This is a genomic window from Victivallis lenta (genome assembly GCF_009695545.1).
GTDB classification, from domain to species: Bacteria; Verrucomicrobiota; Lentisphaeria; order Victivallales; family Victivallaceae; genus Victivallis; species Victivallis lenta.
In genome coordinates, this window is record NZ_VUNS01000001.1 from 461,372 (window position 1) to 503,493 (window position 42,122).

A 42,122-nucleotide genomic window follows, 5' to 3' on the forward strand; every position below is an offset into this window, starting at 1 on the left:
CTCAAGCCACTGGAACGCGATGTTCATCGAGTCCTTTCCCGCATACGGCGTGAAGTTGCCGGTCGCGCCGGAGGTCGTCGGGCTCGTATTGCCCGGAATCTGGGTCTGGGCGCCGGTTTTGTAGCGGTCCCCCTGGAACATGATCGAAAGATTGCGCTGCATGCCGTCGTTGAACAGGACCTCGACGACCTTCGCTTCGATCAGAATCTGCGGGGACGGGATATCCATCGCCTCAAGGATCTCCTTGTAGCTCTCGATCTCCTTCGCATCCGCGTTGATGATCAGTTCATTCTGCTCGTCGAGCGGCTCGACCAGCGTGGAGCCGGTGATGACGCCGTCCAGCGCCTTGAACATCTTCTTGGACGAGGTGAAGCGGGGGCGGAAAATCAGCGTGGCCCGGTCGTTGGCCGATTTGATCACCTTGCTGTAGGGAGGAGAAATCTTGCGCTTCGACTCATGCACAACCGGAGCCGGGGAATCATCGGCGAACAGCTCGGACAGCTCCTCGATCACGGTACGCACGTTCTCCTTCCCCCTGATGAGGTCCTCTTCGGTGCGGATGATCGGAGCATCCTGCTCCGCCGCGGCGAGGGAACCGGGAAGCGCGGTCAACACCATCGCCGAACCGCACATGACGGCAGCCGACTTCAACAATCGAGTTTGCCCGAAAAGCATTTTCTTCTGGAATCCTTTACTTTTATCTTTATTGGTAGTCACCCGTCAACACATCCTGCGCTTCACCGCCCGTTTCAACCGGTTGCAAAACCGCGGACGCAAACCGCCGCCTCACAGCCTTAGTTGGGAAAGTTATACCAACATTATGGAAATTCAAGCGTTTTTCCAGATATTTTCCGGTTTTTTCGAGCTTGGTTCAAACTGTTATCCATTGTTACGCGAATGCTTAAAGTCAAGAGTTCCGAAAAAAATAACGTTTTTTTACCAAAAACCGCTTGGTTCCTGGTTATTTCGTGTTATATTGCCTGATATCATGAAATTCATCCCGGAACAACTGGATCCGATCACCCGGCGGTTTGTCGAGACGCATCCTGGCGGGTCGGCGATCGAGGTGACGAGCCGCGGCCAGCAGCTCCGCTACCTGCTGACCGCCCTGCTGCTGCTTCTGCTGCTGAAGTTCCGGTGGGATTATTTCCTGTTTTTCGTCACCGCGTTCTTGATGTTCTGGTATGCCGCCGCGGTCATCTTCCGGGGCGGTGCGGCGGTCCTCTCCTGGTTCGGGCGCGGCGAGGAGATCATCACGGACGATGAAGTGGCCGCCCTCTCCGACGACGAGCTGCCGGTCTACACCGTCTTCCTGCCGCTCTACCACGAAGCGAACATCGCGGCGAAAATCGTCCGGAACATGGGCAAGCTCGACTACCCGAAGGAGAAGCTCGAAGTCATGCTTCTGCTCGAAGCCGACGACAGCGAAACCCGCGAAGCGCTCGCCCGTACCGGGCTGCCGCCCTACTGCCGCGTACTGACCGTTCCGGATGCGCCGCCCAAAACCAAGCCGCGCGCCTGCAACTACGGGCTCTCCCAGGCGAAGGGAGTCTTCAGCGTGATCTACGACGCCGAGGACGCGCCGGAGCCGGACCAGCTGAAAAAGGCCTGCATCGCGTTCCGGCGCGATCCGGAGAAACGCGTGCTCTGCGTTCAGGGCAAGCTCAACTATTTCAACAGCCGCCACAATCTGCTGACCCGGCTCTTCACCGTCGAATACTCGACCTATTTCGACCTGACGCTGCCCGGCTACCAGCTGTTCAACCTGCCGCTGCCGCTCGGCGGAACCAGCAACCATTTCCGGACCGACATCCTGCGCAAGATCGGCGGCTGGGACCCGTTCAACGTCACCGAGGACTGCGACCTCGGGCTGCGCATCTATGAGTACGGCTACAAGACGCGGCTCATCAACTCCACGACCTACGAGGAGGCCAACTCCCAGGTCTGGAACTGGATGCGCCAGCGGTCGCGATGGGTGAAGGGGTTCATCCAGACCCATCTGGTTCACTACCGCAACCCGTTCCGGACAATGAAACGGCTCGGCGTCTACGGTGCGTTCGGCGGATTCCTTGCCGTCGGGGGCAGCGCGATGATGATGCTGACCAACCTGATTTTCTGGGCGGCGATGCTGCTTTACGCGGGGCTGCTGCTGCACGGGCTCTTCGCCGGCGTGCCGCTGCTGGACCAGATCGTCGGTCCGCGGTTCGACACGGCTTACGAGGGGGTCCGGATCGGGCACCTGACGCTGAAAGCGTGGCCGCTCGTCTACTACGGCACCGGCGAAGACCCGTTCTGGTCGATTTTTTCGCAAATATTTTTCGCCGGCTCCTTGATAATGTTTCTTGCGAATTTTATATTCATAGGAATAGGGGTAGCCGCCTGTGTCAAACGGAAATACTACCGGCTGATACCGGCCGCGCTCCTGATGCCGTTTTACTGGCTGCTGATTTCGCTGGCGGCCTGGAAAGGGTTCATCCAGATTTTCACGAAGCCATTTTACTGGGAAAAAACCAAACACGGATTAACCGACAACATCGAACCATGTAAGGAGGAAACGGCATGAAAAAGCGGTCATTCACTCTCATCGAACTGCTCGTCGTCATTGCGATTATCGCAATCCTGGCGGGGATGCTGCTTCCTGCCCTGAATCAGGCGCGGGACAGGGCAAAAACGACAAATTGTCTCAACAACCTCCGTCAGCTGAGTCTCGCCTGCGAACAGTACCGCAATGACTTCAAAGACCGGATGCCTCCCTGGATTTCCACGCTTTACCCGAATTACATGAGCACCGACAAAACCTACCGCTGCCCCAAGGACGGAAACAGTTCGGATACCGCCGTCACCGCGTGGAAAGCGCGGCCGGACGGAAAATACGATGAAGCTTATGACTATCCCGGAAAGTTGGGGTCGTACGGAAACCCGACCAATAACGACGTGGAGAAAATCAGCTATTTCTACGAATTCACGGAAGCACCGTGCACGTTCGCCTCTGAAGTAGGCGAAGGGAACGGAACTCAGACCTGGAATGAGTACAAGTCCCGAAATGTCAAATACGACACCTGCACCATCGACGGCCCTTACAAAGACAGGAAATATTCAAGCTTCCTCAGCCACTTCCCCGCCATCCGGTGCTTCTGGCATATGAAGGATGACAATAAGCCGGTTCTGAACGTCTCTTACGGCGGCAACACATTCAACAGCCTGCTCCAATGGGAACTCGGCACCTGGTGATCTCTCCGCAGGAAAGAGAACGCCGCTCCGCAAAACCCGGAGCGGCTTTTTTCATGCCCGCGCTTTTTCCTTCCGGCGCATCCGGTTGTACTTCATCACCAGAAAGAGATCGGTGCCGACCATCGCCGCATTCAGACAATAGAGCGCAATGACCCAGTCCGGATGTGCGAGCTTGTAGATGATGCCCGAGATATAACCGATTTCGACCAGCCAGAGAAAAATGACGCTCTTGCCGATCGGATTTTTCACCTTGACGGTTTTCCAGATCGACACCGGCCAGCTTGCGCCGAAACAGACCATCATGATCGCTTCGAAGATATCCATGATTCGAACTCCCTTTCCTGATTTCCGGAACATCCTCCTAACGTACCCCGGAATGCCCGTTTTTCAAGGGCGGCCGCACCTTCCGGCCCCATTTTCTCCGGAAGTGACGGTTGAAAAATATCCGGAGCCGTGTACAGTATGGGAGTCGTCAACTCAAAACCGAGGTTTCCCTCATGAAAATGGTATCTTCCAGCTGGAACGAACAACGCATTCAGATTCCGGGCCGCATGACCTTTCTCCCCTATTACACCTCCTCCCCGTGGGGGAAAAATGAAGCGTACTTCATCTTCTACTCCGCACTGCCGGATTTCAGCCGGGTATGGCTGCACACCTGGTCGCCGGCTGAAGGCCGCATCACGGCCGAATTCGAACTCACCGCCTGGAACGGACTCGACGGGCTGCTTGTGAGCGAGCTCCTGCTTTCGGCGGTCCTCCTGCCGGAACAGCGGCAGCTGCTTCTGCCGCTGCGCGAAAAGCTGTACTCGGTGTCGGTCGACAACGGCAGCGCCGAAATGGTCTGGGCGCTGCCGGACGCCTCTCTGCGCCTCGGCGGACCCGGCAACCGTTCGAAGGACGGCGGATTCGTCGTCTTCGGCGCGTTCCCGCCGCCGCCGGGCGCGCCGCAAAACGTTCCGCTCACGGTACTCGACACCGCCACATTCAGACCGGCCGGAAGCTATGAGTTCGACGGCTTCTTCGCAAACCACTTTCAATTCATGAGCGACCCGGACTGGATTCTCTTCGCCCACGAGGGGCCGACCGAGGGGATTCCGGACCGGCTGAACCGGCTGAACTGGCGGACCGGCGAACGGCAGACGCTGCACCGCCACGCAACCGGCCCGGACGGAAAACTGCAGGAGTGCATCGGCCACGAAATGACTGCCGGGGAAACGGTCTGCGCCGTGCGTTATCCGGTCAGCGTCCTTCCCGGCGCACTCATCACGATGAATCTCGACGGGAGCGGCTGCGGTGCGCTCGACTGCGACGATTACTGGCACAGTTCCTGCAACGCCGACGGGACCGTCTTTGCGATGGATACGATGTGGTGGGGCAGCACGAAGCGGAAGACTCCGCTCGAAATGGATATCATCCGCATCGATCGCAAAGCCGGAACCAAGGAGATTGTCAAAACCATCCACTCCGATCCGAAACAGCAGTACCGCCACCCGCATCCGCAGCTCAACGCAACCGGAAACCGGCTGCTTTTCATCGAGAATTCCGACACCGACGGCACACTCGGGTCGATCACGCTGCGAACGCTGGCATAGTTCTCGATATGCGGAGCGGAAACCGGAGTCAGCGCCAGAAAAAGAGCGCTCTGCCGAGGAGATGCGCCAGCACCGTTCCCAGAAAAAGAAGATTGCGGAGCGGAATCGCCCAGTAGGCGGCCGGCACCACCGCCGCGGGGACTCCGATCGAAAACCGGGTCAGCTGCGTTCCGAGGCGGCGCAGAAACCCGACGTTGTACGGATATTCGAAGAGCCGGCCGGTATATTCGGCCGGAATCGCATCGGCGCCGGCCGAAACGCCGGCCAGGGCTCCGGCGATCGCACCGGTCGAATCGGTGTCGCCGCCGCAGGGGATGACGGCATTCAGCGTTTCGCGGACGTCGCCGTAATGCGCGAACCAGCCGTAAAGCGCCACCGGAACCGTATGATAGACATAGCCGGAGACGCCGCGGCCAAGCCCGAGCAAAGAGGCGAAATCCGCGACGGAAACGCCGTTTCGCCACCCCTCCTCCATGCGGTCCACCAGCTTCAGCCACTCCGGATCGTCGGAGACCATGACCCGGAGCCGGGTGCAGACATCGTCCCGGTCCGGCTTCCGGCCGAGCGGCGTCACCAGTGCAAGCGCCGCCATCTCGGCGACGGCGAGCGCCCCGACAAACGCCCGGTGGTCGCTGTGGGTGACCTGCGTGGCGAGCCGGACGAACTCCCTCCGCTCGATCGGGTCCGGAAACAGTACGCCGAAGACGGCGCTCCGCATCGCGGCGCCGTTCCCCGCCGACGCGACGCCGCTCTCGCGCGGCGAAAGTCCGCTCCAGAGCCGGATCACGGAACGCAGCGTCCCCCAGCCGCAGCCGGCCGGCAGGAACAGCAGCCAGTACCGCAGCCGCCAGCTGAAGGAGAGCAGGAAGCTCTCGGGGTCCCCGCCGGAGGAAAGCACGGCCTGCGCCGCCATGATCGTGTGCTCGGTGTCGTCGCTGATCATGCCGTGCCCGAACAGAAAACGCTGGCGCAGCGGTCCGGGGAACCGCCTGAGCCACCGTTTCCGGCCGAGGTGCTCCCCCGGCAGCCCGAGCGAGTCTCCGGCGGCCGTTCCCAACAGCAGCCCGGTCACGCGCGGCTCAATCGAATAGTCCATCATCTGAAATCCTTCCCCGGAAAAGGTTATAAGACAATATATCCGGTTCCGCCGGAGATGTCAAGCCGGAAACCTAAAACCTGCTTCCGCACCGGCCCGGCTGCCGGGTCGTGCGGATATAAAAAAATCCGGCCCGACCGGACCGGACTTCACCGTCTCCCCGTCTCAGCGGATGTACCGCAAATACAGATAGACCGAAGAGATCACGAGGCTCAGCAGCATCATCGGGAAACCGTACATCGTGAACCGCTTGAAAGAGAGCGGATAGTTGTTCTTCCGCGCGATCTGCGAAATCACCACGTTGGCCGACGCGCCGATCAGCGTGCCGTTGCCGCCGAGGCAGGCGCCGAGCGCCAGCGCCCAGAAGAGCGGCTGCGCGACCTGAAGCGAAATCGCCTCCTCCATGCCCTCGATCCCCATCTGCTTCGCGAACACCGGAATGATCGACTTGATCAGCGGAATCATCGCGATCACGAGCGGAATGTTGTCGATGATGGCCGACAGGAGCGCGCCGCCCCAGAGAATGATCATCATGGTCAGCGCGAAATTCCCCCTGGTCAGGTCGACCATATACTGCCCCAGCGTGGAAAACACATGCTTCTCCTCAAGGGCGCCGACCATCATGAAGAGGCCGCAGAAGAACATGATCGTGCTCCACTCGACCTTTTCAAGCATGTGCGGAACCTCGACTCCGCAGGCCAGCGCCATGACGAACGCGCCGGCGATCGCAATCAGCCCGGGTTCGATGTCGATCAGCCGGCTGAAGAAAAAGCCGAGCAGCACGATTGCAAACACGATCAGCGCACGGGTCAGCCGCTTCGGATGCAGAATCGCCCGCGACGGTTCGGTCATCGCCACCTGTTCGACGGCCTCCTTGCTGGTTTTCAACTGCTTCCGCTGGACGAACAGCACCACCAGCAGCGAAACGACCATGATGATCAGCACGACCGGACCGAGATTCAGCAGGAACGAGTTGAACGAAAGATTGCAGCTTGCGCCGATCAGGATGTTCGGCGGATCGCCGATCAGCGTCGCCGTCCCGCCGATATTCGAGAAAATCGCCTCGAGGATCAGGAACGGGACGGTCGGCAGCGACAGCAGCTGCGTGATGAGGATCGTGACCGGGGCCATCAGGATAATGGTCGTCACATTGTCCATAAAGGCCGAAATGACGGCGGTGGCGACCATGAATTCGAGCATGACCAGCACGCCGTTGCCGCGGGTCTGCCGCGCGATCTTCACGGCGACCCATTCGAAAGCGCCCGTCGTGCTCATGATGTTGACGATCACCATCATGCCGATCAGCAGGCCGAGCACGTTGAGGTCGATCTTCGTAAGCAGCTCAGGAAAACCCGCGACGCCGAAAATGACCATGGCCGCCGCGCCGAGCATGGAGGGGATGGTCTTATCCATCTTCTCCGACACGATCAGCGCATAGGCGACCAGAAAAATAACAATACCGAGAACCATGACAATACTCCTCTTCCGGGATTAAAGATTGATGATCCGCTCCAGAAGCAGCGTCTGATCGATGATTCCCAGCAGTTCATTCTCCTGATTCACGATATAGACCTGCGGGTACTTCAGGATCGAGATGGCGAAAACGATCTCGATCAGAGTGGCATCCTCGTGAAAAGTACAATAGTCGGTGTTCATGACCTGGCCCACTTTCGACCTGGCCTCGATGCTGAAGTACTTTTCGAACGGATCGAAAAAGCGGATGAAGCCGACGCTCTTCAACTGCGAAAAAAAGTCGGGAATTCCGAGCGTGAACAGGTTCGAACAGGCGATCTGCCCGAGCAGCCTGCGGCCGTCGAGCACCGGCGCGATCGGCGTACGGTGCTGCGCCATCAGGGTCGTCGCCCGGGTCAGCGGCATATCGGCGGCCAGCGAAAAGCTGCACGGGGACATGATGTCGCCGGCGAGCACCGCCTTGCGGGAGGATTGGCCGAGATTCGAAAGCTGCGAGAACATCGCTTCAGGAGAGGACGCCTTCATAAGTTCCCCGCGAAGCTCCGGCATCTGCACGAAGTTCGCGAAACGGGCCATGAACTTCAGCCCCTCCATCGGCTTGCCGGCCGGAATCAGCAGCAGGCAGGCGATATCGAGCGGCTGGCGGTCGATGGCCTCCTCGCCGGAAAGAGGGGTCTGCAGCGTGGCGACAACGACGGCCAGTCCGTCCAGTCCGTCGATCCGGGCATGCGGCAGGATAACGCCGTTGCCGATCGCGGTGCTGGATTGCGCTTCGCGTTCCCTGATCGCGGAGAGAATCCGGTCGTAATCGATTGCGGAGTTCCTGACCTGCGGCAGCGTGGCGACCTGCCGGCAAAGCTGAACGAACAGGTCGTTCTTGTCGGCAACAGAGATCCGCGCCATGAAATTGGCGCCGGTAAACATTTCATCGGGATGCATATGACAAACCTCTCGGGCACGAAAAACGCTGCCCGGGTTAGGGATGAGTTGAAAAAAAACAAATGGACCGTCTCAGCTCACAAACCCGGCGGCGCGCGCCCGAAAAGCGAACCGCCGACATATTGCCCCCGAAGCGACCGGACCGCCGCACCGATACGGGGGCGGCCGCGGAAAAAGCAGGGAAGCAAAACAGAGGCGGCGAGATCCGGAAAATCAGGCAGTACGGAGTCGCGGCGCTCGTCCGCCTCGCTGCGGGCAGTGCTGCTCTCAAGCAGAACCGCCTCCGCGTCGCGGCAGCCCCCCCGCTGCGACCGGATTCCCTCCTCCCAGAAAGAGGACGAAACGCTCTTTCCGGCAAAGGAGAAACAAGCGGCCGACGGAAAAAAACCGGCCAGCAGGAATATCGTCAGCAGACTGATGATATAGATACTGTGTTTCACTGAATTCCTCCCGCCTTTCTCCGGAAATGATCTTACTAATATATCACTCCAAACGCCTTCTGACAAATCGAAACCGCGTATTTCTCAAGGAGATTTACAATAAATTTCCGGGCGGAAAACGCGCCAAAGCGGCGGAAATGCGGAAAAGCCGGCTTGACATCCGGTCCGGTCCGGCATATATTTCAGAATCGAAACCCACTGTCGATGCAAGGAGGATTTTTATGAAGAAGCATCAGATCGCGGCCCAGCTTTACACGCTCCGGGAATTCCTGAAAACCGAACCGCTCATCTTCGAATCGCTGAAGAAGGTCAAGAAAATGGGCTACGACGCCATTCAGGTCTCCGGCATGGGGCCGATCGACGAAAAAGAGCTGGTCCGCATCTGCGGCGACCTCGGGCTCGACATCTGCGCGACCCACGAAAACGGCCAGATGATCGTCGAAGAGACCGAGCGCGTCATCGAACGGCTCGACAGGCTGAACTGCAGATACACGGCCTATCCGTGGCCTCACATCATCCCGTCGAACCGCGCCGAAGCGGTCGAGCTCGCGCACAAGCTCAACACGGCGGCTGAAAAGATGGCCGCCGCCGGAAAAGTGCTCTGCTACCATAATCACGACATCGAATTCATGCGCATGGAAGACGGCAGCCTGATCCTCGACCTCCTCTATGACAACGCTCCGGCGCTGCAGGGCGAAATCGACACCTTCTGGGTGCAGGCCGGCGGCCAGAATCCGGCCTGCTGGGTCAAAAAGCTGGCCGGGCGCATGCCGCTGCTGCACCTGAAGGACTACGGCATTCACGACCGCAGGCGCGCGATGTTCCCGATCGGCTCGGGCAACCTCGACTGGCAGTCGATCGTCCCGGCCGGCGAAGCGGGCGGCGTCGAATATTTCATCGTCGAGCAGGACGAGTGCCTGAAGGACCCGTTCGACTCCCTCAAGGAAAGCCTGGACTACATCACCGCCAATTTCGTGAAGTAATTTCCGGCTCCGGCCTGGCGGCCGGGGAAGCGGCATGAAACTCAGAATCGCAACTCCGAACGACGCGGCGGCGGCTCTGTCGATCTATTCGCAGTACATCCATACGCCGGTCACCTTCGAATACGAGCTCCCCCCGCAGGAGGAGTTCGCGCGGCGCATCGGCGATACGCTGAAACGTTATCCGTATCTGGCCTGCGCCGACTCCGGCAGGCTCTGCGGCTACGCTTATGCCCACCGCTTCGGCGAGCGCGCCGCCTACCAGTGGAGCGCCGAGCTGTCGATCTACCTCGACGCCGGAGCAACCGCGCGCGGAATCGGGCGGACGCTCTACTCCGCCCTGATCGAGCTCCTGAGGCGGCAGGGAATCCGGACCGTCTGCGGCTGCGTCACCACGCCGAATCCGCGCAGCGAAAAGCTGCACGCGAAGCTCGGCTTCCGGAAGGTCGGCACCTTCCGGCGGTCGGGTTACAAAAACGGCGGCTGGCACGATGTGACCTGGTTCGAAAGGGAGATCATCTCCGGCGAGGATCCGCCGCGGGAGATCACGCCGTTTCCGCAGCTCGACCCGCAGACGGTCGCCGGAATCCTCGACGCCGCGCGGTTCTCCGACACGCCCGGAGCCGTTGCGCCTTGACATTGCCGGAAAGCGGCTTATATTCTCTCAAAACCATAATTCCGGGGGGAGTGCGAAATGGATGAACCGGTGCTGTCACCGCGCATCGTGCGGCGCGGAATGAATCTCTCGATCCTGTCGGCGGTGCTGCTCAGCCTCTTCACGGCGGTCAGCACGAGTGCGATTTTCACCGGGCTGCTGCGGTCGATTCACCTGACCAACCCGCAGATCGGCATCGTGATGTCGCTGCCGCTGCTGTTCCCGCCCATGCAGATCATCGGCGCATACCTGCAGCGCCGCAGTTTTCACCGCAAACGTTTCTGGCTCTTCTGCTCGGTCACGACCTATACGCTCTACCTCGCGCTGACGGCTCTGGTCACCGTCTGGTTCCGGCTGCCCGCCGCGGCGGCCTTCGCGCTGTTCGTCTCGCTCTACGCGCTGATCCAGACCTTTACGCAGCTGCCGGCCTCGATCAACCTCTCCTGGCTGGGCGAACTCGTGCCGCGCCGCGAAAGCGCCTCCTTCTGGAGCCGCCGCACCGGATTCGCCGGAATCACCACCATGATCGGAGGCGTCGCGCTCGGCAAGCTCGTGGACCTGCTCGGCCGTGAAGAGTCCACGACCTACATCGTCGTGCTCCTGATCGGCATTCTCTTCGGCTGTCTGTCGACTTTCGTCTTCGCCGGAGCGGCGGACCCGGACCCGGCGCCGCGCCCCGGAACAAGCTTCCTCACGCTGGTCAGCGAAACCTGGCACAACCGCGAATACCGGCTCCTGACCGGATTCTTCAGCTATCAGTCGCTGTTCGCCTGGCTGTCGACCGGTTTCATTTTCGTCTACCTCCAGGCGGAGGACGGCATGAATTTTTCGATGATGACCATTCAGATCATGCTGGCGGTGTCGGCGCTCGTCGCCTTCCTCTCCGGCTACTTCTTCCGCGTGGTCGGCTCGAAGTACGGCCGCAAACCGGTGCTCGTGCTCTGCAGCGTGCTCAAGGGAGTCGAATTCATCCTCTGGGGCATCCTCCTGCCGCTCAACGGAATTCTCGATGAGATCGGCATCTGGATCGTCGACCGCACCGCCGCGCTCTGGGGCGGCGGCCCGGCCGGGCTGCCGCCGGGAGTCTTCGGCGCGCTGCCGGTCTTTCTGCTCGGCGGCTTCGTGAACATGGGCATCGCCTCGTCGCAGTCGTCGCTGCTGACCTCGCTCGGCAACAAGCGCATTCAGAGCATGGCGATCGGGCTCTTCTTTTCGGTCGTCGGGCTCTGCGGCGTCCTGACCGGTTCGGTTTCGGGATATCTCTATAACTTTCTGGCCCGCCAGTCGCTCGTGACCGACAGCCCGCTCAATCCGTTCAATGTGCTCGCGCTCTGTTCAGCGGTCGGTTATTTCAGCAGCATCCTGCTGCTGAGAAAGTTTCATGAGGACGGAGCGGCGCCGACCGGCGACATGGTGCGCACGCTGCTGTCGCAGAATCCGGTCCGCGCGGTCTACCAGGCGAATCTGCTGTCGCAGCCGATGAGCGAAGGGCACCGGGTCGAGATGCTGAACCGCACGGCCGGCAACCTCGTCGCCGGGGAGGTTCTGCAGTCGCTCTGGAATCCGTCGAGCCGCGTGCGCGACGGCGCGCTGCTCACGCTCTCCCGCAACAGCGAAAAAGCGGCCGATCCGGCGCTGCTGTCCGAGGTGATCCGCCTGCTCGACATCCCGGAACTCGGCATGCAGGCGATGGCGGCGCGAACGCTCGGCAGGCTCGGAATCCGCGAGGCCGTCCCCGCCCTGGTTGCCAGGCTGAATTCGGAGGACCTGACGCTGGTTCAGGCCGCCGTCTTCGCCCTCGGGCTCATCGGCAGCCCGGAGGCGGTTCCGGCGCTGCGGACTCTGCTTGCCGATCCCCGCCGCCGCGAACTCCGGCCGGCCGCCGCCGAAGCCCTCAGCAAAACCGGCGACTGGCGGGACGCGCCGCTGCTGCTGCCGGCATTCGAGCAGGAGAGCTTCCGGATCTGCCGCCTGCAGTGCCTGATCGCCCTGACCCGTTCCCTGCTGCCGGACACCCGGAGCGCCCACCCGAGCTTCGAAGCGGAAGAGAAGCTGCCCGGCTCCGAACTCGAACGCCGGCTGAAACAGCTTTGCAGCAGTCCGCTCTGGCCGGCCGGAGCGGACTGGAAACCGTCGTTCCACCGCCTGATGGAGGCTTGCGACCGCGACGCCTTTCTCGAAACGGCCGCCGCGCTTCTCGCCGCGGAGCTCCGGCTCTTCCTGATCGTGCCCGAGGAAAGCCGCACGCCGGACGAGGAACTCATCGGCGAACGCTTCTCGCCGGGCGGCCGCATGCGCGACGCCCTCCTGAACGGCAACAGCTATCTCGCCGTCAGCCTGACCGTTCAGCTGAAGCTCTGGGCCCAGCTCAAATACAATGCGCAGGAGGGAGAGCCGCGGCTGCTGCTGCTCTCCATCCTGATCGCGCAGCACTCGCTGCTGGAGGAGACCCGCAGGGAGGGCGGAATCCCCGGGCGGCTCTGCGGCCGCCCCGCCCCCGGAAGCTGACGAGCGGATATCTTTCTTAACCGGCGGCTTTCCGTTGATTTCCATCAAGCGAAGATATGTGAAAATAAAAACAATTTTCCGCTCCGCGGCCGGGGCGGAGGAGGTTTTGGCGGCAAAATCCGTGCCGAAAGGGTTGCAATCGGACGGAGGGGCGGCTATATTAAGACTTTAAGACACATCAATCGTCCAATTTTCATTTGGACAGAATCAGGAGATGATAGAAATGAAAGAAATGGAGATCCTCCATGACGGCGACGCCGACCTCGGCGTGCTCAACGGCAAGACCATCGCGGTGATCGGTTACGGCGCGCAGGGCCGCGCCCAGGCGCTCTGCATGCGTGATTCGGGCCTTTCCGTCGTGATCGGCATCCGCCCCGGCAAGTCCAAGGACGCCGCCGAGGAAGACGGTTTCGAGACGCTGTCCGTCACCGACGCCGCGAAGCGCGCGGACATCATCCACATTCTGCTGCCGGACGAAATGCACGGCCCGGTCTACGACAAGGAAATCGCCCCGGTTCTGACCGCCGGGAAAACCCTGTCGTTCTCGCACGGCTTCTCCATCGTCTTCGGTGAAATCAAGCCGCCGAAGGATGTCGACGTGATCATGGTCGCGCCGAAGAGCCCCGGAACCGAAGAGCGTAAGCGCTTCGTCGAAGGCTTCGGCGTGCCGGGCCTCATCGCGGTCAGGCAGAATCCGAGCGGCAAGGCCAAGGAAGTCGCCCTCGCGATCGCGAAGGCCGAAGGGCTGACCCGCGCCGGCGTCCTCGAGTGCTCCTTCGAGCAGGAGACCTACGAAGACCTCTTCGGCGAACAGAACGTCCTCTGCGGCGGCATGGTCGACCTGATGAAGTACGGCTTCGAAACCCTGATCGAGGCGGGCTATCCGCCGGAAATGGCTTATTTCGAGTGCATCCACGAAGCGAAGCTCATCGTCGACCTGATCTATGAAGGCGGCATCCAGAAGATGAACGCGGTCATTTCGAACACTGCCGAGTGGGGCGAATACGACAACGGTCCGTGGATCATCGATCCGTCGGTCAAGGAGCGCATGAAGGAGTCTCTGCGCCGCATCGAATCCGGCGAATTCGCCGCCAAGTGGATCAAGGAAGCCCGCAACGGCGCCCCGACCCTCAAGGCGAAGCGCGCGGCCCTCGGCGAACATCCGGCGGAGATCGTCGGCAAGCGCATCCGCAGCCTCTTCCAGAAGAAGAACTGAGCTGCCGACCCGATCACCAATGTGATTTCAGACGGGATAACCGAATCGTGAAAGATGCGGTTATTCCGTTTTTGTCCATTCCGTTACCGGTGTTTTTTTGTCCATCCCGTTTGCGTTTTTTTCCATTTGCATCCGCCGAATCGCGTGATATCTTAATGGAACGGCCGCCGGTAACGGGCGGCAGCCTGTTCGACATGGCAAGCGACGATCAACAATTGAGGAAGAATTATGGCTCAGGTTTCGAGACTGGTGTGGCGTTCCACGGACGTGCCGGAAGAACTGCACACACTTCTGGCGACACTCGAGGAGGAATATCCGGTTTCCGGCTTCGGCCGCGGGCTGAAGCTCAAGGCGAAGCGGGTCAAGGGAGACGGAACCGTCTCCCGCGTGACCCGTTCCCCGGGCGAAGTGCTCCTTGAATACAACTCGATCGCCGGCGCTGCGCGCGGCATCGGCGCCGCGCTTGCAAAAATCGAATGCAAAGAGAGCACGCCGTTCAAGACGCTCGGCATCATGCTCGACGTGTCGCGCAACATGGTCATGACGGTCGATCACCTGAAAATGTGGTTCCGCCGCCTTGCGCTGTCTGGCTACAACATGATCATGCTCTATACGGAGGACACCTACGAGCTGCCGGACGAACCGTTTTTCGGCCATCTCCGCGGCGCCTACACCCTGGAGGAAATCCGGGAACTCGACGAATATGCGAAATGCCTCGGCATCGAGCTCGTCGGCTGCATCCAGACCCTCGGCCATCTTGAGCAGATCATCAAATGGGGCGGCGCCTACGACAAGGTCAGGGACACGGCCAGCGTGCTGCTGGTCGACGAGCCGAAAACCTACGCCCTGATCGAAAAGATGATCGCCTTCTGGAGCGAGGCGCTCGGCAGCCGCCGCATCCATATCGGCATGGATGAAACCCACGACCTCGGCCGCGGCCGGTTCCTCGACAAATTCGGCTACGAAAGCGGCTTCGAACTTTTCAACCGCCACCTGGGCAAGGTGAACGAGCTCTGCAAAAAAGCGGGACTCGCCCCGATGATCTGGTCGGATATGTACTTCCGTCTCAGCAACGCGGATCAGAATTACTACGATCTCGAGCATCCGATTCCGGACTCCGTCCGGAAGAAGATTCCGCAGAACGTCCAGCTCGTCTACTGGGATTACTATCATGAGGACGCCGCGATGTACGAGGCGATGATCAAGCGCCACCGCGACATCGGCTTCGAGCCGGTCATGGGTTCCGGCATCTGGACCTGGACCCGCCTCTGGTACGATCACGCCAAGACGGAAAAAACCGCCGTGCCGTGTATCCAGGCGTGCCGGAAACAGAAAGTTTCCGAACTCTTTTTCACGATGTGGGGCGACAACGGCGCCTACTGCAACTACGATTCGTCGCTGGCCGGGATCATCTATTGCGCCGACCTCGCCTACGGCGTCCCGGCGAACGATCCCGACAAGTTCACCTCGAAGCGGTTCGCGGCGGTCTGCCAGAGCAGCTACGAAGCGCATCTCGTCGCATCGAAGATCGAAGCGGCCGATGAATACGGCTGCAATCCGGCACTGATGCTCTGGGACGATCCGCTGCTCGGCGTGCTGTTCGACGACTGCCGCCGCCGCAATCCCGAGTTCGATCTCGAGCTGAGCGACCGCTACGACGAAATGCTCCGCAAACTCCTGCCGTATCAGGAGGAGTGCTTCGCCGGGGACTTCGAGCATATCATCAACGCGCTCCAGCTCCTGCTGCTCAAGCTCGAACTGCGCGGCGCCCTCGAAGCGGCCTACGACCGCGACGACCGGATCGCGCTGCGCCAGATCGCGGTGTCGCTGATCCCGTCGGTCATCGCGGCCGTCTGGGAGTTCGACGCTTCGTTCCGCCGCCAGTGGATGCGGACCGCCAAGCCGTTCGGGCTCGAAGTCATCCAGGCCCGCAATGCGGTTCAGGCCGCGCGGCTCGAGGAGACGGCGCTGCGGATCCGCGAATATCTCGACGGAACCGTCGCCTCGATCGAAGAGCTCGACGCGAGGCTCTCTCCGGCTGAAAAGACGACGAACGCCCTGTACACCTACAACCGGGTCGCCACCGGTTCCACCGGGCTCTGACGCAAAATGGATGCCACGGAACTACTGACACAGGCCCCGGGCGAGCGGATCGTCACCGATTCTCCCCGGCGGCGGCTCGTCAGCGAGCTGCGCGGGCGCAGGCCGGGCCGTGTGCTGGTCTTTACCGGGCGGCACTCGGCCGATGCGAACGGCGGCCGGCGTTTCATTGAGCAGGCCGCGCTGGAGGCGGGCCGGGAGACGGTCCGTTTTTCCGATATCGAAGCGGAACCCGCCATCGGCACCATCGAAAAGATGACCGCGCTGATCCGGCAGGAGAAGCCGGCCGCCGTCATTGCGCTCGGCGGCGGCAGCGCCATGGACGCGGCGAAGGCCGCTTACCTGTCCGCGCAATCGGGCTGGCCGCTGGCGGAGCACTTCGGCGTGAACCGTTACAGCGAACGCTGCCCCGATGCGGCGGCGGACCGGGTCATCTGCATCCCGACCACCTCCGGCACCGGTTCCGAGGCGACTCCCTACAGCAATATCGTCGACCCGGCGCAGCAGGTCAAAAAACTGATCGCGGAGCGCCTGATCGTGCCGGAACTCGCGCTTCTCGTGCCGGAGCTGACAAACAGCATGCCGGAAACGGTCACCCGGGCAACCGGGTGCGATGCGCTCGCGCACTCGATCGAAGGATTCCTGAATGTGCGGGCGGACCGGGCGAATCCCGATGCAGACGGCTGGGCGCTTGAATCGATCCGGCTGATCACGGAAAACCTGCCGCGGGCAATCGCCGACGGCAGGGACGAAACGGCGCGGCGGAACATGTGCATCGCCGCGACACTCGGCGGCATGGTGATCCGCTTCAAGCCGACCGGACTGCCGCACCTCGCAAGCTATTCGTGGTTCGGCAGACTCGAACACGGCATCGCCGTCGCCATGCTGCTGCCGGGCTGCTGGCGCTACTATCTCGGCAACCCGTCCGTGGCGGAGCGGACCATGCGGCTCGCCGGACTGTTTCCGGGCAGAACGCCGGAGGAAGTCATCGCTTCCTTCCGCCGTTTTCTGGATTCCGTCGGAGTGCCGGGCCGCCTCTCCGACTGTTCCGGCATCACGCCGGAACTACTGGCGGCGACCGCGCAGAGCGGCCCCGCCAACCGGATGAAACTCGAAAGCGCTCCGCGGCCGGTTCCGGTCGAGGAGTCCGCGCAGATCCTCGCATCGATTCTCGAAGATACATGGCAGGGAGAACAATCATGTTGAAACTTACCGCAATCGGAATGGCGGCGGCACTGGCCGTCTCGGTTCTCGGCGCCGCCGAACTGCCGACCATTTACCTCGCGGGCGATTCGACCGTCTGCGACTACAAGCCCGAACAGGCGCCGATGACCGGCTGGGGCCAGGCGCTGCGCGACTTCTGCAAACCCGGCGTCACCGTGCGCAACCTCGCGGTCGGCGGCCGCAGCACAAAGTCGTTTCAGGACGAGGGACGCTGGAAAAAGCTGCTTGCCCAGCTCAAACCGGGCGATTTCGTGCTGATCCAGTTCGGCCACAACGACCAGAAGAAAGACCGGCCGGCTCTTTACGCCGAAGCCGGAACCGACTACCGGGCCAACCTCGAAAAATTCGTGCAGGAGGTCCGGGCCGAACAGGCGACGCCGGTACTCTGCACGCCGGTCAACCGCCGGAGCTTCCCGAACGGGGTATTCCGCCGGAGTCTCGCCGAATATCCGGAAGTCGTCCGCGAGGTCGGGCGGAAGACCGGAACGGCGGTCCTCGACCTGAACGCCGCCACGGAAAAGCTGTTCCTCGCCGAAGGGGTGGAGGGAACCGTCAAATATTTCACGATCGTCGCCCCCGGCGAATACCCCGGCTATCCGAAGGGAGCGAAGGACAATACGCATTTTTCCTACCTCGGCGCGGTCACCGTCGCCCGGGAAGCGGTCCGGAGCGCACAGGAGCAGAAGCTCCCGCTCGCCGGACTTTTCATCAACATCAAATAAGGGTTACACACATGGTTCACGTCATTGCGCGCTGCGTCATCAAGGAAGGCAGCCTCGAAAAATTCCTGCAGATTCTGAACGACAACATTCCGAACGTGCTCGCCGAAGACGGCTGCATCCGCTATGAGGCCTGTCTCGACGCGGATGCCGGCGTCGGCGCTCCGGCCGACCCGAACGCGGTCACCATCCTCGAAACCTGGAAGTCGCCGGAACACCTGAAGGCGCATCTCGCCACGCCGCACATGGCCGCTTACCGCGAAGCGGTCACTCCGCTGCGCGAATCGTCGACCGTCACCGTCGTCAAACCGGCGTAACATCCGAACGGGAGGAGCGGGACCATGATCAGATATTCCATTGTCGTTCCGACGCTGAATGAACGGGAGAACATCCTGCTCCTCATCGGCCGCATCGAAAAAAGCGGCCTTGAAAACTACGAAATCATCGTCGCCGACGAAAACTCTCCCGACGGCACGGCCGCGGCGGTCAACGCCTACGCGGCGGAAGGCCATCCGAATGTCCGCGCCATCCTGAACGACGGCGAACCGGGGCTGAGCCCGAGCATCGTCAAGGGGTTCCGGGCGGCGCAGGGGGAGTTTCTCTGCTGCATGGACGGCGATCTCCAGCACGACGTCGCCGACCTGGCCGGTCTGCTCGGCGAGCTTGAAACGCACGATTTCGCGATCGGCTCGCGCTACGTCCGGGGCGGCGGCTTCCGGGAAAAATGGAATCCGTTCCGCGTTCTGGTCAGCCGGACCGCGGCGGCGATGGCGCATATCATCCTCGGCGTCCGGGTCAAGGACCCGATGTCGGGATTTTTCGCGCTGCGCCGCGAGGCATTCGAGCGGGCGGCGCCGCAACTCAGCCCGAAAGGCTTCAAAATCATGCTCGAGCTGCTTTACGTGCTGACCAACTCCCCCGAACCGTGCCGCGTGGTCGAGCACGGAATCACCTTCGGGCTGCGCGAGCACGGCAAAAGCAAGCTGTCGGCCAAAGTCATGCTCGACTATGTGGGCATGCTCTGCGCGCTCCGCCGCAGCAGGCACGCATAAGCGCCGTCGCTTTCGACGGACGGCAGCAGTTGTTCCGACGCCATCCGGGTAAAATCCGGATGCTCCGCCAGAAAACGTTCCGCCTGCTGCTCATTCTCCTCCGGCTCGATGCTGCAGGTGCTGTAGACCAGTTGCCCGCCCGGTGCGACCCGCGCCGCCGCGGCATCGAGAATCGAATGCTGCAAAACCGTGATCTTCCGCAGTTCCGCCGCGCCGAACCGCCACAAGGCGTCGGGACGGCGGCGGAAAACGCCGGTGTTCGAGCACGGCACATCGGCCAGCACCAGATCGAACTCCCCGGCCAGCTCCCGCGGCTCCGCCGTGATCACCGCGAAATCGAGTCCGCGCCGGCGGAAATTCTCCTTCGTCTGCTCCTGCCGCCGCGCCGAACGGTCAGCGGCGACGAGCGATGTTCCCGCCTTCATCCGCTCGCTCAGCAGCAGCGATTTTCCGCCCGGCGCCGCACAGACGTCGAGAATACGGCGGACCGGCTCCATGCCGGGCAGAGACGCGGCGAGCGTTGTCGCCGGGTCCTGAATGTAAATCCGCCCTTCCCGCATCGCCTCGGAATCGAGCACCAGACCCGGCTTCGGGCTTTCGAAGAAGCGGAACGGCCCGCGGCACGGAACCGCCGTACCCTCCCACTCCGGCGGCGGCTCGAATCCCCGTTCCGCGCGGAACGTGAACGGCGCCGGAGACAGGAAAGCCCGGCACATCGCAGCAAGCTCTTCCGGCGAATAACGGCCGCGCCAGCGCTTCAGAACTGCGGGAGGCAGAACTTCCTCCGGCGCGTCATCAACCGGCGGCAGCTCGCGCACAGCGCGGCGCAGCACGGCATTCACGAACTTCGCTTCGTTCGCATTGCCGGCCGATTTGGCCAGCTCCACAGCGACATTGGCCGCCGATTCGGGAACGATTCCGCTCTGAAAACGAATCTGGGTCAGCACGGCGGCGAGCAGCCGCCGGAGACGCGGACGCGGCGGACGGCAGGCAAGCGTATCGATCCATTTGTCCACAAACCGCTTGCGGCGGAAATAAAAAAAGAGCAGACTGCCGGTCGTCCGCCGCAGCTCCGGATAGTCGAGCGCCGAATCGAGCGCATCGTCAAGGCTCCGTTCTCCCGCCCCGACCGATGCAAGCACCCGGCAGGCGTCGGCAAGCACATGCGTCGCCGTGTCGGAGTTCACCTTTCGCATTCGTCGCCCAGATACCGGCCGGGAACCAGATAGTTGCGGATATAATCGATCACCGAGTCGCGCAGGCTCGTCGCCTCGCGCCCGTAGCCGAGCGCCCTGAGTTTGTTCATCTCGGCTTTCGTATAGTACTGGTAACGGTCGCGCAGATTCTCCGGCATATCGATATACTCGATGTCGACCGGCTTGCCGAGCGCTTCGAAGGCGGCGGCGGCAAGCGCGTTCCAGGTTTCGGCCCGGCCGCTGCCGATGTTGTAGATTCCGGCTCCCTGCGGATGCTCGAAGAGGAAGAGGACCATATCCACCGCATCCTTCACATAAAGGAAGTCGCGCATCTGCTCGCCGTCGGCATATTCGGGGCGGTAGGAACGGAACAGCTTCAGCTTTCCGCTCGCCGAAATCTGCTCGAACGCACGCAGCACGACACTGCGCATATCCCCCTTGTGCCGCTCGTTCGGCCCGTAGACATTCGAGAATTTGCAGCCGGTGATCGACGCAAGCGCGCCGTGCCGCTTCGCCCAGAGGTCGAAAAGCTGCTTCGAGTAGCCGTACATGTTCATCGGCCGCAGCTCCTCGATCCGCGACTCGTCGTCAACGTAGCCGCGGCTGCCGTCGCCGTAGGTCGCACAGCTCGACGCATAGAGAAAACGGATGTTCCGGGCAAGGCAGTATTCGGCCAGCTCTTTCGTCGCATGGTAATTGTTGTCGATCAGGTATGACGCATCCCGCTCCATGGTCGAGGAACAGGCCCCCATATGAATCACGCCCTCGATGCGGGCGCCGTTGAAACCGCCGGCGGCAAGCCGGGAGCGGAACGCTTCCTTCTCCATATAGTCGGAGAAGGAGAGCGCCGAGAGATTCTTCCATTTGTCCGAATTCCCGAGGTGGTCCACCACCAGGATGTCTTCGATGCCGCGCCGGTTCAGGCCCCAGACGACGGCGCTGCCGATCAGGCCGGCGCCTCCCGTTACGATATACATGGTCAATTGCTCCAGAATTTACTGCCGCGCGACGAGCCGGGCGCCCGCATCGCGTTGTCCGCCCGGGTCAGGATCGAATTCTGGCCGCTCTGCAGCGGCCCGGTCAACCCGGTCAGATAGATCGAAAAAAGAAAGCTCTGCTTATAGCGGTCGTCATCGGTATCCCGCTCCCACTGGAACCCCGCGGCAACCTCCCAGCAGTGGAAGTTGCGGACCACCTGCAGCGTGTGGACATCGATATACCCCTCCTGGACATCGTAAGACATCGCGTACGACGCGAAGGTCCGGCGGTCCGGCGTGATCGGCAGCCGGACGCTGAACTGGAACTGCTCCGTGTGCTCACTGAAATATTTGTTGAAGAACGAACCGGCGTCAAGCTGAGTCAGCGTGGACCCCATCGAATAGGCGCTGCGCGACGCATAGGGGCGGTGGTAGATGTAGGAAAACGTGAAATCCCAATCGTCCGCCGGCGAATACTTCAGCGAAATATTCCAGCGGTTCAGCCACTTGAGGTTGATGCCGGGATGCCCGGCGTCGCGGCCGTCGCGGACCGTCTCCGGCACTTTGCCGTTGTTGCCCCCGGCGTCGATCGAAAACAGCGTGGAAACCGTGAAGCCCTTGAACGGCGTCGCGCTCAGAATCGTGCAGAAATCGCCGATCTGGCTGAAGCCTTCCTCCTTGCGCATATGCAGATCCCAGTAGTTCTCCATCGTGAAGTAGTCGCGGATCGAGCTGCCGTCCCGGGTCTGAAGACGGTTCTCCAGGCCGAAGCGGATGAAATGCTGCTCATCGATCCGGTCGATGTCGTCGAAGTAATAAAGATGGTCGCGCTTCACGTTCGGCTTCGGAATCAGCGTGTAATTGATATACGGCCGAATCACGTGCCGCAGACCATCCAGCGCCAGAAACGAACTGCGGACATCCTGCCAGGAGTTATAGATTTTCGTGGAAGCCTCCACGCCGATTTCCCCGGCGAACCGCAGCTTCGCCTTGCCCTTGTCGTCATAATTGTGCAGCAGCATCCCCCGCGTATTCTGCGGGTCGGCGGCCTGGAACAGCGTATTGAGGTCCTCGACCGTCACCTTCTCCTTCGACGTGTTGGAATAGGCGGTCAGCTTGAGGCCGGCGCGCGGCACCAGCGTCAGCCAGTCGAAACGGAGCGGAAAATACAGGAAGTGCGTCGTATCGAGACGGAAGCTCGAATAATTCTTCAACTTCTCGTTCGGATACCGTTTGGTGTCCCAATCGAACTTGATCCAGTCCATCTTCATGTAATCCATCGAAAGATCGCCCTGGTAGTAGAAGTTCGTGTTGAGGATCTGCTGGCGGTGCGCATCAAGGCGAAAACCCGGCAGCCGCTGAACGGTCGTGTAAAAGCTGTTGACCTTCGGCCGGACATAAAGCGAGGCGCTGAAATGGTCGAACTGCTGTTCGAGCGACATATAGGTCGCCGGCTGCGGATTGCGGTTGTAGCGCCCCGAGAAAAAGTCCCGCGTGAAATAGGGGTCGCTGATGACCTCCAGCGCACCGCGGAAATCAAGGCGCGGAGTGATGTGCGTCACATTCGAAATCCGGAAGTCGTAACGTCCCTTCGGCACCCTGATGCGGTATTTGTCGTAGTCATCCGTCTTGTTCGGGTCGAAGTCCCAGATGCCGTAGCCGAAGATTTCGGTCCGCGAGTTGTCCGTCTCGAAGTCGGCCTTGGCGCCGTAGCCGTAGCCGCGCTTCGAATAATAGTCGCCGAGCAGCTTGACCGACGCATACGGGTATTCGCTGAAGTCGAACCGCTTCGAAAGCATCACGTAATAGCCCCAGTCCGACGCTTCGCCCCACTGGATGCTGAACAGCCCCAGCGATTCGTCCTTCGGCTTGTAGAAAACCGGCAGCCAGAGCACCGGCACTCCGTAAACCTTCCAGAATCCGTTGGTCAGGAAGACGGTGTGATCACCGACATCGGTGTCGATCGTCTCCATGCCGTAGAACTCGGTCGTATGCGGCGTAAACTGCGCCTCGGTACAGCCGATCGAATAGTGGCCGTTGTCGTCCTCCAGATAATTGCAGGAGCTGATCTCGGCGTTTTTAACGGTGATGATGCCGTCCGGCTTGCGTTCGCCCCGCTCGGCCCGGCAGACGTAGGTCTTGAACCGGAACTGGGCGTCCTCAAACTGAAAGTATCCGCTGTCCAGATTGCCGACCAGCCGCTGCGCCTTGATGTTGTCGGTAAGCATCGAAATGCTGACCTGAACCGACAAATCTCCCCAGACGTCACCGGTGATGCCGAGAAGCGTCACACTGCAGTTCGGCGTATTCTGAATCCGGGCGAGCTTCGCCATATCGACCACGCCGCCCGAATTTTCCCAGCGGTAGACCTGGACATTGCCGACCGCCTCGATATCCCTGCTTTCGATGTTGATCGTGGCCTGGTCGGCATAAATCTCCAGATCGCCGGCCGGAATATAGACCCCTTTCGCCACGATGTTCTGCCCGACAAACTGCCAGCTGTCCGCATTGAACTCCTTGAAGGAGGCGAAATTCAGCTTCGAAGCGCCGAGGCTCGCAGCCTGCAGCGGCGCCGCCAGCGCCGCCGCAAGCGCAAAGGCCGCAAGCAGAAATTTTCCTTTAGCCGAGAGCAATCGCGTCATCCTTCCTTCTCATAGAGGCGCTTGAGCTCCAATTCGGTCGCCATGGTGTAGCAGCCGCCGCAGTCGAGCGTGCCGGCCACGGCGGAACCGAGCTTCGCAATCTCGCTGACCGGCGTCAGCGGCATATCCGGCGCATTCGGAAAAATCACAGTCTTGCCCGGGAACTTCGCATTCATCACCGCCTCAAGCCCCTGCTTCAGCGCCTTCATGCCGCCGACAGCCGCAAGCGCGGTCACCGGATTCAGCTCCCCGGTCTCCGCCAGCACGAGCGTGTGGCGCAGGTGCTCGGTGCGGCTGCCGCTCGAACCGATATACCGGCAGCCGCGGTTCACCATGCCGTCGATCGAGAGCATTCCCTCGACTCCGGCCGGAATCCCGGCAAAGATGTTCATGAGGCCGTCTTCGCCGAGATAATTCGCGGCGTGGGCCAGCACCGGCACGACCGGCACGAGCATGATGATGTCGTCGAATCCCTCCGGAGCGAATTCGCGCAGCAGAGCGTCGAACTCCTCTTTCGAAAGCGACGACGGATTCACGGCCTTGAATTCGATGCCGCGTTCCGCGATCGTTTCGGCGAGCAGCCGTTCGACGTTCGCGATGCGGGATGAATCCATATCGGTCACGAGAATGCGCGCCGGCCCCTCCGGATTCTCGACCGCCAGCTGCGTATGCATCTGGCCCATGGCGCCGGCTCCGCCGGGCAGCCAGCACGTGCCGCCCTTCTTCACTTTGCTGCGGACATTCCGGCCGTAGGCTGCCGACAGGACGGTCCCCGGCGCACCCTGATAGAAAAAGCCTTCATAATGAATCCGGCCGACGTCGAACATGCCGCTGCGGCCGGCGTAGTCGCCGATGAAACTCGTGACCGCGCCGCGGCTGCCGAGCTTGGCCGCCGGTTCCGCGAACTCGGCAGGAAGATTGCAGAGAAAAATGTCATCGAACTGGACGCCGGACGGGATTTCGTCCACCAGCGTCATTTTGACGCCGAGCTCGGCATTCAGCGCTTCAACCGCCTCCGGGGCCAGCCCGAAGCCGACCACGCTGGCCGGAGCCGCCTTCTTCAGCGCCTCGCCGGCGCCGTAAATCTGATTGTCGCCGGCCGCGATGAAGACCCGGCCGTTCGGCAGCGGGGCGGTGCGGTTTTCGATCATATAGCTGGCCTGCACACAGGTCCACGGCTCAAGCAGCGCGGCGACGGCGGACGGCATATCGTCGGAGATCGGCAGCAGATAGCACCCTTCGTCCCCGTTCAGGATGCGCTGGTCGATCACGCTGTACTGCTCCATGCCGCCGTTGATCGCGTAACCGTAGGCGAATCCCCTGCCGTTCACATACACGTCGGCCTGAATGATGAAGCGCTGGCCGACATCGAACTTGTCGGCGACCTTGTCTCCGACCTTCACGACGGTCATGACCGCCTCGTGGCCCGGAATCACCGGGTCCTTCTTCAGATCCTTCGAAATCACGCGCGGATGCGCCTCACCGGCCCGGATCAGTTTGACATCGGAGAAGCAAAGGCCGATCGCATCGATCCGCACCAGAAGCTCATCGGGCCCGATCTCGGGCACCGGAATCGTGCAGGGACAGTCGTTCACGCCGAAATTTTCCATCCCCGCCCCGAACAGCGGCCACGCCAGCATCTTCTCCGGAATCGAAACGTTGCTCATCTTCTTCCCTTCTCTCCCTTATTGCTCGGAATCCATCGCCTGCCAGGAGGCCAGACGCGACTGAATGAACCCGATAATCTCCTGCTGCAGGGCCTGGCCGTTCCCTTCGACGGCGCGCGCCGGCGCGAACTCGAAATAGACGCCGCGCTTCGGCCGCACCGGCCCCATATCCCGCAAATATTTCCCGTTGCCCAGAAAGTCCGTTTTCAGGGCGAACGGCAGCACCCGGACGCCGGCCGACTTCGCCAGCTTGATCCCGATGGAATTGAACTTCGCCGCGTCGAACGTCTCGCTGCGGGTCGACTGCGGGAAAATGATGATCGACCGGCCGGATTCCAGCACCTTTTTCCCGTCGCCGAGCACGGCGCGCAGGTCGTCGCGCGGGTTCTCCCGGCCGACCGGAATCGCCCCGAGCGACCGCATGATATCCCGGAAAAACGGCACCGTCAGCAGCGACTGCTTGATGACGAACGTGAAATCGAGATACTCCCGCGCGACCGCATGGAAAAGCGCGGTTTCCAGCAGACTCATATGGTTGCCGATCAGGACCACCGGCTCGCCGGAGACATCGCGCAGATTTTCCAGACCGCGCAGGTGGATCCTGCCGCCGCACTTCTCGACCAGGCGGAAGTTTTTGTTGGAGTAATAAATCTGCCGCTCTTTGTCGAGCCGCCCGCGCCGGCCGCAGCGTCCGGTCCGTGCAAATATGCCGAAGTTGTTCAGATAAAAGTACCAGCGGCTGCCGAGCGACAGACGGTAAAGCATGGACTTCCGCATACTTTCCGGCGTATCATAAGCGTCGCCGGCGAAAAGATATTGACCGTGTTCCATTGACCTGCAATCGAAATATGATTAAATAAAAATCCCGAACGCGTTAATATATCATGCGTTCCCGCAAAATGCAATTACGGGATCAAAGATCGAAATCGTCGTCCAGGACCGACATCTCGTCTTCCACGAAATTCAGCGCCATCTTGAACGCGGCCGCCCGGTGGCTGATCCGGTTCTTGAGTTCCTGCGGCATTTCGCCGAAGGTCTGGTCGTAGCCGTCGGGCAGGAAAATCGGGTCGTACCCGAAGCCGTCCGCGCCGCGCGGCGCGTCGACGATGCTCCCCTTCACCTCTCCCTCGAAGGTCTCGATCACCTCGCCGTTGATCGCGATTGCGATCGCGCAGACGAAGCGGGCGCGGCGGTTCTCCTTATCCTTCAGCTCCTCGAGCAGCTTCGCAATCCGCTCTTTGTCGGTCGGCGCGTAGCGAGCCGAGAAGATGCCGGGGCGGCCTTCGAGCGCCTCGACCTCGAGCCCGGAGTCGTCGGCAAACGCCGGCACGTCGCAGTACCTGCAGGCGGCCAGCGCCTTCTTCGCGGCATTTTCGCGAAACGTCGCGCCATCCTCCTCGACGCCGGGGAAATTCGGATAATCGAGCAGGGACTTCAGTTCGACCTTCTGCCCTTCCAGGAGTTTCGCGTACTCCTCCACCTTATGCGCATTGCTCGTCGCGACAACAATATAAGCCATGATAAATCTTGAAACTCCTTGCGTTCTCTTTCCTGTCATATATATTATAACTGAAACGGACGCTTTACAAATGAATCTCGAAATTTGCGGCAAACTTTTTGAATCTTTCCGGGGCGGAACGCTTTACGCGGGCTTCTCCGGCGGGGCGGACAGCACGGCGGTTCTGCTTGCCGCCCGGCTTTACCGGGAACGCATCGGCTTTCGCCTCACCGCCGTCCATTTCGACCACGGGCTGCGAGGCGAAGAGTCACGCGGCGAAGCGCGCGATGCCGCCCGGTTCGCCGCGGCGCACGGCATCGAATTCCGATTGGTCGAGCTGCATCTCGCTCCGGGCCCGAACCTCGAAGCGCGGGCCAGGAACGCGCGCCTCGACGTCTGGAAGCGGCTTGCCGGGAACCGTCACGATGCCGCGGTCATCCTCGGGCATCACGCCGACGACCGGGCCGAAACGCTGCTGCTGCGGCTGCTGCGCGGCTCGAATGCGTCCGGCCTCGTCCCGCTGCGCGAACGTTCCCGGGTCGAAGGAGTGACGTTCCTGCGGCCGCTGCTGCGGTTCCGGCGCAGTGAAATCGAAGCCTTCCTGCGCGACAACGGCATCTCCGGCTGGGCCGTCGATTCGAGCAACGCCGACGAGTCGCTGACGCGCAACGCGCTCCGCAACCGGATTCTGCCCGCCCTGTACGATCTGACGCCGGGGAGCGAAAGCGGCCTCTTCCGCTCGCTCGACGCGCTGGCGGACGACGCCGTTTTCCTTGAGGCCGAGGCCGACCGGCGCTGGAACGAAATCGCAGGGACAGTTGAAATTCCGTTCGGTTTCTGGCGCCGGCAGCCCCCCGCCATGCGGGTGCGGCTGCTGCGGCGGTTCCTCGCGGCGGAGTCGGGGCGCGACTTCGTGCCGAACCGCAGCTTCCTCGACCGGTTCGAAGCGATGCTCTCCGTCCCCTCCCCCGAGCTCCGGCTGCTGCCGGTTGACGCGGAACGCACGCTCGCCCTGCGGAATGAATCCGTCTCGTTCCTGCGGAATCCCCCGGCAAACCCGGCCGCCTGGCGCTGGCGCGAGCTCCCGGAGACGGTGTGGAACGGCTTCCGCCTCACCGTCGAAACCGTTTCCGCGGCGGGGCCGGTCACGCTTTACGAAGCGCTGTTCGACGCGGATGCGCTGCCGGACGAACTGATCCTCGATCGGCGCCGCGACGGCGACCGCCTCGTCCCCTTCGGAGAAGCAAAGCCGAAACCGCTCAAAAAGCTGCGCTGCGACCGGAAGATCCCGGCCGGCAGCCCGCTTCCGGTCCTGCGCACGAATGCCGGAACAATACTCTGGGCCCCCGGCATCCGCCACTCGAACCATGCGGCGGCGACGCCCGCGACTGCCCGCCTCGTGCGCTTCGCCTGCGCAGCGATTCCCGCTGAGGTTCAGGGGTCCGGAACCGGTACTCCTTCCGGAAACTAGATCTGTTCCCGTTTTTTATTCCTGCATTTCTTTATCCTGAACGGCTTTCACTTCGGCAAGCCGTTCATCGATGTGAATGATCCGGCCGGAGCCGGTCATTTTTTCCTGATGATGGCTTCTGTCATATAATCAAACAATACCGGAACGGAATTTTGAATAACAGGAATGTTCCAAACAGGTTCCCGCATAAAATCTTCTGCTTTTCTTTCTTCAATCAACAGCAGCGCTGATTGCGGCATGGACTCCTTCCGCACCCTCCGGAGTTCATCCCCATATGCCGCAGCCGAAAAAAAATGCTTTTTTCGCCCGCGGCACTTGACATTTTCATCAAAATGCATCATAATAATATATAGCACGAGCTATGAAACCATTTTTTCGCTCATGCTGTTTTTAAAAATCGCAAATATAGCACGAGCTATAACAGTTATTTTCCGGCTCATCCTTTTACCGGTTGCCGGATCGGCACAAACAATAACAGGATTCCTATCATGATTGACAATACCCGGCAGGGACAGCAGGTGACGGCGGCAATGCTTGCCAAACACGCGGGAGTCTCGCGCGTCGCGGTCTACGCCGCCTTCAATCCCGGAAAAAAGACGACGGTCGGCATCAGCGAAAAGACGAAAAACAAAATCCTGGCGGCGGCGGAGGAACTCGGCTACATCCCGAACGACCTCGCCCGCACGCTGGTCTCCGGCCGCAGCCGCAATATCGGGCTGCTGCTGCAATCGAACCGGTCGGCCATGTCGCAGCAGCTGATCGCGGCGTGCAGCCGGCTCTTCGTCGACAACGGCTACCTCGTCATCTCGGAGTCATCGGACGAGGACGAGAAACGCGAGCGTGAGATCCTGAACCGCTTCCTGATCCGGCGCGTCGACTGCGTCGTCATCTCCTGGGTCGATGAGGAGAGCAACGCGGACCTGCGCAAACAGTTCGGCCGGTGCGGAATCCCGATCATCAACATCCGGAACCGCGAGCCGGATTTCGATTACTCAGCCGCCATCAGCTTCGACGAAGGGCAGGTCATGCGGCAGATCTGCGGACTGCTGGCGCGATGCGGGCTCCGGAAGCTGTGTTACGCCGGTATCGGAGGACGCGGGAACAATTCGAGCCGCTGGCGCCATACCCACCTCGAAAGCGCCGTCCGGGAGCACTCCGGCATGGAGCTCGCCGGAGAAGTCAGCTTCGCCTCCGCTGAAGAGTGCCGCGCCTACGTGCGGACTCTGCGCGACCCGGCGAAGCGTCCGCAGGCGATCGTCTGCTACAACGACCGCATCGCCCAGCTGGTCACGATCGAACTGCGGCTGTCCGGAATCCGGGTCCCGGAGGAGATCGCCGTAACCGGCGTGGACGGTTACAGCGACCGATTCGATCTCGTCGCGCCGACCACGGTCCGGCTGCCGGTCGCGGAGATGGCCGGGGAGATTTACCGGATCTTCAGCAGCTCCGACTACCGGCGGCAGCTGGTCCGCATCGCTCCGGAGCTGATCGAACGAGAAACAACGCCCAACCAACCACAAGAGGCTTTATCATGAGAAAAACCCGTTTCACGCTGATCGAACTGCTTGTCGTCATTGCAATCATCGCGATCCTCGCCTCGATGCTTCTCCCGGCCCTCCAGCGGGCGCGGTCGACGGCGAAGAAAAGCTCCTGCTCCGGCAACCTTCGCCAGATCGCCTTCGGCCATATCGGCTACAGCGACGACTACAACGACTATATCGCCGCCGGAATCCGCTGGCCCGGCAACATTGTCTGGCCGACCTCGCTGGCGCCTTACATGGGCAAAAACGCCAATGGCAAAGCGTTTTTCTGCCCGGCCTCCACCGAGGAGAACAGCAAATCGATGAAGGACTTCGTCGCGCTGCACGAGACCTCGTTCAAGTTCGGCGACAACGCCCGCCTCAGCTACGGACAGAACGTCAATCTGTCCCAGCAGCGGACAACGCGGAAATACGGAAAGCGGGGTCAGTTCAAGCACCCGGCCAAAACCGTGCTCGTGCTCGACGGCAATATGCCGAAAGCCCCGGACGAAGGAGTCGTCGCCCATTACACGTACACCCAGATTCCGGCGGAAGTTTCGGGGGGAAAGGCGTTTTTCGGAACCGGATACGGCCACTCGGACGGAATCAACCTCTGTTTTCTCGACGGGCATGTCGATTATGTCGGGCCTACCCTGATGAGCCAGGCCCGGGCGAAAAAAGGCCACGCCTACTGGGGCAAACTCGGTTTCAACTGGAACACCTCCGATAACAATTGATTGAAAGGAATCCCATGCGGCTGATTCATTCCATGGCGGCAGCCCTGCTGCTGTTTTCCGCACCGGTGCTTTCGGGCGCCGGAGTGATCTGGGTCGAAGGCGAAGAAGCCCGGAACACCAGCTTCTCGCCGGGCGTCGCCCCGCTCTCCGACGGCAGGGCCGCCGGGGCCTCCGGCGGGTTGTACCTGAAGAACGACCGCGCCGACGCCTCCGGCAAAGAAGCGCCGCGCTTCGCGGAATACGAGTTCAAAGTGGCCGAACCGGGCTCCTACCGGCTCTGGATCGCCTCGACTCCGCTGGTGACGGGCTGGGCCTCCCCCTATTCGATCGGCTGGCTCGACCGGCCGGAACGGACCGACATGGCCGGGAAAAAATACCGCGGCGTCCCCTACGGGCGCGGAAAAAACGAACAGTTCTTCTTCTGGCACGACGCCGGAACGCGCGACTTCCCCGCCGCCGGAACCTATACGCTCCGCATCGAGACCGGCACCCCCCGCGCCTCCGATTCGAAGGTTGTGGTTTTCATCGACGCGCTGGCGCTTACCTCCGACCTGAACCAGCTCCCGGCCGGAAACAGCCCGGCTGGTTCCCCCGGCGCCCTTCCCGCGCCGCCGAAAGGGACCCTGGTCTGGCGCGAAGCCGAACTGCCCGATGAAAGCAATCTCGGCGTGCGCGCCAACGTCCCCTTCCTGAATGAAAAAGGACAGGGCGCCTCGGGCGGCATGTACTTCAACATCGACCGCAAAGCGGATGCCGAAAAGGCGCCGGAAGGATATTACGCGCAGTACGACTTCAACATCCCGGCTCCGGGCGCCTACCACGTCTGGATCGCCGCCACACCGTTCAACGCGGGCTGGGCCTCCCCCTGTTCGATCCGGTGGGACGACGAGCCGGCAATCGACCTGGCCGGACGCAGACCGTACAGTCCGCCGTACGGCTTCGACCATCCCCGCGCCTACTTCTTCTGGACCAAAGCCGGCGTAAAGAACTTCACGAAGGCCGGAAAACACACGCTGCGCGTCATCGCCGACCGCCCGCGCGGCAACACGGACAACATCCGCGTTTTTCTCGACGCAATCGCGCTGACCGCCGACCCCGCCTGGGCGCCGCGCGGCAACCGTCCGCCGGGTTCCCCGTGGCAGGGCGTTCCGAAGGGCGCGACTCCGGAGGAACGGAAGGCGAACTTCCGCAAGGCGATCTATGACATCCAGATGCAGACTTATCCGGCCAAGCTCGCCGAAACCAACGAGGAGTGGAATCCGGAAACCACCGCCGAGGTCCTGCGCAAGATGAAGGCGCGCCCGCTGCCCGCCCCCTCGGCCATCGGAAGCCGCAAACAACTGCGCTTCGGGCTGCACGGCATCGAAAAGCCGTTCGTGCAGGTCGGCGCGGACGAGGAACGGACCGCTGCGGCGCTCGATCTGCTCGCCCGGGCCGGCGTCGAATTCCTGCGTACCGCCGAACCCTGCTGGCACCGGCTCGGCAACGTCCCCGGCACCTTCGACTACCGCCAGCTCGACTATGAAATGTCGCTCGCCCGGAAGCACGGCATGAAACTCATGCTGACCATGGGCTTCGCGCCCGCTCAGTACGGCAAGGGCAGAGGCAACAAGCTCGCGGCCTGCAAGCCGGAGTATTACGGACTCTACCGCGACTATCTGGACGACCTCTTCCGCCATGTCCCGGAAGAAATGATCCACTCGGTCGAGCTTGCGAACGAAGTGGACGCCTCGCATGTCTGGTGGGTCGGCGACAGTACGCCGGAGGATTATGTCGAAGAGGCGAAGATGACTTGCGACGCGCTCAAGCGGGCCTACCCGAACCGCAAATTCCCGTTCCTCGGCTTCAGCGCGACCTGGTCCAGCGTCGAGCGGGACCGGGCCGAGGGGCGCGGCCGCGCCTGGGTCGAACGCGCCTTCGACGCCGGAGCCGACCGCTGCTTCGACGCCTATTCGCTGCACTACACCTGGAGTCCGCCGAAATGGGGCTTCGCCGACTGGATGCGCGCCGAACGTGCAAAACGCGGCTTCGCACCCAAACCGCTTCATAACAGCGAAGAGTCATGTTACGGCCACCCCGGCGACCTTATGAAGCTCTTTGCGCGCAATCTCTTCCTGCAGGATATGGAGAGTGTGACCTACTTCCTCGCCCGCGATTTTCAGGAGGTCGGCAATCTGCTCTACTCCGGACTCTTCGACCTGAACTGGCAGCCGAAGCTCCGGCTGCTCGCCTACGCCGCCTCGACCGACGCGATGCGCGGCCGGAAGCTCGTCGGCATGGCCGATCCGGCGACTGGACTTGAAGCGTATGTGCTCGAAAAAGAATCCGACGACGCTTACGGCCCCCGCTACGCCATCGTCGGCTGGGCGCTCGACCGCGCGGAGGAAGGGATGCATTCGAGCCAGAAGGCCCACAGCGTCAACGTCTCCGGCTGGCGAGGCGTCAGGGAGGCCGTCAGCTGGCGGCTCGACCCGGTCCCCCCGAATTCCGACGGTTCAATCACCGTTCCGAATGAACCGCTGACCGTCTATGCCGACGAGCTGCCGGAGTGGCGGCTCCTGACCCCGAAAGAGTGGCGCGAACGCAAGGTCGCCGTCACCGTCCGGGGACAGGATGCCGGTATCCTGCCCGGCCAGGCCCTGCCGGACGGACGGTAACCGTTCGGACAAAAAAATTCCCGGAGGAGGACAGGGTCTGTCCATCTCCGGGAGTTTTGCGCTGCGGTCAGCGGGTCAGCAGATAGACCATCACGCCGCCCGGACGCGAAGCGGTGTCCGCCGTAAAACGGAGCCTGCCGTTTTCATAAGTCGACGGGACGCTGCCGTTCGGGGAGCCGTCGAACTTCAACGCTTCGACCTTCATCCGCGGCAGAGCAAGTTCGACGTCGGCCCGGCACTTTTCGAGCAGGATCGGCAGCTCTCCCCAGCTTTCGAGCAGGCTGCGGCGCTCATTCGAAAACTTCTGCCTGGTCGCGCCGAGGTTCGGCATCTGGATGAACAGAAGCCTGCCGCTTTCGGCCAGCGGTTTGCCGTCGAGCGACAGCAACGCGGCCGTCTGATAACGGTCGGCGCCGGCAAGATGCATGACCCGGCCCGCCATCGTGCCGCTGAAGGTCAGCACTTCGCACTGCGGAGCGACGATCTTCAGCGTCTTCGCCTTCGAATCGAGCGTGATCTGTCCGCCGGCGCTCGTGATGACTCCGGTTTTTCCGAGCTTGCCGAGAGCGGCGCGGGCGGCGGCGGGAAGCTGCTTCTCCCAGTTGTCATTGAGTGCATTGACCTTCTGCACGCCGGGGAACGAAACGGCGGGAGAGAGCGTGCCGATCCGGCCGTAGAGGCCGAGTTCGGTGAACGCCGCCGGATAATCACCGTCATTCCCCGGAGGCCCCGCCAGCGCGCGGAGCTGTTCCGGCGTGCAGCTGAAGGCGAAGGCCGGTCCGGCCGGACGAACATAACCGCGCATGAAAAGCAGGTAAATGATGCGCTCCGCCAGCTGCGCCTGCGGGTCGTTGACGACGTCGAAGCCGCGCGGCACATCGACCTTCTTCATATTGTCCCGGCTGTGCGACCAGGCGAACCGGTAGAGGCCGTCCCAATCCTGCAGCCCGGCATAGCCGCCGATCAGCGGAGCCGCCTCGACCCGGTACGGGTTCGGATTGCAGAAGTTGAATTCCGTTACCGTGTACGGCTTGCCGAAGATCCGGGTCGGCATCAGGTAACGCGGATTCTGCGCAAGACGCGAGATGGACGACATGTTCGAGAACAGATACGGCATCCGCCACTGCTGCACCGGAAAGCGGGGGTGGTCCCAATACTGGTGGTTGTCCACGAAATCCAGATGTTCCCGCACGCCGTTCAGGGTGAACTTGCTGGTCATGTTGAGGTCGGTGACCAGCGCGGTCAGCTTCAATTCATCCTTCAGGAACCGCTTCTGTTCTTCGATGCTCCTGATCTGAAGATCGTTCAGGAACTCGATGAAAAGACCGCCGCGGGAGGCGCGGTTCTCCGGTGTGTCGAGTCCTTTCTCCTTCAGGTATTCGACATACCTTTCCTCGAAAAGCGGGACGAGCGCCGGATTGCGGTTCCAGAGGGAGACGAGCGGATTTTCATTCACGAGATTCAGCGAGTAGAGCGCGGGATCCTCCGCGTAGGTCAGCCCGGTGTACGGATTCCGGTGAGTCAGCAGCCGCCGGGCGAACTCTTTCCAGTTCGCCATCGCCGACTTGCTGAGCGGAATCAGGCTCTTCATCTCGAAGCCGTAACGCTCAAAGGTGCGACCCTCGCGTTCCTTCACATTGTCGCCCGGACGCATTTCGCGGCTCGCGTAGAGATCGAGGCAGAGGTAGATGCCGTGCTTTTTAAGCTCCGCGAACAGATAGTCGAACTCGTCGAGCGCCTTCGGATCGAAGGTCAGCGAATCGGCCGCGCGGGGATCGAGCAGGCCGTTTTCGAAGTGGTGAAAACGAACCGTGTTGTAGCCGAGCCGGGTCGCCTTGGTCACGAAATCGTCGGCCAGCGCCTTGTCGAGATAATTCGAGGAACCGACCAGGTTCGGGCCGAAGAAGCGGATCCGCTTTTCCGGCGCATCACGAAATGAGAAATGTCCGGCCCGGTTGACCGTCACCGGTCCGTACTTGCCGGCCGGCGCGTCGAGATAGACCGAAAAATCAAGCGGAGACCCCGCCGCGGTATTGCCGTTGTATTCGACCGGCATCCAGTTTTTATCCGCAACGATATACGACGGAGTTTCGATCTGCCGGAGATTCAGCCTGCGGTCGCCGAGCGTGGCGCCGACGATCATCCAGACAGCTTCGCCGCCGTCCGCCGCTTTGAAGGTCAGCCTGGACGGTGTGGCGCCGACCGGAAACTGCGACAGATAGAGCCCGACAAACGACTCTTTGTTCTCCCCGGTCCAGGCGACGGCGCCGTTCGCAACGCCGTAGGGCTGCCACCAGTTGCCGACGTCGCGGCCGGCAAGCACAGGAAACTCCTTCGCGCCGCCGTCGGCGTACTCCGCGACGAGCATGCCGACCGGCTTCGGCGGCTTCGGCGTCCAGGCCGAAGCGTGCAGCAGATACAGATACTGGAACCCCTCGCCGGCTCCATCGAGCGCAACGCTTTTCTCCGCCGGGAATTTCCGCTGCCCGGAAGAGAGCACGAGGCAGGAGCGCCTGTCGTTGCGTTCCGGATTGACGATGTCGAAATCGACGCCGAGAGCGGAGAACCGGCCCGACTTCATCATGCGCAGATCGTTGGCCGGCCCCTGGTCGGTCCAGCCGCCCTGCCCGTCGTTGAGCTTCTCGTCTTTGAACCCCATATTGAACGCCTCTCTGAAGTCGACCGCCGCAGTACGAGGCGATTCGACCCGGATACGCAAGTCGATGGAGGCGTCACCGATTTTTCCGGAGGACGGAATCGCGCCGAGCCGGAACACGTAATACTGATTGCCCCATTCCCGGTCATCCTGAATCAGCAGCGTGAAATCGCCTTCGACGGTGACGGTCCTGCCGCCGCAGCCGAACCGGAGCGAACGGGCCTTCCCTCTGAAAATGCAGATTTCTCCGAACTCTTTCGGCAGCACAATCTTTTTACCGTCGACCAGGACATCGTCCGGCTCGCCGAGCGGCATGTTCATGACCAGCGCAAGCGCTGCGGTGTCCACCGGCGGAGCCGCCTTGAAGCGGGCGGAATAGGCGATTCCGCCGTTCCCGGCAGCAACCGCCGAAACCGCGGTATGGAATCCGCTCCACTCGCCGGAGGTTTCGAACCGGTCAGGGCTGAGCCGGGGAAACCCCGCATCCGCCTTGAAATCGTCCGCCCGGAGAACCTCGCCGCGCCAGTCGGGCGCATACCAGGTCCAACGCAGCGCGAGCTTGCCGACGGTCAGGTTTCCGAGAGAATCGATGGCGGGGCTGGCCGGCAACGCCCCGCCGGAGGGGGGAGGCAGCAGCCGGAAATCCGCTGCAAACTTCCAGTCCGACACCTCCCGGCCGGTTCCCTTCGGAATCAGCCGGATCGTGAACGTACTGATTTTGAAAGAACGGTTATCCTGCACGTGAACCCGGAAATCGCCGGAAATCCGGATCTGCCGCTCCGGCAGGACGATGACGACCTGTCCAGCTTCACGGTCAAGCATGGTTACGCCGTTCTCCTCTTCAGGGAGCATGACCTCGCTGCCGCCGACATAGAGCGCAACGCCGGGGCGGCCGGCCGGAATATCGACCGCCAGCGCCAGCGAATTGGTCGCAATGGGAATCCCCGCCGTGAGCGCATAATCACAGCGAAACGCATTTTCTCCAGTCGCCGTCACATTCTCGATCACATCGAATACGTTGTCCGAACCTCCGGCCGGGAGTTTGCCGCACAATTCATATCGGCCGCCGGAGTGCTTCGGGTACCCGGCAGCCGGCTTCAGAGCCGACTGGCTGCTTCCTTTCCATCCCGGCCCGAAATGCTGAAGAAACACCTGCACCGGACCGATATCGAATCGTCCCTGCGGCTCGAACCGCAAGGTTTCCGGCAACCGGTCGGCCGCCGCCGCAACGATGGTCAATCCGAGCACGGCCAACGGAAGAATCCACTTTCGCATCAACATATTCTCTCCTCTGTAATTACTGGGCATTCGGCCACAGGTTCCAATACTGGTTGTAGACGGTTTTCAAAGTCGGGTCGGAAGTCGGGCGCGACGTCACGGACGGATCATAAATCTCGTTCCAGACGATGCGGGAGCGGACGTGCCCGTCGTAAAAGGCCGCATTCAGCCCGTTGCCGTGACGGTAGGCGGGCATGACGTTGACACCGCCGTTGTGCTGGTTCTTTTCACCGTAGAGCCGATAGCTGTTCGCCTTATCGTACTCGACATTCCAGTCGGTGGCATCCATGACCAGAAGTTTGCCGGAAGGATTTTTCAGGCGTCCGATCTTGATGCAGCGTATCTCCGGAATCTTCCAGCTCGGGCCGTACTCATTGTTCCGGCCGTAGGAGTACTGTATGTTGGCGTATCCGCCGTCACGCTGGGAAGCGACCTCGTTCAGCGAGATCGATGCCTCCGGACACAGAAAGCCGCGGCTCCAGTATTGCGGAGAGTTGGGGTTATAGGCGACCCCGACCGTTCTGAGGTACGCCCGGTTGCCGGTCCAGCTCTCGATGTAGACACCGTTGATGACATAGACGTTCGGGAGTCCGAACCCGTCACTGTCGCCGCTGTACAACTGTTCGGCGGTTCCCAGCTGCTTCAGGTTGCCCGCGCACCTGGTGCTCCTTGCCCGGCCGCGCGCCTGGTTCAGCGCCGGCAACAGCATCGAAGCGAGAATCGCAATGATCGCGACAACGACCAGAAGTTCTATCAGCGTAAAAGGGTTACGCATAATATAGAGTATGTGAAAAAGGAGAAAAAAGCCTCCGATGCCGCCCGGCGGAAAAAACGCAGCGGGCACCGCACACACAAAGCTGCGAGGGAAATTCATCTTCCCCGCGAAGTCCCGGACAATTCGCATGGACGTCAAGCGGAAAACACGGTCAGCCCCCTGCCGTCTCCGGCAGCCGTGAAACCGTGAAGCGCAAACCGGACCATGTACCATAACTATAACCGCAACCCGTTAAAACCAAGGAGACCGAGCCATGAAAAAAAACGCCGCAAAACATAACATACTCTATATTATACGATATTGCAATCACCATGCCAGCAGATATACCCCGTAGGGCTTCAGCACGACCTCTTCCGGGATCGCCGGCAGCTTTTCGGAGCTGACGCTTCCGCCGCTTATGCCGACCGACTCCACGGAGGGCAGCACCGTTTCCGGCGCGGGCGACAGGTTCAGCAGATCGAGCGTTACGGTCACCTCGCGGTCGCTCTTGTTGACCAGCAGCAGCCCTCGCCGTTCCGGATTCCGGAAGGCGAGGCACTCCACCTCCGGAGAACTCGTCGCACTCTTCAGATACTCTCCCTTCAGATAACGGTTCGCCACAGCAAAGACCGCCGCGGCCGGACGCGGCTCATTGTCGGCGGAAAAGAGCCCGAACGTCCCGCCGCCGCGCGAATGCCAGGTCTGCGCGATTTCGACGTCGGCCTTCACCAGATGGTGCAGCACCGAGGCGAACCAGGCCGCGCCGATCCGGTTCGCCTGCCGGGGATCGTGCGGCTTCCAGTTGAAGTTGATATTGTATTCGGTCAGGGCGAGCTCGACCGGCCTGCCGGGCCGTTCCTCCTCCGCCATCGCCCGGATCGCGCGGGCATCCTCCCCGAACGAAGCGGTTCCGGCCATCAGGTAGGCGGTCGGCGTTTTGACCGAACCGGTCAGATACTTGTGATAGCTGATGAAATCGGTCTCCTCCCCGCAGTGGCGGTAGAAGTCGCGGATCGCGCCGACCGACGGCCAGCACGGGGCATAACCGCCGATCCGGATCGATGGATCGACCTTCCGCATTGCGGCGGCTGCTTCGTTGTACATCTTCCAGAGCGAGCGGTCCTCTTCGATCTTCTTGAAGTAGACTTCGTTGTAAATCTCCCAGTAGCGCAAATCGAACTTGCGTTTCAAATTCAGCTCCCGGACGAGATCCGCGCAGAGCGACGCAAACAGCCGGCGTCCCTCCGGCGTTTTCGGATTCACATAGGATGGAATCTTGTTGAAGCAGATCATCACGTCCCATTCCGGATTCGCGCTCTTGAGCTTCGATATGGTCAGCGCCAGCTTTTCGTACTGCGGATTCCGAAGCTTGTCCGGGTAGACGCTTTCGAGATTCCAGCCGGAGTGAAAGCGATAGAGGCGGCAGCCGACCGACTTCATCTTTTCGAGGTATTCGTCGAACTTCGGGTTGTCGGCGGACTGCACGTCGGTTTCGTTCGTGCTGAAGACATTCGGATGAATCTTTCCCGCCGGAGAGCTGAAATCGACGGTCACTTCGACCGTGCCGGAATGCGTCTCGCACTTTTTCCCGGCCGCCGCGGCGAGGTTTCCGGCGTCAGCGGAACGCTCCAGCAGCAGCGCCCCGAGCAGAAGCTGCGAGGATTCGGCGGTCACATTCAGCGGAATCAGCTTGTTTTCCTCCTTCGAGACAACCATGCGGATATTCGAGAATGCGAGAGAAGCGATCTCCTTCCCCGGATGCGGGTTGACCCACGGCAGAACCGTCAGGTGGAACTCCGCCTGCCCCGAAGAAAAGGTTCCGACGTAAAGCGCGGCCTGCGGCTCGCGGTTGCGGAAGCTGCCGCACAGTTCGAACTCCTCCCGCAGCGGAATGCGCACTTCGGTTCCGTCGGCATAGCGGACGCGGATATGCGCCATCTCCTGCATGACGTCGCCCTGCCAGTATTCGGCAAGCAGCAGCGCGATCCCGGCGGCCTTCGCGCCGACCGGAATTTCAACTGTATCCGGCAGCGAAGGGAATGCATTGCAGCGCAAGGCGATCATGTTTCCGGGGGCGAATGAAAGGCCGAACGGCTTCTTCTCCAGCGCCTCCCGGCACTCTTTTCCGAAGAAGTCGAATAGCGGATAGTCGGCGGCCCGGACGGAAAGTTTCGCAAGGTCGAGCGGCCGCTGCCCTCCGGAAGCCGCGGCGGCGGCGGGAACCGGCGTTCCGGTCTCCCGGGCGGGCGGCAGAACCGTGACTTCGACCGTGCGCTTCGCACTCTCCCCGCCCGCCGAAACCGTCACCTCGAACCGGTGCCTGCCGACGGCGGAAACGCCCGGCACCCAGACGAACCGGTTCGGCGCGGAGCCGTCCCCGGCAGGCCTGTACGCCGCCGCCGGAGCGGTAGTCAGAAGAATCCGCTCCACCCGCGCATACGGCGTTTTTTCGGACATCAGCGCAAGCGTCGGACCGGCCTGCGCACGGTTCCAGCTCCCGAAATTGATCCAGCGGAATGTGCCGCTCCTGCCGAAACTCCACTTCAGCTCCTTCTCCGGGCGGCGCAAACAGAGGGCGCCGCCGGAAGCGCGTACCCAGACCGTGTAGCTTCTGCCGTCCTGCGGAAGCGGGAATGAGAGCAGCGTATGATAATCGCTTCCGGCCGTGACCGCTCCATCCGCTTCGATCTTCGAATACTTCGCCGCGAGTTTCCCGGCCGCGTAATTATGGAGATTCGGAGGAATGAGGCGCGTTTCCCCGTTGAACGAGCAGCTTGCCGGCGCGTCGCCGGTGCCGGAGACCGTGACCGACAGCGCAAACGGCTCGCCGGCCCGGACGGTTTCGGGATAGTCCAGCTTTTCGATGACGGGAGCGGCGGAGAGGAGTGCGCCCCCCAGCGCTGCGGCTGCAAACAACATTGTTTTCATAAAAGATCGCTTTCGTCAGATTGTTACAGAAGCGGAACGTTGATTCCGAGGTTATCCTCGTAAAGCGCTCCGGAGAAGGTGTAGTAGAAGCCGGCCCACCCGGATGCATTCTGCTTGACCTTGCTGTATTTCGAGCCCGACCAGCCGCGGATTTCATGGTACTGGATCGAATCGACATGGCCGTCGAACATCCACATATTGCAGCGCCCGCTGTGCCAGAAAACCGGCAGCGAACGGCCGGAGACATAATTTCCGTAGCTCATGCGGTAATCCGGCTTGCTGCCCGTGGCGGAGAGGCTCGCCCCGTCGCCGCCGAGAAAGAGCTCGGAGGGCCTGATCGCAGCATACGCCTTCGCCTTGAAGTCGACAATCGATTTCCCGGAGCCCACCAGCACCGCGGCGTAGGAGTGATAGCTGCTTGCGGGAACGAATCCCGGCAGACGCTTCGAATTCGGGCAGTAGAACACCTTGCGGTCCGATCCGGCAGTGATGTAATTTAATTTTTTCAACTGTCCGCTCCAGGTCGGATTCGAATCGTTCGGCTGGGTTTCCCGGCAGTAGAGCTGTTCGTTATGATCGTTCATATACATGCGCATCGCCATGAAACACTGCTTCTGATTGCCGGTGCAGGCCGTGGCGTGCGCCCGGCCCCGCGCCTGCTGCAGCGCCGGCAGCAGCATCGATGCGAGAATCGTGATGATTGCAATAACCACCAGAAGTTCGATCAGAGTGAACGGTTTGCGCATAATAACGGGTATGTGAAACGAAACAGCATTGCCGCCGGGCAAGAAAAGCGCGGTATGCGCCGCGCAGCGGATGTGAACGGACTGCACGGTTCGGCGGCAGCCGAAGCGGGCAGCGAGGAGCAGGTGCGACGAAGGTGAACGCAGCGGAGCGAAGGCCCTCTGCCGCAGCC

33 protein-coding genes (1 of these 33 cut by a window edge) are annotated in these 42,122 nt (G+C 61.5%); 16 read left to right on the forward strand and 17 right to left on the reverse strand.

Annotated elements, in window-relative coordinates:
* Positions 1-654, reverse strand: the 5' end (the start) of a protein-coding gene (locus tag FYJ85_RS01845) for a type II secretion system protein GspD (protein WP_158703955.1). 954 nt of this gene lie to the left of the window's left edge; only the first 654 of its 1,608 coding nucleotides appear in the window; it begins with the start codon at positions 652-654; the stop codon falls past the left edge of the window.
* Between the two features lie 334 nt (positions 655-988).
* On the opposite strand from FYJ85_RS01845, the gene FYJ85_RS01850 reads away from it, so the two are divergent.
* Both FYJ85_RS01850 and FYJ85_RS24155 read left to right on the forward strand, forming a co-directional pair.
* The gene (locus FYJ85_RS01850; RefSeq protein ID WP_177995496.1) at positions 989-2,563 is read left to right on the forward strand and encodes a glycosyltransferase family 2 protein; all 1,575 of its coding nucleotides are present in this window, start codon (positions 989-991) and stop codon (positions 2,561-2,563) included.
* Entirely contained in the window at positions 2,560-3,231 is a 672-nt protein-coding gene (locus FYJ85_RS24155; RefSeq protein ID WP_154416809.1) for a type II secretion system protein, read from the forward strand. Before FYJ85_RS01850 ends, FYJ85_RS24155 begins: the two co-directional genes overlap by 4 nt.
* A 51-nt stretch (positions 3,232-3,282) precedes the next feature.
* On the opposite strand, the gene FYJ85_RS01860 is transcribed toward FYJ85_RS24155, so the two are convergent.
* Positions 3,283-3,555, reverse strand: coding sequence for a hypothetical protein (locus FYJ85_RS01860; RefSeq protein WP_106053318.1), 273 nt, complete (start codon positions 3,553-3,555; stop codon positions 3,283-3,285).
* Positions 3,556-3,728: 173 nt separating this feature from the next.
* On the opposite strand from FYJ85_RS01860, the gene FYJ85_RS01865 reads away from it, so the two are divergent.
* A complete protein-coding gene (locus FYJ85_RS01865; RefSeq protein ID WP_154416810.1) occupies positions 3,729-4,823 on the forward strand; it encodes a hypothetical protein in 1,095 nt (364 codons plus the stop codon).
* Positions 4,824-4,851: 28 nt separating this feature from the next.
* Here FYJ85_RS01865 and FYJ85_RS01870 read toward each other — a convergent pair whose 3' ends face one another.
* From FYJ85_RS01870 to FYJ85_RS01885, 4 genes are all read right to left on the reverse strand, one after another.
* A complete protein-coding gene (locus FYJ85_RS01870; RefSeq protein ID WP_106053320.1) occupies positions 4,852-5,922 on the reverse strand; it encodes an ADP-ribosylglycohydrolase family protein in 1,071 nt (356 codons plus the stop codon).
* A 162-nt stretch (positions 5,923-6,084) separates the two neighbouring features.
* Positions 6,085-7,389, reverse strand: a complete 1,305-nt coding sequence (locus FYJ85_RS01875) for an ArsB/NhaD family transporter (protein ID WP_154416811.1) — start codon at positions 7,387-7,389, stop codon at positions 6,085-6,087.
* Between the two features lie 21 nt (positions 7,390-7,410).
* Entirely contained in the window at positions 7,411-8,295 is an 885-nt protein-coding gene (locus FYJ85_RS01880; RefSeq protein WP_158703956.1) for a PTS sugar transporter subunit IIA, read from the reverse strand.
* 113 nt (positions 8,296-8,408) lie between these two features.
* Positions 8,409-8,771 (reverse strand): hypothetical protein, encoded by a 363-nt coding sequence (locus FYJ85_RS01885; protein ID WP_154416812.1) that lies wholly within the window; start codon positions 8,769-8,771, stop codon positions 8,409-8,411.
* 221 nt (positions 8,772-8,992) lie between these two features.
* Between FYJ85_RS01885 and FYJ85_RS01890 the strand changes: the two genes are divergently transcribed.
* The 9 genes from FYJ85_RS01890 to FYJ85_RS01930 all read left to right on the forward strand — a co-directional run bounded on the left by FYJ85_RS01890 (position 8,993) and on the right by FYJ85_RS01930 (position 19,225).
* On the forward strand, positions 8,993-9,754 hold the full coding sequence (locus tag FYJ85_RS01890; protein ID WP_158703957.1) for a sugar phosphate isomerase/epimerase family protein: 762 nt from the start codon (positions 8,993-8,995) through the stop codon (positions 9,752-9,754).
* 34 nt (positions 9,755-9,788) lie between these two features.
* Entirely contained in the window at positions 9,789-10,388 is a 600-nt protein-coding gene (locus FYJ85_RS01895; RefSeq protein ID WP_106053325.1) for a GNAT family N-acetyltransferase, read from the forward strand.
* A gap of 57 nt (positions 10,389-10,445) precedes the next feature.
* Positions 10,446-12,914: an MFS transporter gene (locus FYJ85_RS01900; RefSeq protein WP_106053326.1), complete on the forward strand. Its 2,469-nt coding sequence runs from the start codon at positions 10,446-10,448 to the stop codon at positions 12,912-12,914.
* Positions 12,915-13,146: 232 nt separating this feature from the next.
* Positions 13,147-14,130 carry a ketol-acid reductoisomerase gene (gene ilvC / locus FYJ85_RS01905; RefSeq protein WP_106055709.1) on the forward strand — a complete coding sequence of 328 codons (984 nt, stop codon included), beginning with the start codon at positions 13,147-13,149 and terminating at the stop codon, positions 14,128-14,130.
* Between the two features lie 228 nt (positions 14,131-14,358).
* Positions 14,359-16,233, forward strand: a complete 1,875-nt coding sequence (locus FYJ85_RS01910; protein WP_154416813.1) for a beta-N-acetylhexosaminidase — start codon at positions 14,359-14,361, stop codon at positions 16,231-16,233.
* Positions 16,234-16,239: 6 nt separating this feature from the next.
* On the forward strand, positions 16,240-17,436 hold the full coding sequence (locus FYJ85_RS01915; protein WP_106053328.1) for an iron-containing alcohol dehydrogenase: 1,197 nt from the start codon (positions 16,240-16,242) through the stop codon (positions 17,434-17,436).
* A complete protein-coding gene (locus FYJ85_RS01920; RefSeq protein ID WP_158703958.1) occupies positions 17,430-18,176 on the forward strand; it encodes a rhamnogalacturonan acetylesterase in 747 nt (248 codons plus the stop codon). The genes FYJ85_RS01915 and FYJ85_RS01920 overlap by 7 nt, the downstream gene beginning before the upstream one ends.
* 11 nt (positions 18,177-18,187) lie before the next feature.
* Positions 18,188-18,490 (forward strand): putative quinol monooxygenase, encoded by a 303-nt coding sequence (locus tag FYJ85_RS01925; RefSeq protein ID WP_106053330.1) that lies wholly within the window; start codon positions 18,188-18,190, stop codon positions 18,488-18,490.
* A 24-nt stretch (positions 18,491-18,514) separates the two neighbouring features.
* Entirely contained in the window at positions 18,515-19,225 is a 711-nt protein-coding gene (locus FYJ85_RS01930; protein ID WP_106053331.1) for a polyprenol monophosphomannose synthase, read from the forward strand.
* Here the strand turns inward: FYJ85_RS01930 and FYJ85_RS01935 are convergent.
* From FYJ85_RS01935 to rdgB, 6 genes are all read right to left on the reverse strand, one after another.
* Positions 19,180-20,421 carry an RsmB/NOP family class I SAM-dependent RNA methyltransferase gene (locus FYJ85_RS01935; RefSeq protein ID WP_106053332.1) on the reverse strand — a complete coding sequence of 414 codons (1,242 nt, stop codon included), beginning with the start codon at positions 20,419-20,421 and terminating at the stop codon, positions 19,180-19,182. The two genes, FYJ85_RS01930 and FYJ85_RS01935, sit on opposite strands and share 46 nt — an antisense overlap.
* Positions 20,409-21,398, reverse strand: coding sequence for an ADP-glyceromanno-heptose 6-epimerase (gene rfaD / locus FYJ85_RS01940; protein WP_106053333.1), 990 nt, complete (start codon positions 21,396-21,398; stop codon positions 20,409-20,411). Before rfaD ends, FYJ85_RS01935 begins: the two co-directional genes overlap by 13 nt.
* Before the next feature lie 2 nt (positions 21,399-21,400).
* A complete protein-coding gene (locus FYJ85_RS01945) occupies positions 21,401-24,040 on the reverse strand; it encodes an LPS-assembly protein LptD (RefSeq protein WP_154416814.1) in 2,640 nt (879 codons plus the stop codon).
* The gene (locus tag FYJ85_RS01950; RefSeq protein ID WP_106053335.1) at positions 24,037-25,707 is read right to left on the reverse strand and encodes an alcohol dehydrogenase catalytic domain-containing protein; all 1,671 of its coding nucleotides are present in this window, start codon (positions 25,705-25,707) and stop codon (positions 24,037-24,039) included. The genes FYJ85_RS01945 and FYJ85_RS01950 overlap by 4 nt, the downstream gene beginning before the upstream one ends.
* A gap of 18 nt (positions 25,708-25,725) precedes the next feature.
* Positions 25,726-26,484, reverse strand: coding sequence for a lysophospholipid acyltransferase family protein (locus FYJ85_RS01955; protein WP_206212925.1), 759 nt, complete (start codon positions 26,482-26,484; stop codon positions 25,726-25,728).
* Positions 26,485-26,620: 136 nt separating this feature from the next.
* The gene (rdgB, locus tag FYJ85_RS01960) at positions 26,621-27,226 is read right to left on the reverse strand and encodes an RdgB/HAM1 family non-canonical purine NTP pyrophosphatase (RefSeq protein WP_106053337.1); all 606 of its coding nucleotides are present in this window, start codon (positions 27,224-27,226) and stop codon (positions 26,621-26,623) included.
* A 70-nt stretch (positions 27,227-27,296) separates the two neighbouring features.
* Here rdgB and tilS point away from each other — a divergent pair, with 70 nt between their 5' ends.
* On the forward strand, positions 27,297-28,676 hold the full coding sequence (tilS, locus tag FYJ85_RS01965; RefSeq protein WP_206212926.1) for a tRNA lysidine(34) synthetase TilS: 1,380 nt from the start codon (positions 27,297-27,299) through the stop codon (positions 28,674-28,676).
* A 95-nt stretch (positions 28,677-28,771) separates the two neighbouring features.
* Here the strand turns inward: tilS and FYJ85_RS01970 are convergent, their stop codons facing one another.
* Positions 28,772-28,915, reverse strand: a complete 144-nt coding sequence (locus tag FYJ85_RS01970; protein WP_154416816.1) for a hypothetical protein — start codon at positions 28,913-28,915, stop codon at positions 28,772-28,774.
* 249 nt (positions 28,916-29,164) lie between these two features.
* On the opposite strand from FYJ85_RS01970, the gene FYJ85_RS01975 reads away from it, so the two are divergent.
* The 3 genes from FYJ85_RS01975 to FYJ85_RS01985 are packed head-to-tail and all read left to right on the forward strand — an operon-like array spanning position 29,165 to position 33,590.
* A complete protein-coding gene (locus tag FYJ85_RS01975) occupies positions 29,165-30,211 on the forward strand; it encodes a LacI family DNA-binding transcriptional regulator (RefSeq protein WP_106053339.1) in 1,047 nt (348 codons plus the stop codon).
* Entirely contained in the window at positions 30,208-30,933 is a 726-nt protein-coding gene (locus FYJ85_RS22910; RefSeq protein WP_106053340.1) for a type II secretion system protein, read from the forward strand. The genes FYJ85_RS01975 and FYJ85_RS22910 overlap by 4 nt, the downstream gene beginning before the upstream one ends.
* Positions 30,934-30,947: 14 nt before the next feature.
* Positions 30,948-33,590: a hypothetical protein gene (locus FYJ85_RS01985; RefSeq protein ID WP_154416817.1), complete on the forward strand. Its 2,643-nt coding sequence runs from the start codon at positions 30,948-30,950 to the stop codon at positions 33,588-33,590.
* Between the two features lie 67 nt (positions 33,591-33,657).
* Here the strand turns inward: FYJ85_RS01985 and FYJ85_RS01990 are convergent, their stop codons facing one another.
* The 4 genes from FYJ85_RS01990 to FYJ85_RS02005 all read right to left on the reverse strand — a co-directional run bounded on the left by FYJ85_RS01990 (position 33,658) and on the right by FYJ85_RS02005 (position 41,952).
* Positions 33,658-37,527, reverse strand: coding sequence for a hypothetical protein (locus FYJ85_RS01990; protein WP_154416818.1), 3,870 nt, complete (start codon positions 37,525-37,527; stop codon positions 33,658-33,660).
* Positions 37,528-37,543: 16 nt separating this feature from the next.
* The gene (locus FYJ85_RS01995; protein WP_154416819.1) at positions 37,544-38,299 is read right to left on the reverse strand and encodes a prepilin-type N-terminal cleavage/methylation domain-containing protein; all 756 of its coding nucleotides are present in this window, start codon (positions 38,297-38,299) and stop codon (positions 37,544-37,546) included.
* A 306-nt stretch (positions 38,300-38,605) separates the two neighbouring features.
* Positions 38,606-41,206 carry a GH39 family glycosyl hydrolase gene (locus tag FYJ85_RS02000; RefSeq protein WP_154416820.1) on the reverse strand — a complete coding sequence of 867 codons (2,601 nt, stop codon included), beginning with the start codon at positions 41,204-41,206 and terminating at the stop codon, positions 38,606-38,608.
* A gap of 23 nt (positions 41,207-41,229) precedes the next feature.
* Positions 41,230-41,952 (reverse strand): prepilin-type N-terminal cleavage/methylation domain-containing protein, encoded by a 723-nt coding sequence (locus tag FYJ85_RS02005; protein ID WP_353956275.1) that lies wholly within the window; start codon positions 41,950-41,952, stop codon positions 41,230-41,232.
* Positions 41,953-42,122: the final 170 nt, after the last annotated feature.

Excerpts from the sequence above, each read along its gene's own strand:
- rfaD (WP_106053333.1), bottom strand. The coding sequence starts at position 21,398 with ATGTATATCGTAACGGGAGGCGCCGGCCTGATCGGCAGCGCCGTCGTC.
- FYJ85_RS01945 (WP_154416814.1), bottom strand. The coding sequence starts at position 24,040 with ATGACGCGATTGCTCTCGGCTAAAGGAAAATTTCTGCTTGCGGCCTTT.
- FYJ85_RS01860 (WP_106053318.1), bottom strand. The coding sequence starts at position 3,555 with ATGGATATCTTCGAAGCGATCATGATGGTCTGTTTCGGCGCAAGCTGG.
- rdgB (WP_106053337.1), bottom strand. The coding sequence starts at position 27,226 with ATGGCTTATATTGTTGTCGCGACGAGCAATGCGCATAAGGTGGAGGAG.
- FYJ85_RS01910 (WP_154416813.1), top strand. The coding sequence starts at position 14,359 with ATGGCTCAGGTTTCGAGACTGGTGTGGCGTTCCACGGACGTGCCGGAA.
- FYJ85_RS01990 (WP_154416818.1), bottom strand. The coding sequence starts at position 37,527 with ATGTTGATGCGAAAGTGGATTCTTCCGTTGGCCGTGCTCGGATTGACC.
- FYJ85_RS01870 (WP_106053320.1), bottom strand. The coding sequence starts at position 5,922 with ATGATGGACTATTCGATTGAGCCGCGCGTGACCGGGCTGCTGTTGGGA.
- FYJ85_RS24155 (WP_154416809.1), top strand. The coding sequence starts at position 2,560 with ATGAAAAAGCGGTCATTCACTCTCATCGAACTGCTCGTCGTCATTGCG.
- FYJ85_RS01895 (WP_106053325.1), top strand. The coding sequence starts at position 9,789 with ATGAAACTCAGAATCGCAACTCCGAACGACGCGGCGGCGGCTCTGTCG.
- FYJ85_RS01880 (WP_158703956.1), bottom strand. The coding sequence starts at position 8,295 with ATGGCGCGGATCTCTGTTGCCGACAAGAACGACCTGTTCGTTCAGCTT.
- FYJ85_RS01915 (WP_106053328.1), top strand. The coding sequence starts at position 16,240 with ATGGATGCCACGGAACTACTGACACAGGCCCCGGGCGAGCGGATCGTC.
- FYJ85_RS01985 (WP_154416817.1), top strand. The coding sequence starts at position 30,948 with ATGCGGCTGATTCATTCCATGGCGGCAGCCCTGCTGCTGTTTTCCGCA.
- FYJ85_RS01955 (WP_206212925.1), bottom strand. The coding sequence starts at position 26,484 with ATGCGGAAGTCCATGCTTTACCGTCTGTCGCTCGGCAGCCGCTGGTAC.
- FYJ85_RS01900 (WP_106053326.1), top strand. The coding sequence starts at position 10,446 with ATGGATGAACCGGTGCTGTCACCGCGCATCGTGCGGCGCGGAATGAAT.
- FYJ85_RS01890 (WP_158703957.1), top strand. The coding sequence starts at position 8,993 with ATGAAGAAGCATCAGATCGCGGCCCAGCTTTACACGCTCCGGGAATTC.
- FYJ85_RS01935 (WP_106053332.1), bottom strand. The coding sequence starts at position 20,421 with ATGCGAAAGGTGAACTCCGACACGGCGACGCATGTGCTTGCCGACGCC.
- ilvC (WP_106055709.1), top strand. The coding sequence starts at position 13,147 with ATGGAGATCCTCCATGACGGCGACGCCGACCTCGGCGTGCTCAACGGC.
- FYJ85_RS01995 (WP_154416819.1), bottom strand. The coding sequence starts at position 38,299 with ATGCGTAACCCTTTTACGCTGATAGAACTTCTGGTCGTTGTCGCGATC.
- FYJ85_RS01930 (WP_106053331.1), top strand. The coding sequence starts at position 18,515 with ATGATCAGATATTCCATTGTCGTTCCGACGCTGAATGAACGGGAGAAC.
- FYJ85_RS01920 (WP_158703958.1), top strand. The coding sequence starts at position 17,430 with ATGTTGAAACTTACCGCAATCGGAATGGCGGCGGCACTGGCCGTCTCG.
- FYJ85_RS01925 (WP_106053330.1), top strand. The coding sequence starts at position 18,188 with ATGGTTCACGTCATTGCGCGCTGCGTCATCAAGGAAGGCAGCCTCGAA.
- FYJ85_RS01950 (WP_106053335.1), bottom strand. The coding sequence starts at position 25,707 with ATGAGCAACGTTTCGATTCCGGAGAAGATGCTGGCGTGGCCGCTGTTC.
- FYJ85_RS01875 (WP_154416811.1), bottom strand. The coding sequence starts at position 7,389 with ATGGTTCTCGGTATTGTTATTTTTCTGGTCGCCTATGCGCTGATCGTG.
- tilS (WP_206212926.1), top strand. The coding sequence starts at position 27,297 with ATGAATCTCGAAATTTGCGGCAAACTTTTTGAATCTTTCCGGGGCGGA.
- FYJ85_RS02000 (WP_154416820.1), bottom strand. The coding sequence starts at position 41,206 with ATGAAAACAATGTTGTTTGCAGCCGCAGCGCTGGGGGGCGCACTCCTC.
- FYJ85_RS01975 (WP_106053339.1), top strand. The coding sequence starts at position 29,165 with ATGATTGACAATACCCGGCAGGGACAGCAGGTGACGGCGGCAATGCTT.
- FYJ85_RS22910 (WP_106053340.1), top strand. The coding sequence starts at position 30,208 with ATGAGAAAAACCCGTTTCACGCTGATCGAACTGCTTGTCGTCATTGCA.
- FYJ85_RS01865 (WP_154416810.1), top strand. The coding sequence starts at position 3,729 with ATGAAAATGGTATCTTCCAGCTGGAACGAACAACGCATTCAGATTCCG.
- FYJ85_RS01850 (WP_177995496.1), top strand. The coding sequence starts at position 989 with ATGAAATTCATCCCGGAACAACTGGATCCGATCACCCGGCGGTTTGTC.
- FYJ85_RS02005 (WP_353956275.1), bottom strand. The coding sequence starts at position 41,952 with ATGCGCAAACCGTTCACTCTGATCGAACTTCTGGTGGTTATTGCAATC.
- FYJ85_RS01970 (WP_154416816.1), bottom strand. The coding sequence starts at position 28,915 with ATGCCGCAATCAGCGCTGCTGTTGATTGAAGAAAGAAAAGCAGAAGAT.